The organism is Flavobacterium sp. (assembly GCF_965284515.1).
Lineage (GTDB): Bacteria > Bacteroidota > Bacteroidia > Flavobacteriales > Flavobacteriaceae > Flavobacterium.
Genome location: NZ_OZ260089.1, coordinates 1,211,100 through 1,268,770, shown reverse-complemented (window position 1 = coordinate 1,268,770; position 57,671 = coordinate 1,211,100). Strand labels below are relative to the sequence as shown.

Sequence of the window (57,671 nt, the reverse complement as noted above, 5' to 3'; positions counted from 1 at the left end):
AAATACTAAACCAAAAAAAAAATGAAAAAAATTGTATTATTTATAATACTTGCATTTGCATCAAACCAGATTGTCAATGCACAAAAAAACGGAATCATATCCGGTAAAATTACTGAGGCTGAAACTAACTTTTCACTACCTGGAGCAACAATAAAATTAGAAGGTATTAATAAATATACGTACTCTAATCAAAATGGTGAATTTGAATTTTTAAATATTCCTGAGGGGAATTACCAAGTTGAGATTACTTATATTGGTTATGAAAAACAAACCCAAGAAGTAAAAGTGGAAGCAGGCAAAAACACAAACATAAAATTTGTGTTAATTACGGCTTCAAATGAACTTGAAAATGTAGTTGTTATTGGAGACCGTCTAAGAGGGCAAGCAAAAGCTTTAAATAAACAAAAAAGCAATCAAAATATTACAAATGTTATTTCATCTGACCAAACTGGTCGTTTCCCAGACGCAAATATTGGAGATGCACTTAAAAGAGTTCAAGGAATCACCATGCAGAATGATCAAGGTGAAGCTAGAAATATAATCATAAGAGGTCTAGCTCCTAACTTAAACTCTGTTACCTTGAATGGAGATAGAATTCCATCTGCTGAAGGAGACAATAGAAATGTTCAAATGGATTTAATTCCAGCAGATATGATTTCAACAATTGAAGTAAATAAAACTTTAACTTCAGATATGGATGCAGATGCAATTGGTGGATCTGTAAATTTAATAACAAGAGCAACTCCAAATGGCGAAAGAATTTCTGCTACACTTGCGGGTGGTTATGGACCAATTCGTGAAAAAGGAAATTATACTGCAGGTTTTGTATATGGAAATAGATATTTGGAAAACAAATTAGGAGTTGTATTTAGTGCTTCATACTTTAATAATATTTTTGGATCTGACAATGTAGAAGCTGTATGGGTTAAAGATGATTTTGATAACGTGTATATCGAAGAATATGATGTTAGAAAATATGATGTACAAAGAGTTAGAAATTCATTTGCATTTGCAACAGATTACAAGTTTAACAATAACAATAGCATTTATTTTAATGCAATGTACAACATAAGAGATGACAGAGAAAATCGTTATCGTGCAAGATACAGAGGCATAGATCCAATTTATGATGTAAATGATAACATTATTGGGTTTGAGGGAGACGTAAGAAGACAAACAAAAGGAGGTATAGATAACAAAAAAAATAAAAACGCGCGTTTAGAAAGACAAAAAGTTCAAAACTATTCTATTGGAGGTGAACATTTATTAAGTCCTAAATTAGATATGGATTGGTCTGTAAACTATGCAGAAGCTAGTGAAGATAGACCAAATGAACGTTATATCGAGTTTCAAAATAAGGGTCTAGATTTTGATATGAATTTAAACAATACAAGATTCCCATTAATAACTGGAATTGGAGATAATTTAGCCGAAGATTTTGAATTTAGAACATTATCTGAAAACAAAAACTATACTGAAGAAAGTGAATTAGGTGCTAAAATTAATTTTAGAGTTCCTTTTTCAATTATTGAAAATCAAAAAGGTAGAATTCGCTTTGGAGCAAGATTAAGAATAAAAGATAAATTTAGAAACAATAATTTTTTCGAATATGAACCAATTGTAGATTTTGGAAATCTTAATACGATTCAAACCACCTCATATAGTGGAGAAAATTGGCAAGCTGGTTCACAATACATCCCTGGAACTTTTGTAAGTAATTCGTTTTTAGGAAATTTAGACCTTAATAACTCAGCAATATTCAACAAAGAAGATATTCCTTCTGAATATTTAGGATTAAATTACAAAGCAAAAGAAAATATTTATGCAGGATATATAAGATATGATCAGGATTTCAATGATAAACTTTCTATGATTGCCGGTTTGAGATTAGAAAACACTTTCATTGATTATACAGCAAATTATATTGAAAACGAAGAAGATTTGGTAGGAGAAATTAACAATACTAACTCTTATACAAATGTTTTACCTAGTTTAGCTTTTAAATATAATAATGAAAAAGATTGGGTATATAGAGCTGCATTTACAACATCTATTGCAAGACCAAATTACTATGCCTTATCTCCATTTTTAAGTGTTATACCTGATGATGATTCTGCAATTGACGCAGGTAATCCAAACTTAAAAGCTACTTACGCATACAATTTTGATTTAATGTTAGAAAAATATTACAAATCTGTTGGTTTATTATCAGGAGGTGTATTTTATAAAAAAATGAATGATTTTATTTATACTTATCGCGATAATCAATATACAAATGCAAAATTTACACAAGACTTCCCTAACTTAGTGAATCCAATACCTACAATCAATCCAGGAAATTGGTCTTTAACACAACAAAGAAATGGAGAAAAAGTTAGTGTATATGGATTTGAAGTTGCAGTACAAAGACAATTAGATTTTATTCCTGGAAAATTCTTTAAAGGATTAGGAATCTACTTAAACTATACTTACACAGATTCTAAAGCAGAAGGTATTACAAATGCAGATGGAGATGAAAGAAAAGATGTAACTTTACCAGGAACAGCGCCTCACATGTTTAATAGTTCTCTTTCGTGGGAAAACAAAAAATTCTCTGCTCGTATCTCATTAAATTATACTGCAGACTATTTAGATGAACTTGGTGGCGATTCTTTCGATGATAGATTTTATGACAAACAAACCTTTGTTGATGCTAATGCTTCCTATAAATTTACAAAACAATTAAGAATTTTTGCTGAAGCTAATAATCTTACAAATCAGCCTTTACGCTACTATCAAGGGGTTTCTGCTAGAACAATGCAAATGGAATATTATCAAGCAAGATTTAATCTAGGATTAAAATTTGACTTTTAATTTAACGTTAATTTTTAATAAATTCGGCAAACTTTTAAGCTTGCCGAATTTATATTTATATAGAAAAATAATTTACGATTATGAAACATTATATATACCTTTTTGTACTATTACTTAGTATACAAATTACAAATGCACAAAAAGAAGGACAGAAAACATTAAAGAATAGTGAAAACTTTATTGTAATAGGAGATTTTGGAAGATTTGGAGAATACAATCAAAAAGAAGTTGCAAATCAAATGGCTAAAACAGCTGTTGAAATAGATTTAGACTTTGTAGTTTCAGTTGGAGATAATTTCTATCCATATGGTGTTCAGAGCACTCAAGATCCTCATTTTGAAAAATCATTTGAGAATGTATATCATCATTTTGATTTGCAATGTGATTGGTATTTAGGATTAGGAAATCATGATTATTCAGGAAATATACAAGCTCAAATTGACTATTCTAATGTTAGTAGAAGATGGCACTTGCCAAGTCAATATTTTGAACAAATAATTGAATTAAAAGGAGGAAAAAAACTACAGTTAATTTTTATTGATACAAATCCTTTTATAAAGAGTTACTACGAAAATAATGACGAAAAAGGACAAAACGTAAAAAAACAAGACACTATTGCTCAAAAAAAGTGGCTGATCGAAACTTTAAACAAAAAAGACGCTTCTATTAATTGGAAAATAGTTGTAGGACATCATCCGATGTATTCTGGAGGAAAAAGACTAAAAAGCCAAGATACTAAAGATATAGAAAACTTATTGACACCTATATTTAACGAATATAAAGTAGATGCCTATTTGTGTGGTCACGAACATGATTTACAAATTATTAAATCAAAAAATTGCTATACCACTCAATTTCTATCTGGAGCAGGAAGCGAAGTAAGACCAACAGGAAATAGAGAAGGTACAATCTATGCTATTTCACTTCCAGGATTTATGACTTTTTCTGTAAATACAGAAAAAATGTTAGTTCATCTAATTAATGAATCAGGAACTGTATTATATACACATGAAATTAATAAAAAATAATGAATAAATTAAAATTAGCACTGTTTTCATTTGTCATTCTAATTGGATGCAAAGACCAATTAGCTCCCATAGCTAAAAACGCCCTACAACCTAAAATTATTACTGAGAACACACCTCATGATACTGATGATCCAGCCATTTGGATTCACCCAACTAATCCTTCAAGCAGCTTAATAATTGGAACTGATAAAGACTCTGATGGTGGTCTTTATTTATATGATTTAAATGGTAAAATTATAAAGAAATCAATTCCATTAAAAAGACCAAATAATGTAGATGTCGCTTATAAATTAAAAGTAGGTAACACAACTCTTGATATTGCTGTAACTACGGAAAGAGAAACAAATAAAATCAGGATATTTTCTTTACCAAACTTAGAACCAATTGACAATGGTGGAATTGAAGTATTTGTTGGAGAAACAGAAAGAAACCCTATGGGAATTGCCCTTTATACTAGACCTTCTGATGGCGAAATATTTGCAATAGTAGGAAGAAAAAATGGCCCATCTGGAAGTTATTTATGGCAATACCAATTGGAATCTAAAAACGGAGTGGTACAAGCAAAAATCATTAGGAAGTTTGGAAATTATAGTGGTAAAAAAGAAATAGAAGCAATAGCTGTTGATAATGAATTAGGATTCGTTTATTATTCAGACGAACAAACAGGAATTCGTAAGTATTTTGCTGACCCTTCAAAGAATGACAATAATGAAATAGCAATTTTTGGACAAAATGATTTCAAATCCGACAACGAGGGAATAGCTATTTATAAAAAAACTGAATCTACTGGATATATTTTAGTTTCCAACCAACAAGCCAATACGTTTGTTGTATATACTAGAGAAGAAAATTCAAACCAAAAAAACAAACATATAAAAATTGCAGAAATACCAGTATCTACAATTGAATGCGATGGAGCCGATGCTACATCTATAAATCTTAATAAAGATTTTTCAAAAGGATTGTTAGTTGCTATGAGCAATGGAATGACCTTTCATTATTATGATTGGAACTTAATCCAAAAAGAAATAGACAAGCAGAAAGACTAATTTAGATGAATATTTAGAATAAAACCTCCAATAATATTGGAGGTTTTGGTTTTTACACTAGCAGCCCAACTTTTATCCCGAAGTTTCGAGAGTTAAATTTTTAAACTTTTAAACTAAAAACTATCTTTGCGCCAACAACACACTTAACACAATGAAAAATACTTTAATTGCTCCTTCGGTTTTAGCAGCAGATTTTGCCAATTTACAACGCGACATTGAAATGATTAATGCAAGTGAAGCCGATTGGTTTCATATTGATATTATGGATGGCGTTTTTGTTCCAAATATTTCCTTTGGAATGCCTGTTTTAGATGCCATCAACAAACACGCAAAAAAAACAATTGATGTACATTTAATGATTGTTGATCCTGACAGATACATTGCTACTTTCAAAAAATTAGGGGCTGATATTTTGACCGTTCATTACGAAGCTTGTACCCATTTACACAGAACACTTCAAGCTATTAAAGCGGAAGGCATGAAAGCTGGAGTTGCTTTGAATCCTCACACTAACGTAGATTTACTAGAAGACATTATTCAAGATATTGATTTAGTTTGTATTATGAGTGTTAATCCAGGTTTTGGAGGACAATCTTTCATTGAAAATACGTTTTCTAAAGTAGAGAAGCTAAAAACGTTAATCAATAAAAAGAACGCTTCAACCTTAATTGAAATTGACGGTGGAGTTACTAATAAAAACGCCAAAAAGTTAGCTGATGCTGGCGCTGATGTTTTAGTTGCTGGCAGTTATGTGTTTAGTGCAGAAAACCCAGCAAAAACAATAGCTGATTTAAAAAAAATTACAAAATAAAAAAAGCTCCTTGTGGAGCTTTTTTTTTTAATATTGCTTTATCAAATATTTAATCAAATCAGTTGTAGTGACTATCCCAACCAACAAACTACCCTCAACTACAGGTAAGGCATGAAACTCTTTTGATGCAAGAATTTCTGCTGCTTCTTTAATAGTTATATCTGGGGAAATTGAAACTAAATTTTTAGCCATAACTTGTTCAATAGAAAACATATTATAAACAGTAGCATCTACTTCTTCCTCATCATCATCAATTGCATCTGCAAAAGAAATTCTAAGCAAATCTGTATAACTTAACATTCCTAAAATCTTATTCCCACTTACAACAGGAATATGTCTTATTTTATGTTTCTTAAATAAACCTTCAGCTTTAGTTAATGTGTCGGTGACATTTAATTTTACAACATCTTTTGTCATTATCGTTGAAACTGGAACTATTTGTTTCATAATATTTAATTTTAAATTAATACTTTAAAGATAACCATTAAAAAAACAAACTAACATAGCTTAAATCATTGATTATTAAGCATTATTTTTGTATTTTATACTACTTCAGTAAAGTTAATCATTACCTTAACTTTTTCGAATAATTGAGGGAATTCAGATTTGAATTGCGAAGGTGTTTCGAAAAAGTGCTCAAGAATTACTGCTATGAATTCAAATTCATTTGTATATGCATAAATTCTAAAATAATCAGACTCTATAAGTTTCTTATAGTTCGGTGGATGTTTTACTTGTTCAATTATTTCATTATAAGTAACTGCAAAAATAGTAGCAGAAGTATCATTTTTCTTTAACCCTTCAAAGTGCAACACATGTGAAAACTCATGTAATCCTAAATTTAAATTATCATTAGATATTTCATATCCTTCCATGAAATGCTTCCATGAAAAGACTATAGCTTTCATTCTTGGGTTAAATTCACCTTTATGAAAATTATCGTTCATTTTTGAATAATAAACATCTGGAAAAACAATAACTTTATTTATTACTGTAAATAGATACGAACGCATACCAAAGGTTAGCATAATTGCTGTAGCTGCAATAAGAACACGCATTTCATCAGTAATCTCCAAACCCTCTTTACCATAAAAAGGATACTTTTTTAAAAAAACAGCTACTCTATGTTCGAAATACACTTTCTCTTTAGGAGATAGTTTTTTATAAAAATCAAATTTAGAATGGAGTATATGAAGTTGATTAAGCTTAAGTTTATTTGGGAAGGGATAAAAATGAACGTACATAGGCTTACGAAAAACAAAAGCATATATTGGTTCTACAACAACATTGTAAGCAAAGAATCCAAAGAATAAAAGACCGATAATTAGTAAAATGTAAATCAATTTAAAAGGGCTTATTTATTTACGAAAATAAGGATTAAGATTTACTTAAAATGATTTAACAGAATCTTTTTTCAGTAAAAAAACTCATACTTTATTCAAAATAAAAAAGTATGAGTTTTTGTATTAAAACAATTGTGACCTCGGCAGGGTTCGAACCTGCAACCAACGGAGCCGAAATCCGTCATTCTATCCAGTTGAACTACGAAGCCGTTTTTTGACTGCTTAGAGAATTAGATTGTTAAACATCTAGAAAATCTATGTTTCTAATAATCTAAGCAAATCTAAATTATCTAAACTAAAAGTTTCTTAACAATACCAGAAATCGTTTTTCCTTCTGCTTGTCCGCCAATTTGTGCAGAAGCTAACCCCATAACCTTTCCCATTGAAGCAATACCTGAAGCTCCAGTTTCAGAAATAATTTTAGCAACTATTGCTTCTACTTCGTCTTCAGACAATTGAGCAGGTAAAAATTGTTCAATTACAGTAATTTGAGCCAATTCTGGTTCCGCTAAATCCATACGGTTTTGTTCTGTAAAAATAGTTGCGCTGTCTTTACGCATTTTTACTAATCGCTGTAACATTTTTATTTCTTGGTCTTCTGTTAATCCTTCAGATGCACCAGCTTCTGTTTTAGCTAAAATAATAGCTGATTTAATTGCTCTTAATGCCTCTAACGCAACTGAATCTTTAGCTTTCATAGCTTCTTTCATGTGCGTCATTATATTTGATTCTAAACTCATGTCTTGTATATATTTAGTGTTTTATTTGTAAAAATTATTTATGCAAAAGTAATAAAAAAACCCGAAGAATTCTTCGGGTTTTTTCAATATACAGGTTTGTTATATTGCGAATTAATCTACATTATCGTGTAAAAAAGAATTATTAGATCTTAATTGAACATCATCGTTACTATCTGTTCCTAATGACATTCTAGATTGATTATTACTTCCCGGTTGTTCAGATAAATCAATACCCATTCTTTTGTAAGCTGGCTCTTTTTCAATTTCATCAATTCGTGCAGCACTATTGTTGAACTTATAATTAAAGTCTTTCATTTTTCTTTTGCGCTCTTCTGCCCTAGCTTTTAAAGAATCCTCAATAGACATGTCTAAAGGAGAAATATTTTCGTCATAGCTAGCTTTCACTTCTTCATTTCTTGTTGCTAAATTTTTAAATGAAAAATTTAATTCTTCATCAACAGGCTCTTTAACTTCTTCAACTTTTGCAGTTGCTGTTAACTCATTTTCTTTTTCTAAATAATCTTCAAGAGAATACTTCACAATTCCATCTTGATTTACTTCAGTAACCGGAATAAAACTTACAGGCTCTTTTACTTCAATTTCTTTAATTTCATCAGTTAAACTAAAAACAACTTGATTTTCATCTTCTTCTTTTTCCTCAAATAAATTTAACGAAAAATTAAAATCACTCTCTTTAGCTTTAACAAATTCTGGCTCTACAACTTCAATTTCTCTAATTTGAGGAGTAATAATTTCAAACTCATTAATAACATTTGAAGAAACAACTTCGAATGTTACGTCAATGTTTTTTAAAAATTCAGTTGTTGAAATCAAATCCATTGCCGGAAGTGATGGTTCTTGAATTTCAAAAACTACTTCTTCTTTTTCTGTTTCTTCTAAAGTAAAAACAACTTTTTCATCACTAATTGGATTAATGATATCTTCTTTTACTTCTGCTTTTGTTTCAATTATTGGTTCATTTACTATAATATTTGAAATGGCTTTAGCAGACAAATCATGAACAATTTTTTGTTCATCTTCTAGTGAATGAATTATTTTTTTAGGTTCTGTATTCACAATGTCAGCTTGTTGCTCTACATCAAAACCAGTAGCTATAATTGTAACTGCAACACCTTCACCAAGGGTTTCGTCTTCACCAACTCCCATGATAATGTTTGCATTATGACCTGCTTCAGTTTGGATAAAATCATTAATTTCTCCAATTTCATCAAGAGTAATTTCAGAAGTCCCTGATACAATTAACAACAATACATTTTTAGCTCCTGAAATTTTATTATCGTTTAATAGCGGAGAATCTAATGCGTTTTTAATCGCTTCTTTAGCTCTATCATCACCTACAGCAATTGAAGAACCCATAATTGCTGTTCCACTGTTTGCTAAAACGGTTTTAGCATCACGCAAATCGATATTTTGTGTGTAATGATGTGTAATTACTTCAGCAATTCCTCTAGAGGCTGTTGCCAATACTTCATCTGCTTTAGAAAAACCTGCTTTAAAACCAAGGTTTCCATAAACTTCACGTAACTTATTATTATTGATAACAATTAAAGAATCTACTTGTTTTCGAAGTTTTTCAACTCCATTCATAGCTTGCTCATAACGTATTTTACCTTCAAACTGGAAAGGAATAGTAACGATTCCAACAGTTAAAATATCACGTTCTTTAGCTAATTGAGCTATCACAGGCGCAGCTCCTGTTCCAGTTCCACCACCCATTCCAGCAGTAATAAAAAGCATTTTAGTATTAGTATCAAGCATCTTTTCAATAGCTTCCATACTTTCAATAGCAGATTGTTGTCCTACCTCAGGATTTGCTCCAGCACCTAATCCTTCTGTTAGTGTTAAACCTAACTGAATTTTGTTTGGCACAGGGCTATTTTGCAATGCTTGTGCATCTGTGTTGCAAACCACAAAATCTACACCTTTAATCCCTTGTTGGAACATGTGATTAATAGCGTTACTTCCACCACCACCAACTCCAATCACTTTAATGACGTTAGATTGGTTTTTAGGCAAATCGAATGAGATGTTTGTAAATTCTGACATAATGTTACTTTTTATTCTGCGTTATCTAAAAATTCTTTAATCTTTTCTATATACTTATCAAAAAATGACTTTTTGATCTTTTCTTCTGTTGTTTCTGCATTTTTTGACTCATTAACTTCTGGTTCTGAATCAGCTTCTTTGAATGAATCTTCTATTTCAATATCAGTGTTTTGAACTGGAACTTCTTTTTTTAATTCAACAATTGGAGTAGCACTTCTTGTATTATTTCTAATACTGTTCATAACCAAACCTACGGCTGTTGCATACATAGGACTTGAAAGTTCCTCATCTGAACCACCAGCAAGATGTTCATTTGGAAAACCTATTCTTGTATCCATCCCTGTTATATATTCAACCAACTGTTTAATATGTTTTAGTTGAGCTCCACCTCCTGTTAAAACAATACCTGCAATTAACTTTCTTTTTGGGTCTTCATGACCGTATATTTTAATTTCTGCATAAACTTGTTCTATGATTTCAACAACTCTAGCATGAATTATTTTAGACAAGTTTTTAAGCGAAATCTCTTTTGGTTCTCTTCCTCTTAATCCCGGAATTGAAACAATCTCATTGTCTTTATTTTCACCTGGCCATGCAGATCCAAAGCGCATTTTTAACAATTCAGCTTGTTTTTCAATTATTGAACAACCTTCTTTAATGTCTTCAGTTATAACATTTCCTCCAAAAGGAATTACTGCTGTATGACGAATAATTCCGTCTTTAAAAATCGCTAAATCAGTTGTTCCTCCACCAATATCAATAATTGCAACTCCAGCTTCTTTTTCTTCTTGACTTAAAACCGCATCTGCTGATGCTAGAGGCTCTAACGTTAAACCAGAAAGCTCTAACCCTCCGCTTTTAACACATCTACCTAAATTTCTAATTGAAGCTGCCTGACCCACAACCACATGAAAACTAGCTTCTAATCTTCCGCCATACATCCCAATAGGTTCTTTTATCTCAGCTTGACCATCAATCTTAAATTCTTGTGGTAAAACATGAATAATTTCTTCACCAGGAAGCATTGCAAGTTTATGAACTTGATTTATCAACATATCTATATCAGCTTCTCCAATAACTTCTTCTGCATTTGGGCGGCTTATATAATCACTATGTTGGATACTTCGTATGTGTTGACCCGCAATACCAACAACCACATCGTTTATTTTATAATCAGAGTCATTCTCAGCCTCAATTATAGCTTGTTGAATAGACTGAATAGTTTGCGTGATATTATTCACAACACCTCTATGAACACCTAGACTTTTAGATTTTCCAACTCCTAGAATTTCTAATTTTCCGTATTCATTTTTCCTACCGATCATTGCAACAATTTTTGTTGTTCCAATGTCTAATCCTACTGCAATGGTTTCTTTATTCATAATCTATCTATTTCTTGCAAACTACTTGATCTGTAAACAATAAATTTACTGACTTGTAATTTTTAATCAACGTGTCTTTTATAGCATGTTTATAAAAAGCTTTATAATTCTTAAGCTTCTTATCTACATTTATTGGATTTCCAAAGATTATTTTAAATTCATAATCTCTATTGGTCATCACTATACTTCCTGACGGCAAAATAGTTAAACCCGTGATACTTTTTTTAAGAAAATCATCTTTCGCGATTTCATTAAATAAGTACACATAGTTACTTTTTTCGGCGACATTTATTTGCCCAATAACTACAGGGACTCTTGCTGAAAAGTTTTCAGACAAAGGCATCCTATCTCCTTTACCGTCAAGATAATACTTAGCATTATCTGAGACAAATCGTACAATTGGGGTCTTTTGTTTTATATGCGCATTTAGAGAGCCATCTATACTAGAAAAAACTTCAGCTTTTTCTATCATCTCGTGATCATTGAGAGCGGTTTCTAAAGTATTCAAATCTACTTTTTCTTTTTTGATTGATAAAGGCTTACCCGAATTTTGTATTAACAAGTTATTAACCATTTCATGTGTTATAAAATAGTTGTCTTTATCTTCTGCAAATGAAATATTTACAGATTTTAACAATCGTTCATTGTTCTTTTTTAATGAAAAAGAATAGAGAAATATCATTAAAACAATGATTAAAACCAGTCGGATATTATGCCAATTAAGCTTTTTCATCTACTATTTTTTTAATTTCCGAAACCATTTCGCCAATATCACCCGCACCAATTGTTACGTATACATTTGCATCAGAATTTCTAAACTCTTGCAACAATTCTTCCTTTGTAATTAGTTTTTTATTTTCATTTGAAATCTTGCTTAACAACCAAGCGGAATTTACACCTTCAACCGGCAATTCTCTTGCCGGATAAATCTCCAACAGTAATACTTGATCAAACTGAGATAGACTTTCGGCAAACCCATCAACAAAATCCTTCGTACGAGAAAACAAATGAGGCTGAAAAGCGGCAATTATCTTTTTGTTAGGATACAATTCTCTTACTGCTTGATGAACTGCATTTATTTCTGTTGGATGATGAGCATAATCATCTATATAAACCGCTTTTTCCGTCCTTGTTTGAAAAGAAAATCTTCTTCTAACTCCTTTAAAAGAAGCTAATGCTGCAATAATATTTTCATTTGAAATTCCATAACTTTTAGCCATTGCAAAAGCAATTAAAGCATTAGATAAATTATGATGACCTGGCAATGCAAATTTTACATTCTCAATTACTTCATCAGTAGTTTTTACATCAAAAACATAAAAACCATTTTCGATACGAATATTTTGAGCTGAAAAAGTCGCTTCTTCATTGATACCAATTGTATTCCCATTTAAAGGCAATCCATTTGCAATAAATAAACTTTCTGAAGGCACTTTATTTGAAAACTCTACAAAAGAAGCCTCAATTGCAGAAGCATCTCCATAAATATCTAAATGATCAGCATCCATTGAAGTAATGCAAGCCAAATTAGGGTGTAAATGTAAAAACGAACGATCAAACTCATCAGCTTCTACAACCGTTACTGTTTTTCCGTCACCAATTATATTTGAATTATAATTTTCCACAATTCCACCAAGGAACGATGTAACATCTACTCCACTTTGAAACAAAATATGGCCCAAAATACTTGATGTTGTAGTTTTTCCATGTGTACCCGCAACAGCAAAACAAAAAGTATCTTTAGTTATTAAACCTAAAACTTCGGCACGCTTTTTTACTTCAAAACCTTCTGAAAGGAAATAATTCCATTCTGAATGATATTTAGGAACGGCTGGAGTAATGATTACTAGAGTAGTTGTTTTATCTAAATATTTTTTATCAATTAAACTTAAATTGTCTTCAAAATGAATATCCATTCCTAATGCAACCAATTCATTTGTTAATTGCGTTTTGGTTTTATCATAACCAGCCACATTTTTACCAATATTCATAAAGTATCGAGCAAGAGCACTCATTCCGATTCCTCCGATTCCTATGAAATAGATATTTTGTATTTGGTTTAAATTCATTTTTTTAATTAGTTTATTAGTTTTTCTATTTCTTTTACTATTTCTTTTGTAGCATTTGGCATTGCCAATTTGTGTATTTTCTTGCTTAACTTATCTTGCATATCATCATTAGAAAGCAGTTCCGCAAAAGTGTTTTTAAACTTTTCTTCCAACTCATTTTCTCTTAAAAGAACAGCCGCTTTTTTCTTAACAATTGCCAATGCATTTTTAGTTTGATGGTCTTCAGAAACATTTGGAGATGGAATAAAAATCGTTGGCTTACCTACAATACACAATTCAGAAACCGATGATGCACCTGATCTGGAAATAACAACATCAGCTGCAGCATAAGCCAAATCCATTTTATCAATAAAAGCCAAAACATGTACGTTTTCTTTTGTATTTAAGTGACTGTATTCATCATAATACAATTTTCCACATTGCCATAACACCTGAACTCCAAGTTGTGTAATAAAATCTATTTCTTGAGCAATTAATTGATTGACTTTTCTTGCTCCTAAACTTCCACCTAAAACCAATAAAGTTCTTTTTGTACTATCTAATTCAAAATAGGTTAGACTTTTAATTCTTTTTGTATCTATATCTAATAAATCTTGTCGAACTGGATTTCCGGTTAATTTAATTTTATCCTTTGGAAAAAAAGATTCTAATCCTTCATATGCTACACATATAGAGCTCGCTTTTTTTGCTAATAATTTATTTGTAATACCAGGATATGAATTTTGCTCTTGAACTACAATAGGGATATTCATTAATGACGCCATTTTTAAAACAGCCCCACTTGCAAAACCACCGGTTCCAATCACAACATTAGGGTTAAACTTTTTAATAATTCTATACGAATTCCATAAACTAGAGAGTAGTTTAATTGGAAACATTGCATTTTGTAATGTTATTTTTCTTTGTATTCCTGAAATCCACAGACCTTTAATTTCGTAACCTGCTTGAGGAACTTTTTGCATTTCCATTTTATCTTTAGCGCCTACAAACAAGAACTCAGCATCTGGATATTGTGCTTTTAATTCATTTGCAATAGCAATTGCAGGATAGATATGACCACCTGTACCACCACCACTAATTATAAATTTCAAGTTTTGCATATTATTTATTTAATATAGGTTCGAGCGGATTAGTTTCTTCTTTTTCTGATTCATCATCAATGCTAAAATCTCCTAATTCTGCCTCAACTTCTTTATCGATTATTCTTTGTAACGCTTCGTCTCTTTTCTTTTTTTCTTCTAAATCCAAAGCAATTTCTTCTTCCTTTTTAGTAACACTTAAAATTATTCCAATAGAAGCACAAGTCATCCAAATAGATGTTCCTCCAGCACTAATTAAAGGTAATGTTTGACCTGTTACTGGCAATAGTTCAACAGCAACCGACATATTAACTAACGCTTGAAATATAATTGGAAAACCTAATCCAACAATCAATAATTTACCAAATAGCGTAGTTGCTTTATGCGCATTGATTATAAAACGAACAAAAAGCAATAAGTATAAAAATATTATGATAAAAGCTCCAGACATACCATATTCTTCAACGATAATTGCAAATATAAAATCTGATGAAGATTGTGGTAAAAAATTTTTTTGAACACTTTTTCCTGGTCCAAGTCCAATCATTCCACCAGATGCAATAGCTATTTTTGCTTTTTCAATTTGATAAACATCTTCATCTTTAGTATCAGATGTAAATCGTTCTATACGTTTTTCCCAAGTCTTTACACGATTTGGCATTGCGTCTGGGAATGCTTTTGCAATCAAAATGAAAAAAGTTAAGGCAAGCACGCCAAGACCAATTATAAATAGTAAATATTTTATTGGGTAATAACCAATATAAACTACCATACACACCATGGTAAAAATAAGTGCAGTTGTGGAAAAATTGGCTGGTAAAATAAGAATTAAAACTCCAAAAACTGGTAGCCATAATTCCAATAACGATTCTTTAAAAGTAACAATCTTATCTTCTATTTTTGCCAAATAACGAGCAACATATACCATTAAAACCATGAAAGCAAAAGTAGAGGTCTGAAAACCAATACCAACAAACGGTATTCGAATCCATCTACTTGCATTAGCCCCACCCATTGTAGTGCCTTGCATAAGCGTATACACCAATAAGACTATAACAATAGGAATTCCAAAAATAGATAAAGCTCTGAAGTAATGATAAGGCACTTTATGCACAAAATAGATGATTACAAATCCCAAAAAAAGATGTCCTAAATGTTTGATTAAGTAACCTAAAGTAGAGCCTTTACCGATTACATATACTAGATTTGTACTAGCGCTGTAAACCGGCAAGAATGAAATAAGAGCCAATAGAAAAACTATTGCCCATATTCCTTTATCTCCTCTTATTTTAGCTACAATATCATTCATTATTATAAATTATGTACTGCATTTTTAAATTGACGTCCTCTATCTTCATAGTTTTCAAACAAATCAAAACTCGCACAAGCTGGAGATAGCAAAACTGCCTCTCCAGATTCAGCAATATGCTTAGCTATTTTTAAAGCCTCCGTCATTGAAGTTGTCTCAACCATAACATCAACAACATTGCTAAAAGTTTGAATTATTTTTGAATTGTCTACACCTAAACAAATTATTGCTTTTACTTTCTCGCGAACTAATGACATTAACTCATCATAATCATTCCCTTTATCTACACCTCCAACAATCCAAACAGTAGGAACAGTCATACTATCTAGCGCAAAATAAGTTGCGTTAACATTTGTAGCTTTTGAATCGTTAATATATTCTACATTCTGAATTTTTAAAACTTTTTCTAAGCGATGTTCTACACCTTGAAAATTAGACAAGCTTTCTCTGATTGTTTGTTTTCTAATTTTAAGTAACTGAGAAACTGCTGTTGCAGCCATAGCATTTTTTAAATTATGCTTTCCTTCTAATGCTAGTTCATTTATTGGCATAGTAAATGGGTCGTTATTTATTGTACTCATTAAATTTTGTTCTTCTATACATGCTCCATTTTCAATTTTTTTAGTTAATGAAAATGGAATTAATTGTGCTTTGATTTGATTATTCTCTAACCACTTTTTTATTTCAACATCATCATTGTCAACTATTAAAAAATCTTGTTCTGTTTGATTTTTTGTTATTCTAAATTTTGATGCTATATATAAATTATAGTCATAATTATATCTATCTAAATGATCCGGGCTTAGATTTGTAATAATGGCAATATGCGGCTTGTAATCAATAATTCCATCTAACTGAAAACTACTTAATTCTAACACATATACATCGTGTTTATTTTCAGCTACCTGCCAAGCAAAGCTCTTTCCAATATTTCCTGCTAAACCAACATTTAACCCGCCTTGTTTTAACAAATGATAGGTAAGTAATGTTGTTGTTGTTTTACCGTTACTTCCTGTTATACCAACCGTAACAGCATCTGTAAATTGAACTGCAAACTCTATTTCTGATATAACAGGTATTCCTAACTCAATTAATTTTTTAACAATTGGGGCTTTCTCAGGAATTCCAGGGCTTTTCATTACCACATCAGCATTTAATATAAGCTCCTCAGAATGCTTTTCATCTTCCCAAGAAATACCGTTTATAGTTAGAACTTCTTTGTATGTCTCTTTAATTTTTCCAAAATCAGAAACAAAAACATCATATCCTTTTTTCTTTCCTAAAATCGCAGTACCAACACCACTTTCGCCTCCACCAAGTATTACTAACCTCTTCATTTTATCTTAGTTTTAATGATACTAATGAAAAGATGGCTAAGAAAATAGCAACAATCCAAAAACGAGTTACAATTTTGCTTTCGTGATATCCTTTCTTTTGATAATGGTGATGTAATGGAGACATTAAAAAGATTCTTTTTCCTTCACCAAATTTCTTTTTTGTGTATTTAAAATAACTCACTTGAAGAATTACGGACAAATTTTCTGCAAGGAAAATTCCGCATAAAATTGGAATCAACAATTCCTTACGTATAGAGATTGCAATTACAGCTATAATACCTCCAATTGTCAAACTTCCTGTATCCCCCATAAAAACAGTTGCTGGATATGTATTATACCAAAGGAATCCAACTAAAGCCCCTACAAAAGCCGCAATAAAAATGGTCATTTCTCCAGAATTGGGTATATACATAACATTTAAATAATCTGAAAAAATTACGTTTCCAGAAACAAAGGCAAAAATACCTAATGCGAGAACGGAAATTGCAGATGTACCTGCTGCAAGACCATCAATACCATCAGTTAAATTAGCCCCGTTTGAAACTGCAGTAATAATTAAAATTACAAATGGGATGAAGATTAACCATGAATATTTTTCATAACCATCTCCCATAAAAGAAAGTACGTCAGCGTAATCAAATTCATTATTCTTTAAAAAAGGAATAGTTGTAGCCGTTGATTTTTCATTTAACTTAGAAGTATCAAATCCTTGCTCTGTTTTAATCCTTTCTTTTATTGTATCTTTTCTTACGGTTACGTTTGGACTAAAATAGAGTATTGAACCAACAATCAGTCCTAAACCAACTTGACCTAAAACCTTAAATCTTCCTTTTAAACCTTCTTTGTCTTTTTTGAAAATCTTAATATAGTCATCAACAAAGCCAATAGCTCCCATCCAAACTGTTGTAATCACTAAAAGAATGATGTATACATTTTCTAATCTTGCTAATAAGAAAACAGGAATTAAAGTTGCCAAAATAATTATGATCCCTCCCATTGTTGGAGTACCTGCTTTTTGTTGCTGGCCTTCTAATCCTAATTCTCTAACAGTCTCACCAACTTGTTGATTTCTCAAAAAGTTAATAATTTTTTTACCATAAATTGTAGCAAAACCTAACGACATAATAAAAGCTAATGCCGAACGGAAAGTGATGTATTGAAAAACACCAGCCCCTGGAAAATCAAAAGCACTGTCTAAATATTGAAAAAGATAGTATAACATTTATTATTTGTTTAGTTGATTCAACATTTCTTTTACTATAAACATATCATCAAAATCATGGCGAACACCATTTATTTCTTGATACGTTTCATGTCCTTTACCCGCAATTAGTATAATATCATTTTCATTTGCTAGTTGACAAGCTGCTTTTATTGCTTGTTTTCTATCTGAAATAGACATTGTTTTTTTGAAATTGTGAGGCTCCACTCCTTGCTCCATTTCTTCAATAATTACGTTTGGATCTTCTGTTCTAGGATTATCTGAAGTAAAAATTACTTTATCACTCAAATTAGAAGCTATTTTTGCCATCAAAGGCCTTTTTGTTTTATCCCTATCTCCCCCACAACCAACAACTGTGATTAATTGTTCGTTCTTTGTTCGTATATTTTCAATAGTATTTAATACATTTTCTAAAGCATCTGGTGTATGTGCATAATCTACAATTGCAGTTACTTTTCCTTTAGAGATAATATATTGAAAACGGCCTGAAACACTTTCCAAGTTTGACAACAATCTTAAAGCTTCTTGTTCCTCAATTCCTAATTCTATAGAAGTAGCGAAAATGGCTAATAAATTATAAGCATTAAATGAGCCTATTAACTTTGACCAAACCTCATTGCTATTTATTTTAAGTAATAAACCCGTAAATTGATTTTCTAAAATTTGTGCATTGTAATCAGCATAAGATTTTAAAGCATAAGAGACTTTTCTTGCCTTAGTGTTTTGAAGCATAATTGCCCCGTTTTTATCATCAACATTTGTTATAGCAAAAGCCGATTTAGATAATTGGTCAAAAAAAGTTTTTTTAACATCTCTATATTCCGCAAATGAATTATGATAATCTAAATGATCGTGAGATAAATTGGTAAAAATTCCTCCCGTAAACTCTAATGCTTCTGTTCTTTTTTGGTGAATACCGTGAGAGCTAACTTCCATAAAACAAAACTCACAACCTAACTCTACCATTTCTTCAAGAAATCTATTAATTGTTAGTGAATCTGGGGTTGTGTGTGTTGCTTTATATTCAGTCTCATCGACCATAATTTTCACCGTAGAAAGCAAACCCACTTTATACCCTGCATTTTTAAACATTTGGTAGAGTAAAGACGCAATAGTTGTTTTTCCATTAGTACCCGTAACTCCAACAAGTTTAAGTTGTTGAGACGGATTTTGGTAATAATTTGCTGCAATAAAAGCCAAAGCTTCATTAGTATTATTTACCTGAATATAAGTAACACCATTTACAATAACCTTAGGAAAAAATTCACATATAACAACTGTAGCACCTAAACTTAATGCCTTTTCGATATAATCATGACCGTCTGAATGACTTCCTTTTATTGCCACAAAAACATCATTTAATTCAACTGCTCTTGAATCGAATGTAATTTTATTTACAGCAATATCTGTCGCCCCTTTAACAGCCTCAATACTTACTTTGTATAATATGTCTTTTAATATTTTCACTTTAATTCTAGTATTATTATCTGATTTTTTGAAATCTGCTCACCAACTTGTATGGACTGGCTTTTTACTCTTCCACTTCCTTTTAATTCAACTGATAATCCTAAGTTTTCAAGCAAAGCAATTGCATCCATTGCAACCATACCTTTTACATTAGGCACAACTGAAGATTCTATCTGTGTCCTTTTATAATAAGAAGCATAATTGCTTTCTAAAGAATTTACTTTAGCATCAATATTTTTAATATGATTTGTAGGAGGAGAATCTGTATATATTTTTTGAGCAATTCTTTTAAAAACTGGACCCGCAACATCAGCACCATAATAACCTGCTGATACATTAGGCTTATGCACTACTACTATACAAGAATATTTAGGTTGATCAGCAGGAAAATAACCTACAAATGAAGAAGCATAAAAAAGCTTTGATTTGTCTTTATAATTTACCTGAGCAGTTCCTGTTTTACCTGCCATTGAAAAATCTTTAGAATATAATTTTGAACCGGTACCTTTTTTTACAACATTCTCTAAAACCTTTCGGACTTTATCTAAAGTCTCATCGGAAGCTATTTTAGGGTGAATAATTTCTGTTTCAAATTTTTTAACTGTTGTATTCCACTCTTTAATTTCCTTTACAAAGAGCGGTTTAACCATAACACCATCATTTGCAACTGCATTATACAACGACAACGTTTGTAAAGGAGTTAAAGAAACACCATACCCAAATGCCATCCAGGGCAACGAAACTCCACTCCAGCCCTTAGTCCCTGGCTGATGAATTATTGGTTTCCCCTCACCTATTAACTGCAAACCTAGCGGCTTGTTCAATCCGTAACTATTTATCCTATCTACAAATTGTTTTGGATTATCTTTATAAGCATCATAAACAGCCTGAACTAAAATTGTATTCGAAGAAACCTCAAAACCTTTCGCTAAAGATATTTTTCCATAACCTCCTTTATGAGAATCTCTAACTTTCCTTTTATAGAACTCAATAACACCTCCATTAGAATCATAAACACTACTTGTATCTGCTTTTTTATCATCTAACAAAGCAATTAAATCCAACAGTTTAAATGTTGATCCAGGCTCATGAGATTCAGCAACGGCATAATTTTGGGTTTCATAATAACTCCCATCTTTAGCTCTACCTAAGTTAGCTATTGCTTTGATTTCTCCAGTCTTAGTTTCCATTACCACAACACAGCCATGATCTGCTTCATAATATTCTAATTGCTTTAACAATGCATGATGCGCAATATCTTGTATATAAACATCGATTGTAGAAATAATATCTAATCCGTCTTGTGGTTCTAATTCATTATTATCATTGATAGGCTTCCATTGATTTTTTGCAATTTTCTGCATCATTCTATGCCCATTAACCCCATTTAAATATTTTCTATAAGCATACTCCAAACCTTTTCCATCATTGTCAGATCTTTCATAACCAATGGTTCTTTGAGCAACTTTACCAATTGGATGCTCTCTAACTGTTTTTTGCTCAACAATTAAACCTCCTTTATATGGTCCTTTAACAAATAAAGGGAATTTTTTAAATCGTAAATAATCAGAATAACTTAATTGTCTTGCTACTAAAAAATATCTATTTTTATTTGCTCTTGCTTTCATCAATTTGCTTTCGTAAAAACCAGAACTTTTTCCAAAATAAGCCGCGAGAGAATCGCTTAAAGCATTAATGTTTTCATTAAAATCTTTATCACTTGGCGACAAGGCATCAAATCGAATTACATATTCAGGAATTGACGTTGCCAACAAACTCCCATCTGAAGAATACACATTCCCTTTATTAGCAGGAATAGTAAAGTTTCTAACCGTTCTTTCTTTGGCAAGTTTTCTCAAGCTATCACCCTCAACCCACTGAATATTATTTAGCTTTATCATAACAAGAACAGCCATCATAAAAATTATGAAGACTACTAGATACATACGGTAAGAGATTTTTTTCTCTGCTACTGCCATATTTTCAACTTATCTATAAAACTTTTAGTTTCTTTTTTATTTGCTTTGATAACAATTTTTGTTGGAGGAACTGAAGAAGGAAAAATTAATTTTTCTTCCATTTTTTTCGAAACTGTTGACTCCATCTTTAACTTCATTAACTCAGAACGTCTATCTACAAATTGTGACCTTTTTTCTTTTACTGTATTTGTCAACTCAGTGATTCTATAATTTTTAGCATCATATCTGTGATTATTTGCAATCATTATCATAGCTAAAAAAACCAGGAAAACAATAAACTTCCAGTTTTTTAGAGCATCATCACTTACAAGAAATTTTGCTTTCAATAAACTATAAACACCTTTCTTCATAGTTGATTATTTTTTTTCTGCAACCCTTAATTTTGCACTTCTAGCTCTGTTATTAATAGCTATTTCTTCACTTGATGGTACGATTAATTTTTCAATAGTTTTGAATGGAACATTAAAATTTCCATAAAAGTCTTTTTCAGGTTCCCCTTCAAACAAACCATTTTTCACAAAACGCTTAACTAGTCTGTCTTCAAGAGAATGGTAAGATATCACACTTAACCTACCTCCCACTTCTAAAACATCTAAGGATTGTTCTAAAAATTCTTTTAAAACATCCATTTCTTGATTAACCTCAATACGGATTGCTTGATATATCTGTGCTAAAATTTTATTACTCTTATGAGCTGGTAAAAAACGAGAAAGCACTTGTTTTAAAGTTTCAGAACTTTTTATTTTACCTTCTTTTCTAAAATTAACAATAGCCGCAGCAAGTCCGCCTGCATTTTTTAATTCTCCATAATCATAAAAAACACGTCTTAAATCTTGCTCTTCATAATCGTTTACAACATCATAAGCACTAAGTTCTCCCTTTTGACTCATTCTCATGTCTAAATCAGCTTCAAAACGAGTAGAAAAACCTCGTTCTGCAACATCAAATTGATGAGAAGAAACACCCAAATCAGCAAGAATTCCATCAACTTTTTTTAACCCATGAAAACGAAGAAATCGCTTAATATTTCTGAAATTTTCATTGATTAACAAGAATCGACTATCATCAATAGCATTCACTAAAGCATCTTCGTCTTGATCAAAAGCAATTAGTCTTCCACCTTCACCAAGACGCGACATAATTTCTCTTGAATGACCTCCACCACCAAAAGTAACATCAACATAAACGCCGTCTGGCTTAATATTTAAACCATCAACTGTTTCTTTTAACAATACCGGATTATGATATTCCATCTCCATTTTCAAATAAATTACCCATTACATCTTCTGCTAAATCAGCAAAGTCATCAGTAGCATTCTCAATTGCATTTTCATATAAATCTTTATCCCAAATTTCAACGATATTGATTGCCGAAGACAACACAATTTCTTTTTCAATTTTAGAAAAAACCAACAAGTCTTTTGGAATTAACAATCTACCTGCAGCATCAATCTCAACAGTTTTAACACCCGCAGTAAATCGTCTGATAAAATCGTTGTTCTTTTTTACAAAACGATTTAATTTATTCACCTTCATCATCATTTCATTCCATTCTTTCATAGGATAAAGTTCCAAGCAAGGCTGAAACACAGAACGCTTCAGCACAAAACCATCCTCCAATGACTTGAACTGTTTCTTCAGCGAAGCAGGCAGCATCAATCTTCCTTTCGCATCAGCTTTACATTCATATGTTCCCGTAATCGTATCCAATTAATAGTTTTGTTTAGAATATTGACAAATTTAAAAAATATTTACCACATTTTACCACAAAACCCCACTTTGTTAATAAGTTTTCACACTCAAAGAACTATAATAATTTAAAAAAAAGGGCAAACGCTCAAAACACATAGGTTAACAGCGAATTATTAAAGAAGTTGCATTTAATGATTTTTTGTTTAAAAACTCAAATAAGAACTCAAAACTGTTGAAAACTAATAGTTTATACATCAAAAAAAACACCAACACATTCAATTAATTAGTTTTTTTTAAATGCTTTTTATTCCTATATAATGTCTTATATTTGTCAAAATTTCAGAAACTTAATTTGAAATTATTTTATGCTGATAAAAAACAAAAAATACACCTATTTTGAAGTCGGAGAGGGTAAGCCAATTATAGTACTTCATGGGTTAATGGGAGGATTGAGTAATTTTGATGGAGTAGCTAATTATTTTCCTGAAAAGGGATACAAAGTAATTATTCCTGAGTTACCATTATACACACAGAATATTTTAAAAACAAATGTTAAGGCGTTTTCAAAATACGTTAAAGACTTTATGATTCATATGGGAATTGACAAGGCCATTTTACTTGGAAATTCGCTTGGAGGTCATATTGCGTTGTATTTTGCTAAATCTTACCCTGAACTTGTAAAAGGAATTGTAATAACAGGTAGTTCTGGTTTGTACGAAAGTGGAATGGGCGAAAGTTATCCGAAAAGAGGTGATTACGAGTACATAAAAAAGAAAGCTGAAGATGTGTTTTACGACCCAAATGTTGCTACAAAAGAAATGGTTGATGAAGTATTTGCTACTGTAAATGACCGTATGAAACTTTTAAAAACGCTGACTATTGCTAAAAGTGCAATACGACATAATATGGCGGCCGACTTACCGAAAATGCATGTTCAAACATGTATCATATGGGGAGCAAACGATAAAGTTACCCCTCCAGAAGTTGCGGAAGAATTCAATAGATTACTTCCTAATTCTGAATTATTTTGGATTGAAAAATGCGGACATGCTGCTATGATGGAGCATCCAGACAAATTCAATGAAATTCTAGAAAATTGGTTAGTAAGTCATAAATTATAAAACGCAAATAACAGTCGTTTTAAAAAACAAACAGATGAAAATAAATACTGCTGAATTTGTAATAAGTAATTCTGAAGTTGATAAATGCCCTAACGAGCCTTTACCAGAATACGCATTTATAGGCCGATCAAACGTTGGTAAATCTTCTTTAATCAACATGTTGACAAACCATAAAAGTTTAGCAAAAACATCTGGAAGACCAGGAAAAACACAATTGATTAACCACTTTAAAATTAATTTGAACTGGTATTTAGTTGATTTACCAGGTTATGGATACGCTAGAGTTTCTAAAAAAACGAAGGAAGTTTTTCAAAAATTTATTACTGATTATTTTGAAAAAAGACAGCAATTGGTTTGTGCCTTTGTTTTGATTGACATTAGACTTGAAGCGCAAAAAATTGATTTAGAATTTATTACTTATTTAGGCGAAACTGAAGTTCCATTTTGTATTGTTTTTACTAAAGCAGATAAAATAGGTAAAGTAAAAGCGCAACAAAATGTTGCCGCTTATACTAAAAAGTTATTGGCTAATAATTGGGCAGAAATGCCCCAATATTTCATTACCTCATCTACAGATAAAACAGGAAGAGAAGAAATTCTTACTTATATTGACGAGATCAATCAAGTGGTTTTTAAAGAGAATGATAGCTTTATTTAAAACCAAAAAAATACATATAAAAAAAGCCTAATCATTCAACAACTAGGCTTTTTTTATTTTCAATAAAATTCAAATATAAATACTACTTCGTCAACTCCATTTTTTCTGCAAAATAATCGCAGAAATCTTTCATGGTTGCTGTCATTTTTTCATCGTCAGTAGCGCGATTAAAAGTATCTGACATTGCTACTAATGTTTGATGGAAAAATTGCTTCATTTCATCAACAGGCATGTCTTTTGTCCATAAGTCAATACGAAGTGTTTCTAATGCTTTCGAATCCCAAATTGAAACCATCATTGCTTTTGCTTCTTCATTATCAACTCCTCCATCTTGAGCTGACCATTTTAATTTTTCTGGAATTCTATTTTCGTCTAATTCTACTACGAATTTTATTTCTGAGGTTGTATTTGCCATTACTTTGCTGGTTTGTATTTTGATTTATCGAATATTGTTTTTGCATCTAAAGCAAGCATTTCCTTTAGTGAAGTGTCGTTGTTTTCCATATAACTGCGCACAATTTGCCAACCTAACCATTGACCTACTCTTCCTGGAGATTCAGCATCTAAACCTAAATAAAACTTAGAAAAAGGTGCATTGTTAATGAATCGGAATTCATTTTTCATGTTAGCTTCAAACAATATGTTGTTCTCAACAAAATAGCTCCACATTTGGTATTCATTTTCTTTACACCATTGAATTTGAGAATCGGTATAAGCAATTTTCGCTGCATCTGAATAATCAGGTAATAATTTATCTTTTAGGTATAACTGTTTTCCTTTATAAATCATTAATGCTAATAAACTTCTATTGGTTGGTGGCGCCACTTTATTATATGAGAAACTGTTTACCAAATCAGGAAGAATTTGATTTTCATTAAAACCAATTCTTTCATATTCTGGAAAATCCTTATAATAACGATGCTCTTTACCTAAATAACAATCTAAAGCTACAATTGCCAATGTATCAACATAGATTGATTTTGCTTCTTTATCCACTTCGTTAATTAAAGTAATTACTCGTGGTGTTTTATATTCTGGAAAGTAATATTGTGCGTATCCAAACAATTTGGTTAAATCAGCTTCTAAAGGACCAACATTTGAATATTTATTTTGCACTTCGCTGTATAGCTCGCGAAGTAAAGGATTATTTAATTTATTAATCCAAACCGTATCTTCATTTCCTTCTGGAAAAAAGAAAGGATATTCTGCTTTAATCTTAGACAAATCTTCTGGATTTGATTCGTAAAACACTTTGTCAAATCGTTCAACATTAAATTTTACAGGGATTTTAGCCACTTCTTCTTCTACTTTGTCTTCTTTTTTACAAGAAAAAAGCAAAAGTGTAAGACTTAAAATTAAAAGTTTATTCATACTACTTCGATATTTATTTTTAATTTTATCAAAATTTGAAAGCTAACTCACAAGCTTAAGAACGCAAAGATACATTTATAGTATAATAAATTTTCATAAAAAAATGACAAATTCCACAAATTTCAATTCAGAAAAAGTAACCCAACATATTGTAAAATGGCTTCTAGACTACGCTACTAATGCGAGAGTAAAAGGTTTTGTTGTTGGTATTTCAGGAGGAATTGATAGCGCATTAACCTCAACATTTTGTGCTATGACTGGTTTACCAACTTTATGTGTTGAAATGCCAATTCATCAAGCTGAAAGTCATGTTAGCAGAGCAAACGAGCACATTGAACAGTTAAAGAAAAGGTTTCCAAAAGTTACCAATGACAGAACAGATTTAACTCCTGTTTTTGAAATTTTTAAAAATCAAGTTCCAAGCTCAGAAAACGAAGCGGCATTAAATTTAACTTTAGCAAACACAAGAGCTCGACTTAGAATGACAACTTTATATTATCATGCTGGATTGAATGGTTTTTTAGTTGCTGGAACCGGAAACAAAGTAGAAGATTTTGGAGTTGGGTTTTATACTAAGTATGGCGATGGTGGAGTTGATATTAGTCCGATTGCCGATTTAATGAAAAGCGAAGTTCGTTTGCTCGCAAAATATGTAAAAGTTCCAGACAGTATTATAGTTGCTAAACCAACTGATGGTCTATTTGGTGATGACAGAAGTGACGAAGACCAACTGGGCGCAAGTTACGACGAATTAGAATGGGCTATGGAAGCAATGGAAACTGGAAAAACAGAAAGCAATTTTGAAGGCAGAGAAGCTGTTGTTTTTAAAATTTACGAAAGACTCAATAGAATTAACCAACACAAAATGCAACCTATACCTGTTTGTGAAATTCCTAAAAAAATAAAGAATATCTAATTATTTAACAAGTATTTACGTTTTTTTTCACTAACTTTGATATGCTATTTACCCAAAAAAACCAATTGAAGTTATGATAAAAGTATGTATTGCCGACAACCACCCTGTAGTGCAACATGGAATTAAATCATATTTTAATAACAGTAATTCCATTGAAATTGTTGCTTCCGTAAATGATTTTAACTCATTACAAAACTCTTTGCAATCTAAATCTATTGATGTAATTGTTGTAGACATAGAGTTAGAAGGCTTATCAAGTATTAGGGATATAAAATCTTTAATAAAGGAATATCCTGATTCTAAAATCATACTTTTTACCTCGGTTTCTGAAAAGATGTATGCTCCTACTGCAATAAAAGCGGGTGTGTCTGCTTATTTACTTAAAACTGTTTCTTTAAAAGAAATTGAAACTACTATTATTCGTGTAAATAACGGTGTAGTAATTTTTAGCGACGAAGTTAAGAAAACAATTGAAGAGCTTAAAAAGGGTAAAAAATCTGATCGTTTATTTAAAAAGTTATCCACTCGAGAAATTGAAGTTTTACGTTATTTAAATGACGGTAAAAAGAATAAGGAAATTGCTCAGATACTTGGGTTAGATGAAAAGACAATTAGCACATACAAATTACGATTGTTAGCTAAATTAAGTGTTACTAACTTGGTAGATTTACTAAACAAAGCAAAAAGTTTAGAGATTATTTAAGAATACCTACTCATAACTCTTCCCAATTTTTGAGAAAACATATTGGTAAGACCTAAATAATCCATTACCATTGATAGTGATTCTGAATTGTCACCAGATTCGTTTGAGCCTAATTGGTTTTTTAAATCGTCAATAATATTATTTACCCAATACCATCTTAATGTTAATATAGTTTCAGTTACATATTGAGCAATTGAAGCATCTTTTTGCTTTACAAAAATATTTTGCGATTCCCAATTATGAAGTACTTCTCGTTCTTCATTCATTAAAACAGTTGTAACTTCTTGTGCAATATCTTCGTCCAAACGCATTAAATATTGCTCTAAAATAAATGTTTCATTTTGATTATAATAATCAATCAAATCTTTATATATTTTTTGAAATAATGGATTAGATAAATTTATTTCATCTTCTTGCAGACTCAAATATATTCTTTGATAAACCTTAACTTTATTTTTTTCAACAACTTCTTTTAATTCGCCTTCATCATCTGGCTTTAACATAACGTCATCAAATTCTTCTTCAACATTTCCGTAAAGCAGTAATATTTGAATGATAATATGTTCTAATTCAAATTGAATGTCGATTTTTGATTTTGAAGAATCTTCTGTATTCTTAACAACATCAAACGTTTTTTGTTCTTCTTTAAACTTTTTATTGGCATCAGAAAGGTCTTTCTTATCCATTTGTGCCAAAGTATTAAACAATACCTGTTCAGAAATATCCATAATTCTTGAACATTCTTGAATATATATTTCACGCTTAATTCTATCGGAAATTTTAGAAATACTGATAACCATATCTCTAATTAAATCGGCTTTTTTAATAGGATCATTCTTAGCTTCTTTCATTAACATGGAAGCTTTGAACTGAATAAAATCCATTGCATTTTCCTCAAGGTATTTTACCAATTCTTCATAAGGTAATTTCTTAGCAAAACTATCAGGATCTTCTCCTTCAGGAAAAGCACAAACACGAACGTTCATTCCTGCTTCTAGAATCAAATCAATACCACGAACCGAAGCCCTCAAACCAGCTGCATCTCCATCAAAAAGCACCGTAATGTTTTTAGTCAGACGACTTACTAATCGGATTTGATCAGGTGTTAATGCTGTTCCAGAGGAAGCTACTACATTTTCAATTCCCGCTTGATTGAACTGAATAACATCGGTATAACCTTCTACCAAATAACAATTATCTTGTTTGGCAATTGCTTGTTTAGCGTGAAAAATTCCGTAAAGTACTTTACTCTTGTGGTAGATATCACTTTCTGGAGAATTTAGGTATTTGGCCGCTTTTTTATCATTGGTTAAAATTCGACCTCCAAAACCTAAGACACGACCACTCATACTTTGAATAGGAAACATTACACGACCTTTAAAGCGGTCAAACTGTTTATCTTCCTTAACAATTGAAAGTCCGGTTTTATCTAAATATTCTAATTTATAACCTTTTCCAAGCGCTTCTTTTGTAAAAGCATCCCAAGTTTCAGGGGAATAACCTAATCCGAATTTCTTAATTGTTTCTAAAGTAAAACCTCTTTCTTTAAAATAAGAAAGTCCGATTGCCTTACCTTCTTCAGTATTAAATAATGTATTGTGAAAGTATTTTTGAGCAAATTCAGAAACCAAGTACATACTTTCCTTTTCATTTGCCATTACAGCTTCTTCATCGGTTTGTATGGTTTCTTCAATTTCAATATTGTATTTTCTTGCTAAAAATTTTATCGCTTCTGGATACGTAAAGTGCTCGTGTTCCATTAAAAAAGTTACAACATTTCCGCCTTTACCAGAACTAAAATCTTTCCAAATTTGCTTAACAGGTGACACCATAAAAGAAGGTGATTTTTCATCTACAAAAGGACTCAATCCTTTTAAGTTAGAACCTGCACGTTTTAAATTTACAAAATCGCCAATAACCTCCTCTACTCGAGCAGTTTCAAATACATTTTCTATGGTGGTTTTTGAAATCAAAAATTTAGATTTAAATTGGAACACTTCAAAGATACAAAGTTGTAAAGTTATTCAATAACTTAAATAAAAAAAGTGCTTTAAATTAATAAAACACTTTTTAAAATTATAACTAACGAATTACTTAATTGAAATCGAAACGAATACCTAATGAAACGTTGTTTTGATCTATATTATTGTTCTTAAACATAGGATTAATGTCATACTTTAGATATAAACTTGTTGAGCCATAACCAATATAACCACTTAAACCATACGTAAAATCTGAAGCATTAAAATCTCCTTTCTCCTTAATTTTGATATCATTCCCATTTTCTTCATATTTAAGAATTTGTTTTGATTTTACTCTAACTCCTCCATAACCTCCAATCCCTAATCTAAATGAATCGTGTGTTTTAAAATATGAATTACCTTCTTTATCTGTTCTTTTTCCTGAAAAATCAAATTCTAAGTGTACTGGCGCCACAAAAAACACACTACGAAAACGTGATTCATCAAGATTTACACTTGCAGTTTGCAAATTGGTTTGATTTCCTGACTCTACAAAATAACGATTATCTGTAGCTCTTAGATTATTATACATAAGCGACAACCCGTATTTTGCGTGTAATAAATTATGATTTTTAAAAATTCTAGAATTATACGTTAATCCCAATTCGTAAAAATGAGAACCCCAAACTCTAAAATCTGATCCATTCAAACTCTCGCCTTCTGTGACTACATTATTTAATCCCGCAGCAAATACAAATTGCGATGTTGTTCTTTTAGATTGTTTTTCGAAATAATCCTTTTTCCCATTATACACTTTTAAGGATGACAAATTAATTTCTGTTTGGTAATCACCTAAATTATCTTTGCTACTTCCTCCAAAAACAATTCGCGTTCCTCCATTTTTATTAGCCTTAGTTTTATCTTCAGCAAACTTTCCGTCTACTTTATCTTTAACCAACTGCGCTAATTTTTCTTCTTCAACTGCAACTTGAGTTTCAATGTTTTTAGCCCTTTCAGTTGCAATAGAAAGTTTCAATTCATCTCCTTTTTCTTTAGAAATTTTTCCGCTTTCAACCTGATCATCAATAGCTTTTACTTCCTGTTTTAAGGCTTTTTTCTCCTCGGTTGTAATCATTTCAATTTGATTTGCAATAGCCTCGGCTCTTGTCTCAAATGAAATTTGCTTTACATCTCTTCCTTTAATACTTCCAGTTTCTGGAATAGCATCATCAACTACTTCAAGCTTAATGTCGTCAAACCAAATTTGACCAGTTCCAACCAATATAGCGCCATAAGATATTACCGTAGCATCTTGAGGAACAAATAAAACAATTTCATATTTAGCCCAATCTGTTGTTCCGCTTATTCCGCGATTTTGCATATTGTCAAAAGAAAGAACTTTACTTTTGTAATAATCTGTTCGCATCCATAAACCTGCCCAAGATTTTACATTTTCACTTTTAATATAACCTGTTAACCTAACTGTTTTTCCCAAATACAAATCTGGTTTAATTGATTTCATGATGTTCCCAAATCCTTCAACTTTCTTTTCAATAGATTTAATTGAGGAAACATTTTGTCTATCTCCAATAGTAACGTTTTGAATTTGCATTTTATAGCTTCCTTCTACGGTTTGTCTTTCACTCCAACCTGCTGATGGATCTAGAGCCGCAACTTCTTGAGCGTTTAATTTAGTTACAAAAGCAACTAACACTATTGCTGTGTATAAAATAATTTTTTGCATAACTGTTTGTTTTTTGATTGATGATTATTCATAATTTCTATTGGCTACTGCCGATTTAACTTGATTAAAGTTTCTTTTTAATTTATCTAATGTTGTTTCCCTATATTCTTCATCAATTTCACCTTCAACAGAAGATAATAATGAATTTGGATTTACTTTTACAGAATTTTTATTTGGATTTGAAACGGCTATACTTGTTTCTTTTTGAGTTTCATTTTCAACAGAAGCTAGAAGTTTTTCTGGAGATATAAATCGATTCTCTTTATTACTTTTTTGAATTTTATTTTCAGAAACAGCAAGTTTTGAATTTTCTACAACTATACTTTTCTTTTTATTTAAAAGTAATTTTGGAGCATTTTTATCAGCTAAATTATCTTCTTGTTGAACTAAAACAACAGTATTCATTTCACCTTTTACAATTATTTCTTGTTTTGAATTTTCAATTGTATCAGATTGTGAAGAAGTATTATCATCTGTAATTACAATTCCTTTATTTTGTGGAATGATAATTTCTGAACTCTGATTGGCAAACCAAAACGTAAAACCTAAAGCAAATAAAACAGAAGCGGCAACATAATAAAATGGAAATGCTTTTTTCTTAGGTTTTTCTTCTAAAGACAACATAGCATCAAGCCTGTCCCAAGAATTTGCGCTTGGCTGAATTTCTCTCGTATTCAGTTTGTTTTTTATGTTTTTATCTAGTTCCATTTTCTTTACTTTTAAGTGCTACAATTTGTGTTTGAAGTAGTTTTCTTGCATTTGCCAATTGTGATTTTGACGTTCCTTCTTTAATATTGAGTTTTTCTGCTATTTCCTTATGTTTATATCCTTCAATTGCATAAAGGTTAAAAACCAATTTATATCCTTCTGGCAGATTATCAATTAACAACTGTATATCATCTACCGAAAAATCTTCTATTTCTTCAACATCTTCAGATTCACTTGTTATCAAATCGTCGATTTCGTTATGCTGGAAAATATTTCTCTTAACTCTTATAAAATCAATACACTCATTCACCATAATTCGCCTTATCCAACCTTCAAAACTTCCGTTGTGCTCAAACTTTTTTAAATTGGTAAATACTTTCATAAAAGCAGTAATCATAACATCTTCAGCTCTATGTACATCTTTAACATATTGCCTACAGACACTTAACATTTTTGGAGAAAATTGAGTATAAATATGCTGTTGTGCTTGTCGATTATTTTCGACAGCCAATGCTATTAATTTCTTTTCTTGTTGATGTAATTGAATTACTTTCATGTTTCTATTTCAAAGCTCAAGTTCAAATTTCAAGTTCAAATAATTGTTATCTCACTTGTAATTACAGTTGAAGTATTGCCTTCTATTTATATAGACGAGAATGAATTTAAAATGGTTGTATATAATTTAAAAAAAAAATTATTTTTTTCTTTCAATTACGTAGTTCACCATTAAAACTAACGAATCTTTATAGGGAGAATTTGGAAAATCTTGAATTAAAGCTAATGCTTCTTGTTGGAACTGAACCATTTTTTGTTCGGCATACACCAAACCTTGCTTGTCTTTAACGAACTGAATTACTTCTCTAACTCGTTTTTTGTCTTTATTATGATTTTTAACCGAGTTAATTACCCAACTTTTCTCTTTTTTAGAACAGTTATTCAAAGCATAAATTAAAGGCAAGGTCATTTTTTGTTCTTTAATATCTATGCCTGTTGGTTTACCAATGGCATCATCCGTATAATCGAATAAATCATCTTTAATTTGAAAAGCCATTCCAATAAGTTCTCCAAATTTTCGCATTTTTTCGACCACTTCTTTATTATCTGGAATTACAGAACATGCACCAAGAGAACAACAAGCCGCAATAAGAGTAGCAGTTTTTTGACGAATGATTTCGTAATAAATATCTTCGGTAATGTCAAGTCGACGTGCTTTTTCAATTTGCAATAATTCGCCTTCACTCATTTCACGAACTGCAACTGAAATGATTTTCAGCAAATCGAAATCGTTATTATCTATAGAAAGCAATAAGCCCTTAGAAAGCAAGTAATCGCCCACTAAAACAGCAATTTTATTTTTCCAAAGTGCATTAATTGAGAAAAAACCTCTTCGTTTATTCGAATCGTCAACTACATCATCGTGAACCAGAGTAGCTGTATGAATTAATTCAATTACCGAAGCACCACGATAAGTACGTTCATTTACAGTTCCATCGCCAACCATTTTGGCTGTTAGAAAAACAAACATAGGTCGCATTTGTTTCCCTTTTCGGTTAACGATATAATAAGTAATTCTATTTAAGAGCGCAACCTTTGAAGACATCGATTCGTGAAACTTCTTTTCAAAAAGTTCCATCTCATTTGCGATAGGTTGTTTTATTTGCTCTACAATTTTCATTCAGTTTTCAAAAATACAGAATTAATCAGAATGCTTGTTCAATTTTATGATTTATTAGCCAATTGCCCACAAGCCGCATCAATATCTTTACCTCTACTTCTACGAACTTTAACTACAATTCCGTTTCGTTCTAAAGCGTTAATATAATCATTTGTTGCTTGTTCAGATGCTTGCTGGAAATCGCCATCATCAATTGCGTTGTATTCAATTAAATTAACTTTACACGGAACGTATTTACAGAATTTCACCAAGGCATCAATCGATTCTTTATTATCGTTTATTCCTTTCCAAACTACATATTCGTACGTAATTTTACTTTTTGTTTTTTGGTACCAATATTCCAATGCTTCACGTAATTCGGGCAACGGAAAACTTTTGGTAAAAGGCATTATTTCGTTTCTGATTTCTTCAATAGCGGAATGTAGAGAAACAGCTAACTTAACCTTTACCTCATCATCAGCCATTTTCTTAATCATTTTTGTAACTCCAGAAGTAGAAACAGTAATTCGCTTTGGAGACATTCCTAAACCTTCGTTAGAGGTAATCATATCGATGGCCTTAAAAACATTTGGATAGTTCATTAAAGGTTCGCCCATTCCCATGAAAACAATATTGGATAACGGACGGTTATAATACAAACGGCTTTCTTTATCTATAGCAACAACTTGGTCATAAATTTCATCGGGTTGCAAATTACGCATACGTTTTAAACGAGCAGTTGCACAAAAATTACAATCTAGACTACAACCTACTTGACTTGAAACACAAGCAGTAGTTCTAGTATTTGTTGGAATCAACACACTTTCTACAATTAAATCATCATGAAGACGAACTGCATTTTTCACGGTTCCGTCTGAACTGCGTTGCATAGTGTCGACTTTAATGTGGTTGATTACGAAATTTGCTTCCAACATTGCACGTGTTTCTTTGGAAACATTAGTCATGTCTTCAAATGTATGTGCACTTTTACTCCACAACCATTCGTACACCTGATTTCCACGAAAAGCTTTATCTCCGTTTTCAACAAAAAAATCTCTTAATTGTTCTTTTGTTAAAGCGCGTATGTCTCTTTTTGTAATTTGCATGGTGCAAAGTTAGGAATTTAGAAATTAGAATTCAGAAATTAGAAGTTAGAAGTGTTGGAATTTGTATTTTTGTTTAAAATTTGAATCATCATGCATTTTATATCGGAAGAATTAGAAGATTACGTAGCCAATCATAGCCAAAAAGAGCCAGAACTTTTAGCGAAATTAAATACCGAAACACACCAGAAAATACTTCAACCAAGAATGCTGAGTGGACATTTTCAAGGTAGAGTTTTGAGCATGCTTTCGAAAATTATCCATCCGAAAAATATTTTGGAAATTGGTACTTATACTGGTTATGCTGCTTTGTGTTTAGCAGAAGGAATGCAAAAAGACGGATTTTTAGATACAATTGACATTAATGAAGAGTTATTTGATTTTCAACAAAAATATTTTGAAGCATCTGAATATGCTGGTCAAATAAAAGGACATTTAGGTGATGCTTTAGAAATCATTCCCACTTTAAATAAAAAATTTGATTTGGTTTTTATTGATGCAGATAAAGAAAACTACATTAATTATTTTAACATGATTGTTCCTATGATGAACCCAGGCGGCATTATTTTATCAGATAATGTGTTGTGGAGTGGAAAAGTATTGGAAGAATTAAACCCAAAAGACTTAAGTACAAAAGTTTTAGTAGAATATAATAAATTAATTAACGAAGACGAACGCGTAGAAACGGTTTTACTGCCAATAAGAGATGGCTTGACGGTTACAAGGGTGAAGTGATCTAATTATTTATTTTTAAGTCTGATAGCTTTGAAATAAGTATTTTCACTATCAAGCGTTATTTCAATAATTTGTTGGTAATCAAATTTTTGAATTGTATCAACATATAAATCATAAACACCATCAAATCTTGAGTCTTCAGAATTTTGAATAATCATCCTTAAACTATCTATTTCTTTATAGATTCTATAATCTAAAGACACAAAATCATTTGTTCTATCTTCAATTTTAGTTATCCATGAATGGTTATTATTCTCAAAACCAATTAAATAACGCCCTTTTAAACTTAAATTTTCATCTTTGTGATAAAATTCTGTGACTTGCCATTCACCTTTTAATATTTCAAAGTTTTCCTCATGAATAGAGTTACAAGAAATTAATAAAAAGAATAAAAATATATAATTAAAGCTTTTCATAAACTTTCTCATATTTAAAAATCAATACTATACTTTGGATACTTCCTCATAAAAACTTCGTAGAGTTTGTAAAAGAAAAGTCCGCTAAGCATTCCGAAAACATAACCAGAAAGAATATCTAACGGAAAGTGTAACCCTAAATAAATGCGGCTGTAAGCAAAAATTAAAGGAAATGCGAACACAACAAAAGCATATTTATAGTAGTTTCTTAAAAGTAAAAATATAAATGTCATACTAGCTGTAGAGTTTGCAGCATGACCTGAGAAAAAACTAAAAGTATCACTATGTTTTACAACACGAATAACATCTAGAATATCTAAAGTATTACAAGGTCTCAATCGTTGAAAACCGTTTTTAAAAAGATTTGTAACTTGGTCTGTAAAGGTTATTAAACCAGCTATAAAAAGAAGTACGATACCTAGGTTTTTCCATCCTATTTTTTTTTGCAAAATAACCAATAATACAACAAAATAAGGAGTCCAATTGAGTTGCTTCGTTATGATTAACCAAAAATGGTCAAACGGTTTTGAGCCTAATCCGTTTAAGAAAACAAATAATTCTTTATCTAAGTGAAGTAGTTGTTCCAAATTAAAATTGTCTTTTTATAGGTCCGGTTATGCTTTCAATATCTTCTTGTGCTTTTTGAATAGGGTTTTGAACATCAGAAGCAATGTTTTCTAATGGGTTTACTGCTTTAGAAATACCTTCTTTGGCTTTTTGTATTTCTTCTGAAATCCCACCTGTTAATGAATTCATATCCATTCCGTTTTCTTTAGCACTATTATTAATTTCCGACTTAATATCGTTAGTTGCATGTTTAATTTGAGCCATTGTTTTTCCTAAAAAACGAGCTACATCAGGAATACCTTTTGAACCAAAAATCATTATCGCAATAAGAACTATAAAGATCAGTTCTCCTCCACCAATTCCAAACATTTTAAATTGAATTACATTTTACAATGAAACAAAGTTACAAAGATTTTTATGTGAACCTCAAAAATCTTCGTTAAAATAAAAAACCTCGAATTCTAAAATTCGAGGTTTAAATAGTTAAGTTATTAAAAATTATTTCTTTTCTAATTCGTCAAATTTAGACTTAACAGCTGCACTTGGCCAAACGTTGTTGTTTGTATCAATATCTGCAGTTTCTAATTTAGGGTCTAATTGTATTTTAACTACTTTTTTATTGGTTGCAAAAACTCTTTTAGACGTTTCATTATTTCTTCTCCAAATTTGAGCTGGGAACGTATGATTTTCAGAAGTTCCATCATCAAACTGAAGCTCAACAATAATAGGCATAATCATTCCTCCTAATTTTTCAAATTCAACTTCATAGAAGAATTTTGGAGATTTTAACTTTGCTCTTTCTTCTGCAGTATAGTTTTTAGCTACATAATCTTCTAGCATTTGAACTTCATTACTATTGAATGCTTTTTTAGTAGCAGGATTGAAATCTTCGTTAGATTCATCAACTAAATAAAGGAACGGACCATCATCGTAAGTGAAACGACCTGTTCTTACTCTGTAGTTTTTTAACTTAGCAGTAGGCTCAGTAGATACATAATATTCTTTTACATCTTTAAGTGCAATATCTACATAGTCTGTAGAATAGAACCAACCTCTCCAAAACCAATCTAAATCAACAGCAGAAGCATCTTCCATTGTTCTAAAGAAATCTTCAGGAGTTGGGTGTTTAAATTTCCAACGCTGAGCATAGGTTTTAAAAGCATGGTCAAATAATTCGTGACCCATAATTGTTTCACGTAAAATATTTAAACCTGTAGCTGGCTTTCCGTAAGCATTAGCACCAAAATTGTAAATATTTTCAGAGTTCGACATAATTGGTTCTAAATATTGTTGATTTCCTTTCATATATGGAACAATTTTAGCCGCTGGCCCTCTATCTGTTGGGAAGTTTTTATCAAATTCTAACTCTGTTAAATACTCTAAGAATGTATTTAAACCTTCGTCCATCCAAGTCCATTGTCTTTCATCAGAATTAACAATCATAGGAAAAAAATTGTGTCCAACTTCGTGAATAATTACACCCAACATTCCATACTTCACTCTATCTGTATAGTTTCCAACAGCATCAGGACGACCAAAATTCCAACAAATCATTGGGTATTCCATCCCTTGATCTTCTGCCGAAACAGAAACAGCTTTTGGATAAGGATAATCAAATGTATGCTTAGAATAAGTTTTTAATGTTTGTGCAACTGCTCTAGTTGAATATTCTCCCCAAAGCGGATTTGCTTCTGGTGGATAAATCGAAATAGCCATTGGTTTATTTGAAGCTAATTGAACAGCCATAGCGTCTAACATAAATTTTCTAGAAGTTGAAATACCAAAATCTCTAACATTCTTAGCTTTATATTTCCATATTTTCTTTTTGTCAGAAAAACCTTTTGCAGCTGCTTCTGCTTCTGCTTGAGTAACTATTAAAACAGGCTTATCGAAAGTTCTTTGAGCCAATTCCCATCTTTTCATTTGCTCTGAATTATATACTTCTTTTCTGTTTTGAAGTTCTCCAGTTGCTTCCATCATATGATCTGCAGGAACCGTAATGTTCACATCATAATCTCCAAATGTTAAAGCAAATTCACCTCTTCCCCAAAACTGCATGTTTTGCCAACCTTCTACATCGCTGTAAACGGCCATTCTTGGGAAAAACTGAGCAATTACATATAATCTATTACCATCAGGGAATTGTTCGTAACCAGAACGACCTCCGTCAATTTGGTAATTATTAATGTTATACCACCATTTAATTGAGAAAACTGTTTTGTCTCCTGGCTTTAGTGGAGTTGCTAAGTTAATACGCATCATCGTTTGATTTATCGTATAACTCATATTTTTACCTGATTTATCTTTTAAATATTCAATATGAAAACCGCCTTCAAAACCGTTTTCCATAAATTTTTTAGCAAATCTATCCGCTGGTAAAGCCGGATCCATTCTTTGACTTTCAACTAATGGCGTTTTAGAATCTTGCGCACGCATATTTTGATCCAATTGAACCCATAAATATTCTAAGGCTTCTGGTGAATTATTATAATACGTAATTGTTTCTACACCGTATAGTTTTTGATTTTTATCATCAATTTCTATATCCATTTTATAATCAGCTTTTTGCTGATAATACGCTGGACCTGGAGCTCCAGATGCAGTCCTGAACATATTAGGCGTTGCCATAATATCGTACATTTGACGAAATTTATTTTCGTTATAATGCCCTTGTTCTCTTTTCTTTTCTTCCGTTTTAGTCTCTTGTGCAATTGAAGTAAAAGAAACTGCAACAGCTAATAAAGAAGAAAATAAGATTGATTTTCTCATTTTTGGGTTGTTTAAAATTCTAATAAAGTTGAACGTTCGCTATATGTCAACAAAAAGCTCTTTTTGTTACCATTAATATCTGTATGTACTATATTTTTTTGCTCACTGAACATTTCTGTAAGTACGGAATTATAGATTTCGAAAGTAGTTATTTTTTCAGAGAATTGCACTTTTAAATAACAAATTAACACATCATCTTCAACTTCTTTTGTTATAAATGTAACTTTATATGGTTTGTTATTAATAACCAATTTTATTTTCTCTTCAAGATATTTCTGAATATAAGCATCTGCTTCAGGAATTTCTTTTTTTGTTGATAAATAGAAATTTTTATCGTATTTATTCTTTAAAACTTTTTCAAAATCATCTATAAATATTCTTGAGGTAATTTCAATCCGTTGTTTTTTGGGTACGAAGTCAATTTGAGTAACAGAAACATAAAACTTATGAACCGTAAAAGAACTCATTATAGAGAATACTGTTAGGAATAAAATTATTTTAAATTTATTTTTCATTTGGTAAAGATATTGATTCTTCATTAAACTTCTTTTTAAATTCATTTCCTTTTAGAATTAAGTATTCTAGTAATTGTAATTCGTTTTCTGGGTTTAATATTTCTACTAATTCAAAACTTGACAATTCTGCAAAAGCCAAGAAAGAAGTTATTTTTTCATTTTTAATTTTTAAAGTTGATACGAAAAAATGATGTGAATAACGTTCTTTAATATGTTCTGAAAACGATTTTGATTGAACTTCACGTAGCTTTCTATTTGCAATAACAGCTTCAACATTTTTTTTTGGATTCCCTTTTATCCCTAAAAGTTTGCCAATTCCTTTACCAATTCTCTTAAAATCAATTGTTGAGCCACCTGAAGCAAAATGATCTGGTGAAGTACTTATTTTAGGGCTTTCATAATATTTATCGTCTTCATAGTATTTTACCACTTTCATATCTATAGAACTAAATGGATCATAAACCTTTATTTTTTTCATATCCTTCTCTAGATCACCTGTTAAAGTATATGGACTAACAATAATCTCATTTAATTCATTAATTTTAATGTTTAATTGAATTTCTAATTCATCAACATAAAAATCTTTTCTTGTGAGAATGTATTTTTTTGAAGTAAAAGAAAGCGCCTGAAAAAATAAGGTATCATTTTCTTTAGCTTTAATGTAAAACACACCAAATTCATCAGTAACAGCTCCAATATTTGAAGAAATATTAAATACTGTAATGTTTTCAACATCTAAAGAATCAGTAACAACTTTTCCTTTTAATGTTATTCTCTCAACATTTTGAGAAAAAGTTAATTTAGAAAACATTAAAACAAACACAAAGCAACTAATTCTTTGAACCATCTTCATCATTAATGTTTAGGTTTTTAAGTTTTAAATACTGAACCGAAAGACCAACTAGAACAAATTCAGTAGCTGTTTTGTTATCTTTTAAATAAACTGATACAAAGTTTCTGTTCTCAATTAAATAATATAAAAAGCCAAACACATGATCTTCCGGTATTTTTAATTTATCCATAAAGTAATTATTACTAAAATCTAATTGAATTGCTTCGAGTAAAAATTCCTTTTTTTCAACCTGAATCTCTTTTTTTAGCATTTTGGTTCTACCAGAAATACCATTAATTATGCCATCTAATGAAACAGACGTATTTAATCCGTATGTATTGCCTCCACCAGTTGCTGTGTACAATTTTCGTTCTGCAGGTGTATATGTTTTTTGATTAGCTGGAACAATACCTAAAGAAACAGGATTTATGCTTTTATATTCAGTTAATATAACTTCGTTTAAAGTCGTTTCCAAAGCTTCCATTTTAACAAACAATAAGTCTTCACCAAAATCTTCTTTCTTAACGATATACTGAACTGCTTTTAAATTTACAGCACTAAAAATAATGGTATCATTAATTTTTGCCTTTAAAGCGAAGTATCCCCCTTGCAATGAAGTTGTGACTTTCTTTTGTGTACGATTAACAACATGAATATCCTCAAGATTTGAAGATTCAGAAATTATTTTCCCTTTTAAAATTGTGTCATTTTGGGCCGACAACGAAAGTGAAATAAAAAAAATAAAAAAGTAAATTCTTTTAATAGCAAATCGAATTTGATTAATAATTGTAAATGTAATCGCAACAATCAAAAATAAATATTAAAAGCATGGTAAATTTATGTTAAACAAATTGATAACTTTGAAGTTGTAAAAATACTAAAACATGAGAAAATTAATAATAGCCAGTACTTCAACTTTACATGGTGGAGATTATTTAGATTATTTATTCCCAACATTAAAAGAACATTTTAAAAATGTAAAAACATTATTATTTATCCCTTATGCTAGACCAGGAGGAATATCTCATGATGAATACACGAAAATTGCTGCTAAAGCACTTCAAAAACTAAATATTACTGTAAAAGGAATTCATGAATTTGAAAATTCAATTGAAGCTGTTAAAAATGCTGAAGCTATTTTTACTGGTGGTGGAAATACCTTTTTATTAGTCACTGAATTATATAGAAATAACATTTTAGATAGAATTGAAGAAGTTATTAATAAAGGGACCCCATATTTAGGAACAAGTGCTGGAAGTAATATTTGCGGGCTTACAATGGGAACAACTAATGACATGCCTATTATTTATCCCCCTAGTTTTAGAACTTTGGGTTTTGTTTCATTTAATATCAATCCGCATTATTTAGACCCAGATAAGAATTCAAAACACATGGGAGAAACAAGAGAAACAAGAATTAATGAGTTTCATAAATTTAACCCACAACCTGTTTTAGGTTTAAGAGAAGGAAGTTGGCTTGCAGTTGATGGAGATTCAATAGTATTAAAAGGAGGCTTAACGGCAAGATTATTTAGACAGAACAACAACCCTATAGAATTAGAACCTGATAGCGAACTAAATAATATAAAATAAAAAAGTCCTGCAATATGCAGGACTTTTTTTTGAGCGAAAGACGAGGGTCGAACTCGCGACATTCAGCTTGGAAGGCTGACGCTCTACCAACTGAGCTACTTTCGCATAAGGTATTTTCAATAAATTAGAGCGAAAGACGAGGGTCGAACTCGCGACATTCAGCTTGGAAGGCTGACGCTCTACCAACTGAGCTACTTTCGCATTTTTTGGTGTGCAAATATAATCCAAAAAAATTATTCAATGCAAATTTTTTTTAAAGAAATTTACATTTAATTTAATAAAAGAAATTAAAAAAACACATACAACGCTTATAAATAACTAAAAGCCAAAACTTTATATCTTACCAAGTTGATGGATTTATTTGTTAAAAATTATTTAAAACTATTGGCACAGGTTTTGATATAATGTACGTAGGTCGTTATAATATGATATTTAACGGGATTTTATTAAAAAATATTAAAATATTATTTACTTTATAATAGGAATCTAGATATATGATAAATAAATTACTATCAATTTTAATACTATTTTTTTTTATTAGCTGTAAAGAAGAAAAAAAACCAACTTCAGAGGTAAAACTACCTCTTGAAGACCCTATTACCCATGCTATTATTAGACCAATTGACATAAATTTAATTGAAAAAGAAAATGATAGTATCATATCGTATTATAAAAAATTCGATGATTACGAAATCTGGTTTAATGATGAAAATAGAAAAGATTTAATTAATGAAATCAAGTATTCCTTCAAAGAAGGATTGTTTCCGAATGACTATAACTATGAACAAATAGTTGACTTAGAAAACAAAAGAAAAACCATGGGTGATTCAGAAATTATTGCTTATGACTTGATTCTTACTGAATCTTTTCAAAAATTAGCAACTCACTTGCATTGCGGAAAAACAAATCCCAAAGAAATATATGAAAATTGGGATATTCCTCAAAAATCTGTTGCTTTATCTGAATTACTATACAAAGCAATTAAACTTAGAATTGTTGCAACAACATTTAAAGAGTTAAAACCTCAACATTCAACATACAATTCACTTAAAAAGAGTTTAATTAAATTAAATAGCCTGCCTGAATACAAATTAAAAAAAGTGTATTTAACAGATAAAGTAGAACCTAACGATACTTTAAATGAAGTTGTACAAATTAAAAAACATCTTATTTATTGGAAAGACTTTAAAAACAGAGACAGTATTATTACTCCAATATATGACAAATACACAGTACAAGCCATTAAGAAATTTCAAAAAAGACATGGCTTGAGCCCAGATGGCGTTATTGGTCAAGGCACATTAAAAGCATTAAATATTACTCTAAATGAAAGAAGAGAACAAATTTATGCCAATTTAGAAAGATGGAGGTGGTTTCCTGATGATTTTGGAAATGAGTATTTACTAATAAATCTTCCAGACTACAAACTTTCTTATGTTTTAAATAATGATACTATTGCCGAACGAAGAATTGTTGTTGGGAAACCAAGTAGAGAAACACCAATACTAAGTTCTAAACTATCAAATTTTGTATTCAACCCTACTTGGACGGTTCCACCAACAATCATCAAAGAAGATTTAACACCCTCTGCTTCAAAGAATAGAAACTATTTTAATAGAAATAGAATAAGTATTTATGATTCAAAGGGACAACTTGTAACTCCAGAAAATTGGAATTCAAGCAAAGCAAAGTCCTACAGGTATGTACAAACACCAGGATATGACAATTCTTTAGGTTTAGTAAAATTTAATTTCCCTAATAGACATTCTGTATATCTACACGACACAAATCATAGAGATTACTTCGTAAGAGAATACAGAGCTTTGAGTTCTGGTTGCGTTAGAATTGAAAACCCTTTACAATTATCTGAAACCATTCTTAAAAAGGAAGATGAAAAGAAATGGAATAAGGCTGAAATAGACACTATCATTAATAGAAAAAAAACAAAATATATTGCCCTAAAGAATTCAAATATTAATATTTATTTATTTTATTGGACAAGCTGGTCTGATAAAGATGGACTTCAATTTAGAGAAGATATTTACAACCTAGATTCGAAACTTTTTTCAGCTTTAAGAAACTAATTTAGATTTAACCAAATAAGTTCTAGAAGGATGATAAATAAATAAACAAGATTTATCTTTTATTATATTTATAAATTGTTTGTGAATAGCATAAGGCACAGCCGGGCAACCAAGGCTTCTTCCAAGTCTTCCGTTTGCAATCGCAAATTTTTCAGAAACATAATCAGCTCCATGAATTACTACAGCTCTGTTTCGTGCATTATCATTAATACCATATTCTAAACCATCTAACCTTAAAGACATTCCATGTTTACCATGATAAACTTCTCCAGTAGAATAAAAACCTAAACTACTTTGAAAAGATTCTGCTTTGTTAGAAAATCTATTCGCAAATTCTTCACCTGAATTTCTTCCGTGAGCAACCAATGATCTTAAAATAATTTTTTTACTAACCATATCAATTACCCATAATCTTTCTTCTTTTGAAGACAGACTAAAATCAATAATAGTTAAAAAATCTTTTTGGACAATTCCTTGTGACCTTAATTGATTATAACCTTCAAATGCTTTAGAAAAACAATCAAATTGAGGTAAAGAAAATTCGTTCTCAACAATATTCTCGAAAAATAACTGAGCTGGAGTTTTTACAATTACTTTATTATTAGCCGCCAATAAACTTGGTTCATTTACTTTTTTTACTTGCCCATCATCATCATTTTTATTGATAAATCCAAAAGAAAACAGACACAAAAAAAGAAGGGTTAATAACTTGTAATTCATTGTAATTGTAATAGTTAGTTGGCTTAATTAAGATTCCAAATATATTTAAAAAAAGTTATGAAACAAATTATTTTTCACTTTTTATCGAAAAAATATGCGTTTAATCGGTGTTTTCTTATAAAGTTAAACTTTTTATAATTTTTTTCATACATTTTATAATCCTCTTATTTTTGTACAAAATAAAACCAAATGCATAAGCAGCTGATAATCATAATTTTATTGTTCTTTTCTTTTAGTAATCTAGAAGCACAAAACAATACAATTACCAAAAAGAATTTACTTGCCAATAAAATAAATGAATCCATTATCATTGATGGAAACTTAAATGAGGCCATTTGGGATGAAACTGAAGTTGCTACCAATTTTTTTATGTTTGAGCCTGATAATGGGAAACCTATTAGCGACAGCAAAAAAACAGAAGTCAAAGTTCTTTATGATAATGAAGGAGTATATATTGGAGTAAAGCTATATGATGATGAACCTTCTAAAATTTTAAAAGAAATCACAGAACGTGATGATTTTGGTACAACTGATGCATTTGGCGTGTTCATTAATGGCTTTAATGATGGACAACAAGATTTTAGATTTTTTGTAACCGCAGCTGGTGGACAGTTGGATTGTATTGCAACCGAACAAACCGGAGAAGATTTTTCATGGAATGCAATATGGAGTAGTAAAGCTAAAATTACCGATTTTGGATGGGTAGTGGAAATGAAGATACCATATGCTGCATTAAGGTTTTCTAAAGGCACTAAGCAAACTTGGGGCATAAACTTCATTAGAGAGATAAAAAGAGATCGTCAAATATACACATGGACACATGTCGACTCAAAAATTGGTGCTGTAATTCAACAAGCTGGAATATTAAACGGAATTGAAAACATAGAACCACCAACAAGGTTGTTCTTAATACCTTACGCTTCAAGTTATTTAAATAGCAACAATGAAGAAACAAGCTTTACAGCAAAAGGTGGTTTAGACGTTAAATATGGGATTAATGATGCCTTCACATTAGATGCTATTTTAGTTCCAGATTTTGGCCAAACAAAATTTGATGATGTTATATTAAATCTTGGTCCTTTTGAACAACAATTTAATGAAAACAGACCTTTTTTTACTGAAGGAACCGATTTGTTCAGCAAAGGAAACTTATTATATTCAAGAAGAATTGGCTCAGCACCGGGTTTTTACCCAACCATAATTGGCAATGAATATATTTCAGAGTATCCAGCTAATGTAAATCTATTAAATGCAATCAAAATTTCTGGAAGAAATTCAGACGGACTAGGAATTGGTTTTTTAAATGCTATTACCGAAAAAACAGATGTAAGCATAATAAACCCCGATAATGGCTCTGTAAGAAACGAAACCGTTTCACCTTTAACCAATTACAATGTTACCGTTTTCGACCAAAGGTTCAATAAAAACTCATCCGTTACTTTTATCAATACTAATGTAACTCGAAACGGAAGTTTTAGAGATGCTAATGTGTCCGGATTATTGTTTGATTTAAATACAAAAAAGAACACATACAATCTTTCTGGTGACATTAAAATGAGTAGTATTTATGATTTGGAAAACAAAAGTGGATATAACACATCGTTGAACTTAGCCGAAACAAGCGGGAAAATAAGATATAGTATTGGTGGAAATTATGTTTCAAAAGATTTTGACAACAATGATTTAGGAATAAACTTCCAAACCAACTATAGTTCTTTGTATAGCAATGCTAGTTATAGAATTCTTAACCCCACAAAAACATTCAATTCTTTTAGGTTGAATTTCAATTCTTTTGTTCAATTTAATAATTCTACCTCAAAAATACAAGGTAATAATTTTGGGATGAGTGTAAATTCCACAAATAAGAAAAATCACTTTTTTGGAGGAGGAATTAACTATAATCCCTTTGAAAACTATGATTACTATGAACCTAGAGAAAACGGAAAGTTTGTAATTTATCCTAAAAGTTATGGAGGTTGGTTCTATTTTTCATCAAATTACGCTAATAAATTTGCATTAGATACAAATCCATATTTCACGAACACATCTGAAACTGACAGATATGATTACGGTATAAGTATAAGCCCTAGATATCGCTTTAACGATAAGATTTCTGTCATCTACAACTTCAACTATTGGAAACAAATTAATAATGTAGGATATACAGATAATGACGGCACAAATATAATTTTTGCTAAAAGAGACAGAGACACATACACCAACAGTATAAGCGGAAAGTATTCAATTAACAGCAATATGAACTTTAATTTATCAGTGAGACATTATTGGTCTTATGTAGAAAATAATAGTTTTCAAAATCTAAATGATGATGGTACCTTAACTGAGAATACTATATACAACGAAAATAGAAATTCAAATTTTAACAGTTGGAATCTAGACCTTACTTATTCATGGTGGTTTGCACCTGGGAGTCAAATTTCTGTTCTGTATCGTAATAATGCTGCAACCTTTGACAGAACTACAAACAAAGACTTTAGCAATAACTTTTCTAATTTAATTAGCGACAATTTAAATCACATTTTATCCGTAAGTATTAGATACTATATTGACTACAATCAAGGAAAAAATTGGTTTAAAAAAACATAAATAATTCTGTTGTAACGCTTGAATATTTATCTTTGTACAAACACTTTTAAGATGAATAAGAAAGTAATTTTAATGATTCTTGACGGTTGGGGGAAATCTCCCGATCCTAAAGTATCTGCAATAGACAATGCACACACACCATTTATAGATAGTTTATACACTAAATATCCAAATGCACAATTAAGAACTGACGGACTTAATGTTGGCTTACCAGAAGGCCAAATGGGAAACAGTGAGGTTGGTCATATGAATTTAGGAGCTGGTAGAATTGTTTATCAAGATTTAGCCAAGATAAATTTAGCTGTGGCAAATAAAACCATGAATCAAGAAAAACCTTTAATGAATGCTTTTGATTATGCTAAGAAAAATAACAAAGCTGTACATTTTTTAGGATTAGTTTCAGACGGAGGAGTTCACTCACACACTTCTCATTTACGTGGTTTAATTGACGTAGCTCAGGCTGAAGGAGTTCAAAACATGTTTGTTCATGCGTTTACAGATGGCCGTGATGTTGATCCAAAATCAGGTGCAAAATACATTTCAGATTTAGAAAACTATTTAAAAAATACCAATGCGAAACTAGCTTCTATAATAGGGCGCTATTTTGCGATGGATAGAGATAAACGTTGGGAAAGAGTAAAATTAGCTTATGATTTATTAGTGAACGGAATGGGTACAAAAACCACAAATGCAGTGGATAGTATTATACACAGTTATGCTAATAATGTGACCGATGAATTCATTCAACCTCTAACAGTAGTTGATTCTAAAAACAACTCACTTTCTGTAATTAAAGAAGATGATGTTGTTATTTTCTTCAACTTTAGAACAGATAGAGGTCGCGAACTTACAGAAGCCCTTTCACAGAAAGATTTTCATGAACAAAACATGCATAAATTGAACTTATATTATGTTACCATGACTAATTATGATGACACTTATACAAATGTTCATGTTATTTATGACAAAGATAATATTACAGAAACTCTAGGTGAAGTCTTAGAAAAAGCAAATAAAAAACAAATTAGAATAGCCGAAACCGAAAAATATCCGCACGTAACTTTTTTCTTTTCAGGTGGCCGAGAAGAGCCATTTATTGGAGAAAGTAGAATATTAAAAAACTCACCAAAAGTAGCTACATATGATTTGCAACCCGAAATGAGTGCTTTTGAACTAAAAGACGCTTTAATTTCCGAACTTAAAAAAGGGGAAGTTGACTTTGTGTGTTTAAATTTTGCAAATGGCGATATGGTTGGTCATACAGGTGTAATGGAAGCTGCAGTAAAAGCATGTGAAGCAGTTGATGTTTGTGTAAAAGAAGTTGTCGAAACTGCTGTAGAAAACAACTACACAACAATTATTATTGCAGATCATGGAAATTGCGAAACGATGATAAACCGAGACGGAACACCAAATACCGCACACACCACAAATCCAGTTCCAATAATTTTAATAGACAATGAACTTAAAAACATTAATAATGGTGTTTTAGGGGATATTGCGCCAACAATTTTAGACATCATGAACATCGAAAAACCACAAGCAATGACTTGTAAATCTCTATTATAATATGAAAAATATAATCTCAATTTTAGCAATTACAATTTTATTTAGTTGTTCATTACAAAAAAACACAAAAGATGTTGATAATAGTAAAATAGGGTTAAGCCTATCAAACAAGCATAAACAAATTGAAGACGGAATCTTAGTCGGAAAAGCCAGAAGAACTGATTTACAACAAATTCCTTTTAACGATTGGTTTATTAATGGATTTAATGAATATAGTATATCAGAGGAAATAGAAGAAAAAATCGAAGAGAAAATTCAAGAATATACTATTACTGTTTTTATGGGAACTTGGTGTGAGGACAGCCAAAATCAAGTGCCAAAGTTTTATAAAATATTAGAAGAAGTAGATTTTCCTTTAAGAAAAGTGACTTTGATTACAATGTCAAGAGAAAAAACAACTCCTGAACAATTTGAAAAAGGTTTGAATATAACAAACGTCCCAACATTTATATTTTACAAGAATGGGAAGGAAGTAAATCGTATTGTTGAATCGCCAAGAGTTAGTTTAGAACAAGATATGATTGACATTTTATATGAAAACAATTATAAACATATTTATATTCAAAAATAAATCAAATTTTAATCCTGAATTTCATCAGGATTTTTTTTGAACAAAACTTAAATAAAAGTTAAACAATTATGATTTAATAGTAATGCTATTATATTTGCATATAAAATTATTATAAATGCAGAATTTACTATCTAATTTAAAAATAACTATTAACGATAAGCTATACGTAAAAGACCCCGAAACATCGGAACTAGGACGTAGGATATTAAAAAATAGCATTATTCTAATAGACGAGATTGGTTTTGAATCTTTTACATTTAAAAAACTAGGTGAAAAGATTCAATCTAATGAGAGTTCAATTTATAGATATTTTGAAAACAAGCATAAATTATTAATTTACCTTTCATCATGGTATTGGTCTTGGATAGAATATAACTTAGTATTTGCTACACACAACATTACAAATCCACTAGAAAAATTATCTATAAGCGTTAAAATAATTACTCAAAACATAATAGACGATAAAAACACACCACATATAGATGAATCGATTTTAAATAGGATTATAATCTCAGATTTCTCAAAAACATTATTAACTAAAGATGTTGATGCTGAAAACAAAGAAGGTTTTTTCTTGGTCTACAAAAGAGTGATTAATAGATTAATCCTTATTATTAACGAAGTAAATCCAAGCTATCCTTATGCGAAAAGTTTAGCTTCTTCAATAGTTCAAGGTTCATTGCATCAACACTATTTAAAAGAACATTTTAAAACAATTACAAATCTTTCTGAAAATGATTGTTTGTCTGATTTTTACACACACTTGATTAAAAAAACACTATCATGAGTCCAATAGAACGATTTAAAAACTTAATTATAGTTGATAAAAAAGACGTTTATCAACTTCTAATTTATGCTGTTTTGGCAGGATTAATAAGTTTGTCAATACCATTAGGAATACAATCAATAATAAACTTTATTCAAGCAGGTCAAGTAAGTACTTCTTGGATAGTACTAGTCTTTATAGTTGTTATAGGTGTTGCTTTTGTAGGAATCCTAAAGATTATGCAATTTAGAATTACAGAAAATATTCAACAAAAAATATTTGTTCGTTCTTCGTTTGAATTTGCTTACAGGTTTCCTAAAATAAAATTCAACCAAATTTACAAGTATTCGCCACCAGAATTGGCAAATAGATTTTTTGACACACTAACAGTACAAAAAGGGTTTTCAAAATTAATTTTAGAAGTTTCAACATCTGCACTTCAGATTATATTTGGTATATTATTATTATCGTTATATCATCCATTTTTTATATTCTTTGGAATAATTTTACTAGTACTTTTATATTTTATATTTAAGATAAATTTCGATTCTGGCTTAGAAACAAGTTTAAAAGAATCAAAATACAAATACAAAGTCGCTCACTGGCTACAAGAAATTGCTAGAAATCATTTAAGTTTTAAAAACGGAAAACTTTTTGACTTTTCACTAAACAAAAACGACAGTTTAGTAAACGAATATTTAACACATAGAGAAAGTCACTTTAAAGTATTAAGAAAACAATTCATTCAACTTACAGGTTTTAAAGTACTTATTACAACAGGCTTACTTATAATTGGTGGAATATTAGTTCTAAATCAACAAATGAATATTGGTCAATTTGTTGCAGCAGAAATTATAATTATTACCATTATTTCTGCAGTTGAAAAACTATTTTACGGTTTAGAATTATTTTATGATGTTACAACTTCTCTAGAAAAGCTTGGAACTGTTGTAGATTTAGAATTAGAAAATCAATACGAAAATAAAAATTCAAATTACTATATTGAAGATGATTCCATTTGTTTAGAAGCAAAAGAAATTTCTTTTCAATTTCCTGATAGTGATTCACCAGTAATAAAAAACATTAACCTAACAGTTAATAAAGGAGACAGAATGTTGATCCAAGGTGAAAACGGAAGTGGAAAAACAACATTATTAAGATTATTAGCAAGATTACTAGAGCCTTCTACAGGAAGCATCTTTTTAAACGACACCAACGTAAAAAAATATTGCATTGAAGACTTTAGAAACAATATAGGTGTAATTACAATAGATGATAGTCCATTTGAAGGAACTATCTATGAAAACATAACATGCAACAATCCTGAAATCTCTAAAAAAGAAGTTTCACAGTTATTAGAAAAATTAAAATTAACTGAGTTAATAAAATCACTACCTTCAGGATTAGACACTTTAATGATTTCTGAAGGAAAAAGAATAAACTCAGCCTCAATTCAAAAAATATTATTGGCTCGTTGTTTAATTACTAAACCAAAACTATTATTTTTAGAAGAACCAGTTGAGAAATTAGACAAATATTCAGCTGGAGAAATAATTGATTTTTTAACTGCTCCAGAAAATCCGTGGACATTAGTAGTAATAGCTAAAGGCAACTACTGGAAAGAAAGATGCACTAAGATTACAACATTAGAAAACAATACAATCAAATCCATTAAATAGCCATGTTAAACATAACTAATAACAGAATAGATAAATGGGTTGATTTAGATAAATATAAATCAGCTAAAGTCTTTGAAGACAATAAGGGCTATCAAAGCATTAAAAAAACAATCTGGGTTTTAAGTGTTTTATTATTAATAATATTATTTCTTCCTTGGACTCAAAACGTTTCTGGAGCAGGTTCAGTTACCACTTTAAAACCCAACCAAAGACCTCAAACGGTTCAATCTGCAATTGCAGGTCGAATTGAAAAATGGTATGTGAATGAAGGTGATTACGTAAAAAAAGGTGATACTATATTGTTTATCTCAGAAATAAAAGAGGATTATTTAGACCCAAATTTGGTTGAAAATACGGGAAATCAGGTCAAAGCAAAGGAGAGTGCAGTTGAATCTTATGAAAATAAGGTTAAAGCTCTTGACATGCAATTGAATGCAATTGAAAGTGAAAAAAACTTAAAATACAAACAAGCACAAAACAAACTAAAACAAGCTTATTTAAAAATTAAAAGCGACAGTATCGACTTTGAAGCTACCAAAACTCAATTAAAAATCGCAAGAACACAATTTAACCGTTCAATTAATCTTAATAAAGAAGGTTTAAAGCCAATGACTGATGTTGAAGAAAAAAGAATGAAACTTCAAGAAACTGAGGCAAAAATAATAACGCAAGAAAACAAATACATCACAAGTCAAAATGAGGTTTTAAACGCTACAATGGAACTTAATCGTATAGTAGCAGAGTATTCTGAAAAAAATGCAAAAGCAAGCAGCGACAAACAAACCGCTTTAAGCACACAATTTGACACCGAAGCACAAGTTAACAAGCTAAAAAATCAATATGCTAATTATCAAATACGTAATGGCATGTACTATATTCTAGCTCCTCAAGATGGATATGTTAACCGCGCACTTCAATCGGGTATAGGCGAAACCATAAAAGAAGGCACTTCAATTGTAAGCATAATGCCTGCTAATTTTGATATTGCTGTTGAAACTTATGTCAATCCAGTAGACTTTCCATTAATACATAAAGGCGAAAAAGTTAGGGTTTGGTTTGATGGGTGGCCTTCAATAGTATTTAGTGGTTGGCCAGGAGCTTCTTATGGAACTTTTGGCGGTAAAATTGTAGCTAAAGAAAATTTCATTAGTCAAAACGGAAAATATAGAATATTAATTGCACCTGATGATAGTCAAAAGGAATGGCCTAAGGAATTAAGTATTGGAGCTGGAACTCAAACCATTGCGCTATTGGAAGATGTTCCTATATGGTTTGAAATATGGAGAACTTTAAACGGTTTCCCTCCAAACTACTATAAGCCAACGGGTAACGATGCAAAAGCTGAAATTAAGTAATAAAATTATGAAGAGAATATTTATATTGCTTTTATTATTATCAACTGGTACAACATTCAGCCAAAACAATTTGAATGAATTAACATTTGAAGAGTATTTAGGGTATGTAAAAAAGAATCACCCCTTAGTTAAACAAGCTGATTTAAAAATTACAGAAGCACAAGCTAAATTAATGAAAGCCAGAGGAGGTTTTGATCCTAAACTAGAAGCTGAATATAATGAAAAGCAATTTTCAGATAAAAATTACTACTCTGTTTTTAATGGATCTTTTAAAATCCCTACTTGGTATGGTGTTGAAATAAAAGCAGCATTTGATAATAATGAAGGTATATATATTAATCCAGAAAATACTTTGCCTAATAGCGGTTTAACTTCATTAGGAATAAGTGTTCCAATAGGCCAAGGATTATGGATTAACGAGAGAATGGCTGATTTAAGAAAAGCTAAAATTTACCAAAAAGTAAATGAAGCTGAACGCAAAATAATGATTACCGAAGTGCTATTTGAAGCATCAAAGAGTTATATAAATTGGAAAAGAAATTTTGACGAAGTAAAACTTTATGAAGATTATTTAAAAAATGCAACCACACGATTTAATGGAATAACGATTTTAATTGAAGAAGGAGACAAACCTGCAATTGACAGTATTGAAGCAGGAATAACAGTTAAAAACAGACGTTTAAATTTAGAAAATGCAAATCTAAAATTATTAAAATCTAAATTAGTTTTATCAAATTATTTGTGGACAGAAGAAGGTACTCCTCTTGAATTAGAAAATAATATTTACCCAGAGTCAGAAATTGAAAAGGATTTTTTATTTACTTTAAAGATTGATGAATTTCAAAACTTCAGTATTGAAAACCATCCTAAAATTGAAGCTTTAAATCGCAAAATTGAAATCCTAGATGTTGAAACGAAATTATTTGCAAATAGTTTTTTACCTAAAATAGATTTGAATTATAATTATTTATCAGAACCAAGTGCTTTTGATGATTACAGGTTAAATGATTACAAGTTTGGTGTAAACTTTGCATTTCCTTTATTCTTAAGAAAAGAACGAGCAAATTTAAAATTAGCAAAAATCAGAGTAAACGAATCAAAATTTAGTTTGAATTTTGAACAACAATCTTTAATATCAAAAATTGAATCACAAAAATTTGAAATCAATTCGTTCAAAAAACAAATCAAACTAAATACAGAACTTGTAAACAGTTATGACCAAATGCTTAAAGCTGAAGAACGGTTGTTTCAAATGGGAGAAAGCTCTTTATTTTTAATTAACTCAAGAGAAAATACATTAGTTACCAGTCAACTTTCAAATATTGCATTGCAAAACAATTATTTACAAGCAGCACTAGAGTTATACAAAACTATGGCCAATCCACAATAAAAAAATCCCGCTAAAAGCGGGATTTAATTTTTCATAAAAGTAAGTTATTAATAACCTCCTCTATTGTTATCTCTGTCGTTAGAGTAATTTCCTCTTCCACCACCGTTTCCTCCACGGTTATTGTTAAAGCTTCTTCTTTCTCCTTCTGGTTTTGGCTCCGATTTGTTTACAACAATCGTTCTACCTTCAACAGTTCCACCGTTTAACTCATCAATTGCTTTTTGAGCTTCAGCGTCATTTGGCATTTCAACAAAACCAAACCCTTTACTTCTTCCGGTAAATTTATCCATAATTATTTTAACTGAATCAACAGTACCATAATCTTCAAAAAAACCTCTTAAATCTGCTTCCTCAATACTGTATGGAAGACTTCCTACGAAAATATTCATTTATATAAAATTTATTGCTTCAAAGGTAGACTATTAATAGATACCAAAAATTTTTATTACGTTTATTTTAACAAACAAATTATAATTTTTTATGATTTATAATTAATATAGAAAATTGTACTTTTGCCTTCATAATTTTTTGATATGATTGTTATAAAAACAAGAGAAGAAATTGAGTTAATGCGTGAAAGTGCCTTAATCGTTTCTAAAACGTTAGGATTATTAGCTAAGGAAATAAAGCCAGGAGTTACTACTTTATACCTGGATAAACTTGCAGAAGAATTTATTAGAGATAATGGTGCTGAACCAGCTTTTTTAGGAATGTATGGTTTTCCAAATTCATTATGCATGAGTCCAAATACTCAAGTTGTTCATGGAATACCTAATAACACACCTCTTGTTGATGGCGATATTATATCTGTTGATTGTGGTGCTTTAAAAAATGGTTTCTACGGAGATCATGCCTATACTTTTGAAGTTGGTGAAGTAGCTGAAGAGACTAAAAAATTACTTCAAGTGACTAAAGAATCTCTTTATATAGGTGTTCGTGAAACTAAAGTAGGAAACCGTGTTGAAGATATTGGGTACGCAATTCAACAATATTGCGAAAGTCATGGATATGGAGTTGTTAGAGAGTTATGTGGCCACGGAATTGGAAGAAAAATGCATGAAGATCCAGAAGTAGCAAACTATGGAAGACGCGGACGTGGAAAAAAACTTGTCAACGGAATGGTAATTGCTATCGAACCGATGATTAATATGGGAACCAAAAACATCGTACAGCATAAAGACGGTTGGACTATTACTACAGCAGACAGAAAACCTTCTGCTCATTTTGAACATGATGTAGCAATAGTGGACGGAAAACCTGAATTACTTTCTACATTTGCTTATATTTATGAAGCATTAGGAATAACTTCTAATGAAGAAGATGGATTAAGACAAATTCCTTTTGTACTGTAATGAAAAAAATATTCAAGTACGTTTTAAATACAATTCCAAGACCTATTCTTATTAGATTAAGCATTGTGGCTCGTCCTGTAATTGCTTTTTTCTTGAAAGGTAATAAATTCACGGACCCAATTGATGGCAAAAGCTTTAAAATGTTTTTACCATATGGATATGAAACACAAAGAAACAATGTACTTTCTCCAAGTACACTTTCATTAGAAAGACACCGTTTGTTGTGGTTATATTTAAAAAATGAAACTGATTTTTTTACTTCAAATCAAAAGCTAAAAGTATTGCATTTTGCGCCTGAACAAGAGTTTTACAAACGTTTTAAAAAACAACAAAACATAAATTACACAACTACCGATTTACTTTCTCCATTAGCCGATGTAAAAGCAGATATTTGTAATTTACCTTTTGAAGATAATGCTTATGATATTGTTTTATGCAATCATGTTTTAGAACACATTCCTGATGACACTAAAGCGATGCAAGAATTATATCGTATTTTGAAACCAGGTGGAATGGGAATATTTCAAATTCCACAAGATTTATCACGTGAAGTTACTTTTTCAGATGATTCTATTACCGATACTAAAGAACGTGCTAAAATATTTGGGCAATACGACCATGTTAGAATTTATGGCAGAGATTATTTTAATAAACTAAGAAGTATAGGTTTCAAAGTAGAAGAAGTAGATTATACCAATACAATTTCTCCTGAATTGGTTGAGAAATATTGTTTAGCTAAAGGCGAAATTATTCCGGTTTGTTTTAAATAACTACTCGTTAAGCAAC

General features: G+C 30.6%; 54 protein-coding genes and 3 tRNA genes (1 of these 57 only partly in view). 20 read left to right on the top strand and 37 right to left on the bottom strand.

Translation table 11 applies throughout. From position 1 onward, the window contains the following. Nucleotides 1-21 precede the first annotated feature (21 nt). The 4 genes from ACQ65T_RS05785 (at nucleotide 22) to rpe (ending at nucleotide 5,741) form a co-directional block, all read left to right on the top strand. Nucleotides 22-2,853, top strand: a complete 2,832-nt coding sequence (locus ACQ65T_RS05785) for a TonB-dependent receptor (protein WP_430400144.1) — start codon at nucleotides 22-24, stop codon at nucleotides 2,851-2,853. A gap of 80 nt (nucleotides 2,854-2,933) precedes the next feature. Further along, on the top strand, nucleotides 2,934-3,881 hold the full coding sequence (locus tag ACQ65T_RS05780; protein ID WP_430400143.1) for a metallophosphoesterase: 948 nt from the start codon (nucleotides 2,934-2,936) through the stop codon (nucleotides 3,879-3,881). After that, entirely contained in the window at nucleotides 3,881-4,930 is a 1,050-nt protein-coding gene (locus ACQ65T_RS05775; RefSeq protein WP_430400142.1) for a phytase, read from the top strand. The genes ACQ65T_RS05780 and ACQ65T_RS05775 overlap by 1 nt, the downstream gene beginning before the upstream one ends. A gap of 151 nt (nucleotides 4,931-5,081) precedes the next feature. Beyond that, entirely contained in the window at nucleotides 5,082-5,741 is a 660-nt protein-coding gene (rpe, locus tag ACQ65T_RS05770; RefSeq protein ID WP_430400141.1) for a ribulose-phosphate 3-epimerase, read from the top strand. Nucleotides 5,742-5,768: 27 nt separating this feature from the next. Here rpe and ACQ65T_RS05765 read toward each other — a convergent pair whose 3' ends face one another. The 17 genes from ACQ65T_RS05765 to mraZ form a co-directional block, all read right to left on the bottom strand. Further along, nucleotides 5,769-6,188, bottom strand: coding sequence for a CBS domain-containing protein (locus ACQ65T_RS05765; RefSeq protein ID WP_430400140.1), 420 nt, complete (start codon nucleotides 6,186-6,188; stop codon nucleotides 5,769-5,771). A gap of 95 nt (nucleotides 6,189-6,283) precedes the next feature. Further along, on the bottom strand, nucleotides 6,284-7,084 hold the full coding sequence (locus ACQ65T_RS05760; protein ID WP_430400139.1) for a zinc-dependent peptidase: 801 nt from the start codon (nucleotides 7,082-7,084) through the stop codon (nucleotides 6,284-6,286). A 135-nt stretch (nucleotides 7,085-7,219) separates the two neighbouring features. Then, nucleotides 7,220-7,293: transfer RNA gene (locus ACQ65T_RS05755), tRNA-Arg, on the bottom strand. Nucleotides 7,294-7,374: 81 nt separating this feature from the next. Continuing rightward, nucleotides 7,375-7,824 (bottom strand): GatB/YqeY domain-containing protein, encoded by a 450-nt coding sequence (locus ACQ65T_RS05750; protein WP_430400138.1) that lies wholly within the window; start codon nucleotides 7,822-7,824, stop codon nucleotides 7,375-7,377. Nucleotides 7,825-7,935: 111 nt separating this feature from the next. Next, nucleotides 7,936-9,891, bottom strand: coding sequence for a cell division protein FtsZ (gene ftsZ, locus ACQ65T_RS05745; protein WP_430400137.1), 1,956 nt, complete (start codon nucleotides 9,889-9,891; stop codon nucleotides 7,936-7,938). 11 nt (nucleotides 9,892-9,902) lie between these two features. Further along, a complete protein-coding gene (gene ftsA, locus ACQ65T_RS05740; protein WP_430400136.1) occupies nucleotides 9,903-11,273 on the bottom strand; it encodes a cell division protein FtsA in 1,371 nt (456 codons plus the stop codon). A gap of 7 nt (nucleotides 11,274-11,280) precedes the next feature. Further along, a complete protein-coding gene (locus tag ACQ65T_RS05735) occupies nucleotides 11,281-12,006 on the bottom strand; it encodes a cell division protein FtsQ/DivIB (protein ID WP_430400135.1) in 726 nt (241 codons plus the stop codon). After that, nucleotides 11,993-13,342 carry a UDP-N-acetylmuramate--L-alanine ligase gene (gene murC / locus ACQ65T_RS05730; protein WP_430400134.1) on the bottom strand — a complete coding sequence of 450 codons (1,350 nt, stop codon included), beginning with the start codon at nucleotides 13,340-13,342 and terminating at the stop codon, nucleotides 11,993-11,995. The genes ACQ65T_RS05735 and murC overlap by 14 nt, the downstream gene beginning before the upstream one ends. Before the next feature lie 8 nt (nucleotides 13,343-13,350). Next, nucleotides 13,351-14,442 carry an undecaprenyldiphospho-muramoylpentapeptide beta-N-acetylglucosaminyltransferase gene (gene murG, locus ACQ65T_RS05725; protein ID WP_430400133.1) on the bottom strand — a complete coding sequence of 364 codons (1,092 nt, stop codon included), beginning with the start codon at nucleotides 14,440-14,442 and terminating at the stop codon, nucleotides 13,351-13,353. A 1-nt stretch (nucleotide 14,443) separates the two neighbouring features. Next, nucleotides 14,444-15,730 (bottom strand): FtsW/RodA/SpoVE family cell cycle protein, encoded by a 1,287-nt coding sequence (locus ACQ65T_RS05720; protein ID WP_430400132.1) that lies wholly within the window; start codon nucleotides 15,728-15,730, stop codon nucleotides 14,444-14,446. Between the two features lie 2 nt (nucleotides 15,731-15,732). After that, entirely contained in the window at nucleotides 15,733-17,067 is a 1,335-nt protein-coding gene (gene murD / locus ACQ65T_RS05715) for a UDP-N-acetylmuramoyl-L-alanine--D-glutamate ligase (RefSeq protein WP_430400131.1), read from the bottom strand. 1 nt (nucleotide 17,068) lies between these two features. Then, nucleotides 17,069-18,289, bottom strand: coding sequence for a phospho-N-acetylmuramoyl-pentapeptide-transferase (gene mraY, locus ACQ65T_RS05710; protein WP_430400130.1), 1,221 nt, complete (start codon nucleotides 18,287-18,289; stop codon nucleotides 17,069-17,071). A gap of 3 nt (nucleotides 18,290-18,292) precedes the next feature. Next, nucleotides 18,293-19,756: a UDP-N-acetylmuramoyl-L-alanyl-D-glutamate--2,6-diaminopimelate ligase gene (locus tag ACQ65T_RS05705; RefSeq protein WP_430400129.1), complete on the bottom strand. Its 1,464-nt coding sequence runs from the start codon at nucleotides 19,754-19,756 to the stop codon at nucleotides 18,293-18,295. Then, nucleotides 19,753-21,735, bottom strand: coding sequence for a penicillin-binding protein (locus tag ACQ65T_RS05700; protein ID WP_430400128.1), 1,983 nt, complete (start codon nucleotides 21,733-21,735; stop codon nucleotides 19,753-19,755). The genes ACQ65T_RS05705 and ACQ65T_RS05700 overlap by 4 nt, the downstream gene beginning before the upstream one ends. Beyond that, nucleotides 21,726-22,085: an FtsL-like putative cell division protein gene (locus ACQ65T_RS05695; RefSeq protein WP_430400127.1), complete on the bottom strand. Its 360-nt coding sequence runs from the start codon at nucleotides 22,083-22,085 to the stop codon at nucleotides 21,726-21,728. The genes ACQ65T_RS05700 and ACQ65T_RS05695 overlap by 10 nt, the downstream gene beginning before the upstream one ends. Nucleotides 22,086-22,091: 6 nt before the next feature. Continuing rightward, nucleotides 22,092-22,988 carry a 16S rRNA (cytosine(1402)-N(4))-methyltransferase RsmH gene (gene rsmH / locus ACQ65T_RS05690; protein WP_430401334.1) on the bottom strand — a complete coding sequence of 299 codons (897 nt, stop codon included), beginning with the start codon at nucleotides 22,986-22,988 and terminating at the stop codon, nucleotides 22,092-22,094. Next, nucleotides 22,975-23,445: a division/cell wall cluster transcriptional repressor MraZ gene (gene mraZ, locus ACQ65T_RS05685; protein ID WP_430400126.1), complete on the bottom strand. Its 471-nt coding sequence runs from the start codon at nucleotides 23,443-23,445 to the stop codon at nucleotides 22,975-22,977. Before mraZ ends, rsmH begins: the two co-directional genes overlap by 14 nt. 347 nt (nucleotides 23,446-23,792) lie before the next feature. Here mraZ and ACQ65T_RS05680 point away from each other — a divergent pair, with 347 nt between their 5' ends. Together ACQ65T_RS05680 and yihA are read left to right on the top strand one after the other, a co-directional pair. Beyond that, nucleotides 23,793-24,548: an alpha/beta fold hydrolase gene (locus tag ACQ65T_RS05680; RefSeq protein ID WP_430400125.1), complete on the top strand. Its 756-nt coding sequence runs from the start codon at nucleotides 23,793-23,795 to the stop codon at nucleotides 24,546-24,548. Nucleotides 24,549-24,582: 34 nt separating this feature from the next. After that, the gene (gene yihA / locus ACQ65T_RS05675) at nucleotides 24,583-25,206 is read left to right on the top strand and encodes a ribosome biogenesis GTP-binding protein YihA/YsxC (protein ID WP_264560414.1); all 624 of its coding nucleotides are present in this window, start codon (nucleotides 24,583-24,585) and stop codon (nucleotides 25,204-25,206) included. Nucleotides 25,207-25,288: 82 nt separating this feature from the next. Here the strand turns inward: yihA and gldC are convergent, their stop codons facing one another. Then, nucleotides 25,289-25,621, bottom strand: coding sequence for a gliding motility protein GldC (gldC, locus tag ACQ65T_RS05670; RefSeq protein WP_264560413.1), 333 nt, complete (start codon nucleotides 25,619-25,621; stop codon nucleotides 25,289-25,291). Beyond that, the gene (gene gldB / locus ACQ65T_RS05665; RefSeq protein ID WP_430400124.1) at nucleotides 25,621-26,577 is read right to left on the bottom strand and encodes a gliding motility lipoprotein GldB; all 957 of its coding nucleotides are present in this window, start codon (nucleotides 26,575-26,577) and stop codon (nucleotides 25,621-25,623) included. Before gldB ends, gldC begins: the two co-directional genes overlap by 1 nt. Nucleotides 26,578-26,680: 103 nt before the next feature. Between gldB and nadE the strand changes: the two genes are divergently transcribed. Both nadE and ACQ65T_RS05655 read left to right on the top strand, forming a co-directional pair. Next, nucleotides 26,681-27,493: an NAD(+) synthase gene (gene nadE / locus ACQ65T_RS05660; protein WP_430400123.1), complete on the top strand. Its 813-nt coding sequence runs from the start codon at nucleotides 26,681-26,683 to the stop codon at nucleotides 27,491-27,493. 73 nt (nucleotides 27,494-27,566) lie between these two features. Continuing rightward, nucleotides 27,567-28,196, top strand: coding sequence for a response regulator (locus tag ACQ65T_RS05655; protein ID WP_430400122.1), 630 nt, complete (start codon nucleotides 27,567-27,569; stop codon nucleotides 28,194-28,196). On the opposite strand, the gene dnaG is transcribed toward ACQ65T_RS05655, so the two are convergent. From dnaG to rlmN, 6 genes are all read right to left on the bottom strand, one after another. Further along, nucleotides 28,193-30,169: a DNA primase gene (gene dnaG / locus ACQ65T_RS05650; protein WP_430400121.1), complete on the bottom strand. Its 1,977-nt coding sequence runs from the start codon at nucleotides 30,167-30,169 to the stop codon at nucleotides 28,193-28,195. The genes ACQ65T_RS05655 and dnaG overlap by 4 nt on opposite strands. 121 nt (nucleotides 30,170-30,290) lie before the next feature. Continuing rightward, the gene (locus ACQ65T_RS05645) at nucleotides 30,291-31,901 is read right to left on the bottom strand and encodes a hypothetical protein (protein WP_430400120.1); all 1,611 of its coding nucleotides are present in this window, start codon (nucleotides 31,899-31,901) and stop codon (nucleotides 30,291-30,293) included. A gap of 24 nt (nucleotides 31,902-31,925) precedes the next feature. Further along, nucleotides 31,926-32,609 (bottom strand): hypothetical protein, encoded by a 684-nt coding sequence (locus ACQ65T_RS05640; protein ID WP_430400119.1) that lies wholly within the window; start codon nucleotides 32,607-32,609, stop codon nucleotides 31,926-31,928. After that, the gene (locus tag ACQ65T_RS05635; protein ID WP_430400118.1) at nucleotides 32,596-33,165 is read right to left on the bottom strand and encodes an RNA polymerase sigma factor; all 570 of its coding nucleotides are present in this window, start codon (nucleotides 33,163-33,165) and stop codon (nucleotides 32,596-32,598) included. Before ACQ65T_RS05635 ends, ACQ65T_RS05640 begins: the two co-directional genes overlap by 14 nt. A 138-nt stretch (nucleotides 33,166-33,303) precedes the next feature. Further along, the gene (locus ACQ65T_RS05630; RefSeq protein ID WP_430400117.1) at nucleotides 33,304-34,284 is read right to left on the bottom strand and encodes a polyprenyl synthetase family protein; all 981 of its coding nucleotides are present in this window, start codon (nucleotides 34,282-34,284) and stop codon (nucleotides 33,304-33,306) included. A gap of 44 nt (nucleotides 34,285-34,328) precedes the next feature. Beyond that, complete coding sequence (rlmN, locus tag ACQ65T_RS05625) at nucleotides 34,329-35,369, bottom strand: 23S rRNA (adenine(2503)-C(2))-methyltransferase RlmN (RefSeq protein WP_430400116.1); 1,041 nt, start codon at nucleotides 35,367-35,369, stop codon at nucleotides 34,329-34,331. Between the two features lie 90 nt (nucleotides 35,370-35,459). On the opposite strand from rlmN, the gene ACQ65T_RS05620 reads away from it, so the two are divergent. Then, complete coding sequence (locus tag ACQ65T_RS05620) at nucleotides 35,460-36,101, top strand: O-methyltransferase (RefSeq protein WP_430400115.1); 642 nt, start codon at nucleotides 35,460-35,462, stop codon at nucleotides 36,099-36,101. Nucleotides 36,102-36,106: 5 nt separating this feature from the next. Here ACQ65T_RS05620 and ACQ65T_RS05615 read toward each other — a convergent pair whose 3' ends face one another. The 7 genes from ACQ65T_RS05615 to ACQ65T_RS05585 form a co-directional block, all read right to left on the bottom strand. Continuing rightward, nucleotides 36,107-36,517 carry a hypothetical protein gene (locus tag ACQ65T_RS05615; RefSeq protein ID WP_430400114.1) on the bottom strand — a complete coding sequence of 137 codons (411 nt, stop codon included), beginning with the start codon at nucleotides 36,515-36,517 and terminating at the stop codon, nucleotides 36,107-36,109. Nucleotides 36,518-36,531: 14 nt separating this feature from the next. After that, the gene (locus ACQ65T_RS05610; protein WP_430400113.1) at nucleotides 36,532-37,104 is read right to left on the bottom strand and encodes a phosphatase PAP2 family protein; all 573 of its coding nucleotides are present in this window, start codon (nucleotides 37,102-37,104) and stop codon (nucleotides 36,532-36,534) included. Nucleotide 37,105: 1 nt separating this feature from the next. Next, nucleotides 37,106-37,453, bottom strand: coding sequence for a Sec-independent protein translocase subunit TatA/TatB (locus ACQ65T_RS05605; RefSeq protein ID WP_430400112.1), 348 nt, complete (start codon nucleotides 37,451-37,453; stop codon nucleotides 37,106-37,108). Nucleotides 37,454-37,582: 129 nt separating this feature from the next. Continuing rightward, complete coding sequence (locus tag ACQ65T_RS05600; protein ID WP_430400111.1) at nucleotides 37,583-39,853, bottom strand: M1 family metallopeptidase; 2,271 nt, start codon at nucleotides 39,851-39,853, stop codon at nucleotides 37,583-37,585. A gap of 11 nt (nucleotides 39,854-39,864) precedes the next feature. Next, entirely contained in the window at nucleotides 39,865-40,368 is a 504-nt protein-coding gene (locus tag ACQ65T_RS05595) for a DUF6702 family protein (protein ID WP_430400110.1), read from the bottom strand. Continuing rightward, nucleotides 40,358-41,215, bottom strand: coding sequence for a hypothetical protein (locus ACQ65T_RS05590; RefSeq protein ID WP_430400109.1), 858 nt, complete (start codon nucleotides 41,213-41,215; stop codon nucleotides 40,358-40,360). Before ACQ65T_RS05590 ends, ACQ65T_RS05595 begins: the two co-directional genes overlap by 11 nt. After that, a complete protein-coding gene (locus ACQ65T_RS05585; RefSeq protein WP_430400108.1) occupies nucleotides 41,199-42,011 on the bottom strand; it encodes a hypothetical protein in 813 nt (270 codons plus the stop codon). Before ACQ65T_RS05585 ends, ACQ65T_RS05590 begins: the two co-directional genes overlap by 17 nt. A gap of 73 nt (nucleotides 42,012-42,084) precedes the next feature. On the opposite strand from ACQ65T_RS05585, the gene pepE reads away from it, so the two are divergent. Continuing rightward, complete coding sequence (gene pepE / locus ACQ65T_RS05580; protein ID WP_430400107.1) at nucleotides 42,085-42,792, top strand: dipeptidase PepE; 708 nt, start codon at nucleotides 42,085-42,087, stop codon at nucleotides 42,790-42,792. A 32-nt stretch (nucleotides 42,793-42,824) separates the two neighbouring features. Here the strand turns inward: pepE and ACQ65T_RS05575 are convergent. Next, a tRNA-Gly gene (locus ACQ65T_RS05575) sits at nucleotides 42,825-42,897 on the bottom strand. A 23-nt stretch (nucleotides 42,898-42,920) separates the two neighbouring features. Continuing rightward, nucleotides 42,921-42,993, bottom strand: a tRNA-Gly gene (locus tag ACQ65T_RS05570). A 293-nt stretch (nucleotides 42,994-43,286) separates the two neighbouring features. Between ACQ65T_RS05570 and ACQ65T_RS05565 the strand changes: the two genes are divergently transcribed. Further along, nucleotides 43,287-44,876 carry a L,D-transpeptidase family protein gene (locus ACQ65T_RS05565; protein ID WP_430400106.1) on the top strand — a complete coding sequence of 530 codons (1,590 nt, stop codon included), beginning with the start codon at nucleotides 43,287-43,289 and terminating at the stop codon, nucleotides 44,874-44,876. Here ACQ65T_RS05565 and ACQ65T_RS05560 read toward each other — a convergent pair. After that, the gene (locus tag ACQ65T_RS05560; protein WP_430400105.1) at nucleotides 44,865-45,596 is read right to left on the bottom strand and encodes a murein L,D-transpeptidase catalytic domain family protein; all 732 of its coding nucleotides are present in this window, start codon (nucleotides 45,594-45,596) and stop codon (nucleotides 44,865-44,867) included. The two genes, ACQ65T_RS05565 and ACQ65T_RS05560, sit on opposite strands and share 12 nt — an antisense overlap. A 189-nt stretch (nucleotides 45,597-45,785) precedes the next feature. Between ACQ65T_RS05560 and ACQ65T_RS05555 the strand changes: the two genes are divergently transcribed. The 7 genes from ACQ65T_RS05555 to ACQ65T_RS05525 all read left to right on the top strand — a co-directional run bounded on the left by ACQ65T_RS05555 (nucleotide 45,786) and on the right by ACQ65T_RS05525 (nucleotide 55,533). Continuing rightward, nucleotides 45,786-48,203, top strand: a complete 2,418-nt coding sequence (locus tag ACQ65T_RS05555; protein ID WP_430400104.1) for a DUF5916 domain-containing protein — start codon at nucleotides 45,786-45,788, stop codon at nucleotides 48,201-48,203. Between the two features lie 51 nt (nucleotides 48,204-48,254). Next, nucleotides 48,255-49,772 (top strand): 2,3-bisphosphoglycerate-independent phosphoglycerate mutase, encoded by a 1,518-nt coding sequence (gpmI, locus tag ACQ65T_RS05550; RefSeq protein ID WP_430400103.1) that lies wholly within the window; start codon nucleotides 48,255-48,257, stop codon nucleotides 49,770-49,772. A gap of 1 nt (nucleotide 49,773) precedes the next feature. Next, nucleotides 49,774-50,343, top strand: a complete 570-nt coding sequence (locus ACQ65T_RS05545; protein ID WP_430400102.1) for a thioredoxin family protein — start codon at nucleotides 49,774-49,776, stop codon at nucleotides 50,341-50,343. 115 nt (nucleotides 50,344-50,458) lie between these two features. Next, complete coding sequence (locus tag ACQ65T_RS05540; protein WP_430400101.1) at nucleotides 50,459-51,130, top strand: TetR/AcrR family transcriptional regulator; 672 nt, start codon at nucleotides 50,459-50,461, stop codon at nucleotides 51,128-51,130. Further along, the gene (locus ACQ65T_RS05535) at nucleotides 51,127-52,788 is read left to right on the top strand and encodes a peptidase domain-containing ABC transporter (RefSeq protein WP_430400100.1); all 1,662 of its coding nucleotides are present in this window, start codon (nucleotides 51,127-51,129) and stop codon (nucleotides 52,786-52,788) included. Before ACQ65T_RS05540 ends, ACQ65T_RS05535 begins: the two co-directional genes overlap by 4 nt. A gap of 2 nt (nucleotides 52,789-52,790) precedes the next feature. Beyond that, entirely contained in the window at nucleotides 52,791-54,143 is a 1,353-nt protein-coding gene (locus ACQ65T_RS05530) for an HlyD family secretion protein (RefSeq protein ID WP_430400099.1), read from the top strand. Nucleotides 54,144-54,150: 7 nt separating this feature from the next. Then, on the top strand, nucleotides 54,151-55,533 hold the full coding sequence (locus tag ACQ65T_RS05525; RefSeq protein WP_430400098.1) for a TolC family protein: 1,383 nt from the start codon (nucleotides 54,151-54,153) through the stop codon (nucleotides 55,531-55,533). Nucleotides 55,534-55,580: 47 nt separating this feature from the next. Here ACQ65T_RS05525 and ACQ65T_RS05520 read toward each other — a convergent pair whose 3' ends face one another. Continuing rightward, nucleotides 55,581-55,922: an RNA recognition motif domain-containing protein gene (locus tag ACQ65T_RS05520; protein WP_430400097.1), complete on the bottom strand. Its 342-nt coding sequence runs from the start codon at nucleotides 55,920-55,922 to the stop codon at nucleotides 55,581-55,583. Between the two features lie 144 nt (nucleotides 55,923-56,066). Here ACQ65T_RS05520 and map point away from each other — a divergent pair, with 144 nt between their 5' ends. Together map and ACQ65T_RS05510 are read left to right on the top strand one after the other, a co-directional pair. Further along, a complete protein-coding gene (gene map / locus ACQ65T_RS05515; protein WP_430400096.1) occupies nucleotides 56,067-56,885 on the top strand; it encodes a type I methionyl aminopeptidase in 819 nt (272 codons plus the stop codon). Continuing rightward, entirely contained in the window at nucleotides 56,885-57,655 is a 771-nt protein-coding gene (locus ACQ65T_RS05510; RefSeq protein ID WP_430400095.1) for a class I SAM-dependent methyltransferase, read from the top strand. Before map ends, ACQ65T_RS05510 begins: the two co-directional genes overlap by 1 nt. Here ACQ65T_RS05510 and ACQ65T_RS05505 read toward each other — a convergent pair whose 3' ends face one another. Continuing rightward, nucleotides 57,656-57,671: the 3' end of an FAD:protein FMN transferase gene (locus ACQ65T_RS05505; RefSeq protein WP_430400094.1), read on the bottom strand. The gene runs 1,001 nt beyond the window's last position; 16 of the gene's 1,017 nt are visible here — the last part of the coding sequence; its start codon lies beyond the right edge, outside the window; its stop codon occupies nucleotides 57,656-57,658. It abuts the gene before it with no gap.

Bases quoted from the DNA above. Each gene is read 5' to 3' on its own strand.
- ACQ65T_RS05785 (WP_430400144.1), top strand. From the start codon at position 22: ATGAAAAAAATTGTATTATTTATAATACTTGCATTTGCATCAAACCAG.
- ACQ65T_RS05780 (WP_430400143.1), top strand. From the start codon at position 2,934: ATGAAACATTATATATACCTTTTTGTACTATTACTTAGTATACAAATT.
- ACQ65T_RS05775 (WP_430400142.1), top strand. From the start codon at position 3,881: ATGAATAAATTAAAATTAGCACTGTTTTCATTTGTCATTCTAATTGGA.
- rpe (WP_430400141.1), top strand. From the start codon at position 5,082: ATGAAAAATACTTTAATTGCTCCTTCGGTTTTAGCAGCAGATTTTGCC.
- ACQ65T_RS05765 (WP_430400140.1), bottom strand. From the start codon at position 6,188: ATGAAACAAATAGTTCCAGTTTCAACGATAATGACAAAAGATGTTGTA.
- ACQ65T_RS05750 (WP_430400138.1), bottom strand. From the start codon at position 7,824: ATGAGTTTAGAATCAAATATAATGACGCACATGAAAGAAGCTATGAAA.
- ftsZ (WP_430400137.1), bottom strand. From the start codon at position 9,891: ATGTCAGAATTTACAAACATCTCATTCGATTTGCCTAAAAACCAATCT.
- ftsA (WP_430400136.1), bottom strand. From the start codon at position 11,273: ATGAATAAAGAAACCATTGCAGTAGGATTAGACATTGGAACAACAAAA.
- ACQ65T_RS05735 (WP_430400135.1), bottom strand. From the start codon at position 12,006: ATGAAAAAGCTTAATTGGCATAATATCCGACTGGTTTTAATCATTGTT.
- murC (WP_430400134.1), bottom strand. From the start codon at position 13,342: ATGAATTTAAACCAAATACAAAATATCTATTTCATAGGAATCGGAGGA.
- murG (WP_430400133.1), bottom strand. From the start codon at position 14,442: ATGCAAAACTTGAAATTTATAATTAGTGGTGGTGGTACAGGTGGTCAT.
- ACQ65T_RS05720 (WP_430400132.1), bottom strand. From the start codon at position 15,730: ATGAATGATATTGTAGCTAAAATAAGAGGAGATAAAGGAATATGGGCA.
- murD (WP_430400131.1), bottom strand. From the start codon at position 17,067: ATGAAGAGGTTAGTAATACTTGGTGGAGGCGAAAGTGGTGTTGGTACT.
- mraY (WP_430400130.1), bottom strand. From the start codon at position 18,289: ATGTTATACTATCTTTTTCAATATTTAGACAGTGCTTTTGATTTTCCA.
- ACQ65T_RS05700 (WP_430400128.1), bottom strand. From the start codon at position 21,735: ATGGCAGTAGCAGAGAAAAAAATCTCTTACCGTATGTATCTAGTAGTC.
- ACQ65T_RS05695 (WP_430400127.1), bottom strand. From the start codon at position 22,085: ATGAAGAAAGGTGTTTATAGTTTATTGAAAGCAAAATTTCTTGTAAGT.
- rsmH (WP_430401334.1), bottom strand. From the start codon at position 22,988: ATGGAATATCATAATCCGGTATTGTTAAAAGAAACAGTTGATGGTTTA.
- ACQ65T_RS05680 (WP_430400125.1), top strand. From the start codon at position 23,793: ATGCTGATAAAAAACAAAAAATACACCTATTTTGAAGTCGGAGAGGGT.
- yihA (WP_264560414.1), top strand. From the start codon at position 24,583: ATGAAAATAAATACTGCTGAATTTGTAATAAGTAATTCTGAAGTTGAT.
- gldC (WP_264560413.1), bottom strand. From the start codon at position 25,621: ATGGCAAATACAACCTCAGAAATAAAATTCGTAGTAGAATTAGACGAA.
- gldB (WP_430400124.1), bottom strand. From the start codon at position 26,577: ATGAATAAACTTTTAATTTTAAGTCTTACACTTTTGCTTTTTTCTTGT.
- nadE (WP_430400123.1), top strand. From the start codon at position 26,681: ATGACAAATTCCACAAATTTCAATTCAGAAAAAGTAACCCAACATATT.
- ACQ65T_RS05655 (WP_430400122.1), top strand. From the start codon at position 27,567: ATGATAAAAGTATGTATTGCCGACAACCACCCTGTAGTGCAACATGGA.
- ACQ65T_RS05645 (WP_430400120.1), bottom strand. From the start codon at position 31,901: ATGCAAAAAATTATTTTATACACAGCAATAGTGTTAGTTGCTTTTGTA.
- ACQ65T_RS05640 (WP_430400119.1), bottom strand. From the start codon at position 32,609: ATGGAACTAGATAAAAACATAAAAAACAAACTGAATACGAGAGAAATT.
- ACQ65T_RS05635 (WP_430400118.1), bottom strand. From the start codon at position 33,165: ATGAAAGTAATTCAATTACATCAACAAGAAAAGAAATTAATAGCATTG.
- ACQ65T_RS05630 (WP_430400117.1), bottom strand. From the start codon at position 34,284: ATGAAAATTGTAGAGCAAATAAAACAACCTATCGCAAATGAGATGGAA.
- rlmN (WP_430400116.1), bottom strand. From the start codon at position 35,369: ATGCAAATTACAAAAAGAGACATACGCGCTTTAACAAAAGAACAATTA.
- ACQ65T_RS05620 (WP_430400115.1), top strand. From the start codon at position 35,460: ATGCATTTTATATCGGAAGAATTAGAAGATTACGTAGCCAATCATAGC.
- ACQ65T_RS05615 (WP_430400114.1), bottom strand. From the start codon at position 36,517: ATGAAAAGCTTTAATTATATATTTTTATTCTTTTTATTAATTTCTTGT.
- ACQ65T_RS05605 (WP_430400112.1), bottom strand. From the start codon at position 37,453: ATGTTTGGAATTGGTGGAGGAGAACTGATCTTTATAGTTCTTATTGCG.
- ACQ65T_RS05600 (WP_430400111.1), bottom strand. From the start codon at position 39,853: ATGAGAAAATCAATCTTATTTTCTTCTTTATTAGCTGTTGCAGTTTCT.
- ACQ65T_RS05595 (WP_430400110.1), bottom strand. From the start codon at position 40,368: ATGAAAAATAAATTTAAAATAATTTTATTCCTAACAGTATTCTCTATA.
- ACQ65T_RS05590 (WP_430400109.1), bottom strand. From the start codon at position 41,215: ATGGTTCAAAGAATTAGTTGCTTTGTGTTTGTTTTAATGTTTTCTAAA.
- pepE (WP_430400107.1), top strand. From the start codon at position 42,085: ATGAGAAAATTAATAATAGCCAGTACTTCAACTTTACATGGTGGAGAT.
- ACQ65T_RS05565 (WP_430400106.1), top strand. From the start codon at position 43,287: ATGATAAATAAATTACTATCAATTTTAATACTATTTTTTTTTATTAGC.
- ACQ65T_RS05560 (WP_430400105.1), bottom strand. From the start codon at position 45,596: ATGAATTACAAGTTATTAACCCTTCTTTTTTTGTGTCTGTTTTCTTTT.
- ACQ65T_RS05555 (WP_430400104.1), top strand. From the start codon at position 45,786: ATGCATAAGCAGCTGATAATCATAATTTTATTGTTCTTTTCTTTTAGT.
- gpmI (WP_430400103.1), top strand. From the start codon at position 48,255: ATGAATAAGAAAGTAATTTTAATGATTCTTGACGGTTGGGGGAAATCT.
- ACQ65T_RS05545 (WP_430400102.1), top strand. From the start codon at position 49,774: ATGAAAAATATAATCTCAATTTTAGCAATTACAATTTTATTTAGTTGT.
- ACQ65T_RS05540 (WP_430400101.1), top strand. From the start codon at position 50,459: ATGCAGAATTTACTATCTAATTTAAAAATAACTATTAACGATAAGCTA.
- ACQ65T_RS05535 (WP_430400100.1), top strand. From the start codon at position 51,127: ATGAGTCCAATAGAACGATTTAAAAACTTAATTATAGTTGATAAAAAA.
- ACQ65T_RS05530 (WP_430400099.1), top strand. From the start codon at position 52,791: ATGTTAAACATAACTAATAACAGAATAGATAAATGGGTTGATTTAGAT.
- ACQ65T_RS05525 (WP_430400098.1), top strand. From the start codon at position 54,151: ATGAAGAGAATATTTATATTGCTTTTATTATTATCAACTGGTACAACA.
- ACQ65T_RS05520 (WP_430400097.1), bottom strand. From the start codon at position 55,922: ATGAATATTTTCGTAGGAAGTCTTCCATACAGTATTGAGGAAGCAGAT.
- map (WP_430400096.1), top strand. From the start codon at position 56,067: ATGATTGTTATAAAAACAAGAGAAGAAATTGAGTTAATGCGTGAAAGT.
- ACQ65T_RS05510 (WP_430400095.1), top strand. From the start codon at position 56,885: ATGAAAAAAATATTCAAGTACGTTTTAAATACAATTCCAAGACCTATT.